The organism is Pseudomonas mangiferae (genome assembly GCF_007109405.1).
Classification (GTDB): Bacteria; Pseudomonadota; Gammaproteobacteria; order Pseudomonadales; family Pseudomonadaceae; genus Pseudomonas_T; species Pseudomonas_T mangiferae.
Window position 1 is genome coordinate 167,005 of sequence record NZ_VJOY01000007.1, and the last position, 56,629, is coordinate 223,633.

General features: G+C 69.0%; 56 protein-coding genes (2 of these 56 running past the window's edge). 35 read left to right on the plus strand and 21 right to left on the minus strand.

Features of this window, described 5'->3' with window-relative positions:
• The 10 genes from typA to FM069_RS11710 form a co-directional block, all read left to right on the plus strand.
• A protein-coding gene (typA, locus tag FM069_RS11665) for a translational GTPase TypA (protein WP_143488483.1) crosses the window boundary here: on the plus strand, positions 1-759 show its final stretch. It extends 1,059 nt beyond the left edge of the window; only the last 759 of its 1,818 coding nucleotides appear in the window; the start codon falls outside the window, past its left edge; its stop codon occupies positions 757-759.
• A 144-nt stretch (positions 760-903) separates the two neighbouring features.
• A complete protein-coding gene (locus FM069_RS11670) occupies positions 904-1,410 on the plus strand; it encodes a sigma-70 family RNA polymerase sigma factor (RefSeq protein ID WP_143488484.1) in 507 nt (168 codons plus the stop codon).
• The gene (locus FM069_RS11675; RefSeq protein ID WP_218570296.1) at positions 1,407-2,357 is read left to right on the plus strand and encodes a FecR domain-containing protein; all 951 of its coding nucleotides are present in this window, start codon (positions 1,407-1,409) and stop codon (positions 2,355-2,357) included. Before FM069_RS11670 ends, FM069_RS11675 begins: the two co-directional genes overlap by 4 nt.
• A 99-nt stretch (positions 2,358-2,456) precedes the next feature.
• Positions 2,457-4,880, plus strand: coding sequence for a TonB-dependent receptor (locus FM069_RS11680; protein ID WP_143488485.1), 2,424 nt, complete (start codon positions 2,457-2,459; stop codon positions 4,878-4,880).
• Positions 4,881-4,908: 28 nt separating this feature from the next.
• Complete coding sequence (locus tag FM069_RS11685; RefSeq protein ID WP_143488486.1) at positions 4,909-6,060, plus strand: PepSY-associated TM helix domain-containing protein; 1,152 nt, start codon at positions 4,909-4,911, stop codon at positions 6,058-6,060.
• Entirely contained in the window at positions 6,057-6,245 is a 189-nt protein-coding gene (locus FM069_RS11690; RefSeq protein ID WP_143488487.1) for a hypothetical protein, read from the plus strand. The genes FM069_RS11685 and FM069_RS11690 overlap by 4 nt, the downstream gene beginning before the upstream one ends.
• Positions 6,242-7,441, plus strand: coding sequence for an MFS transporter (locus FM069_RS11695; protein ID WP_143488488.1), 1,200 nt, complete (start codon positions 6,242-6,244; stop codon positions 7,439-7,441). The genes FM069_RS11690 and FM069_RS11695 overlap by 4 nt, the downstream gene beginning before the upstream one ends.
• Positions 7,428-9,074 carry an alpha/beta hydrolase gene (locus tag FM069_RS11700; protein ID WP_143488489.1) on the plus strand — a complete coding sequence of 549 codons (1,647 nt, stop codon included), beginning with the start codon at positions 7,428-7,430 and terminating at the stop codon, positions 9,072-9,074. The genes FM069_RS11695 and FM069_RS11700 overlap by 14 nt, the downstream gene beginning before the upstream one ends.
• Before the next feature lie 105 nt (positions 9,075-9,179).
• The gene (locus FM069_RS11705; protein WP_143488490.1) at positions 9,180-9,491 is read left to right on the plus strand and encodes a hypothetical protein; all 312 of its coding nucleotides are present in this window, start codon (positions 9,180-9,182) and stop codon (positions 9,489-9,491) included.
• Positions 9,492-9,559: 68 nt separating this feature from the next.
• Complete coding sequence (locus FM069_RS11710; protein ID WP_143488492.1) at positions 9,560-10,489, plus strand: DUF808 domain-containing protein; 930 nt, start codon at positions 9,560-9,562, stop codon at positions 10,487-10,489.
• A 156-nt stretch (positions 10,490-10,645) separates the two neighbouring features.
• Here FM069_RS11710 and FM069_RS11715 read toward each other — a convergent pair whose 3' ends face one another.
• Entirely contained in the window at positions 10,646-11,041 is a 396-nt protein-coding gene (locus FM069_RS11715; RefSeq protein WP_143488493.1) for a YkgJ family cysteine cluster protein, read from the minus strand.
• Between the two features lie 93 nt (positions 11,042-11,134).
• A complete protein-coding gene (locus tag FM069_RS11720; RefSeq protein WP_143488621.1) occupies positions 11,135-11,827 on the minus strand; it encodes an NrtR DNA-binding winged helix domain-containing protein in 693 nt (230 codons plus the stop codon).
• 145 nt (positions 11,828-11,972) lie between these two features.
• Here FM069_RS11720 and FM069_RS11725 point away from each other — a divergent pair, with 145 nt between their 5' ends.
• The 12 genes from FM069_RS11725 (at position 11,973) to FM069_RS11780 (ending at position 23,612) form a co-directional block, all read left to right on the plus strand.
• A complete protein-coding gene (locus FM069_RS11725; RefSeq protein WP_143488494.1) occupies positions 11,973-12,617 on the plus strand; it encodes a nicotinamidase in 645 nt (214 codons plus the stop codon).
• Between the two features lie 2 nt (positions 12,618-12,619).
• Entirely contained in the window at positions 12,620-13,834 is a 1,215-nt protein-coding gene (gene pncB / locus FM069_RS11730; protein WP_143488495.1) for a nicotinate phosphoribosyltransferase, read from the plus strand.
• Between the two features lie 2 nt (positions 13,835-13,836).
• Complete coding sequence (gene nadE / locus FM069_RS11735; RefSeq protein ID WP_143488497.1) at positions 13,837-14,664, plus strand: ammonia-dependent NAD(+) synthetase; 828 nt, start codon at positions 13,837-13,839, stop codon at positions 14,662-14,664.
• 492 nt (positions 14,665-15,156) lie between these two features.
• Entirely contained in the window at positions 15,157-17,058 is a 1,902-nt protein-coding gene (gene estP / locus FM069_RS11740; RefSeq protein ID WP_143488498.1) for an esterase EstP, read from the plus strand.
• Between the two features lie 122 nt (positions 17,059-17,180).
• Positions 17,181-18,191 carry a class 1 fructose-bisphosphatase gene (locus FM069_RS11745; RefSeq protein WP_143488499.1) on the plus strand — a complete coding sequence of 337 codons (1,011 nt, stop codon included), beginning with the start codon at positions 17,181-17,183 and terminating at the stop codon, positions 18,189-18,191.
• A 3-nt stretch (positions 18,192-18,194) separates the two neighbouring features.
• Complete coding sequence (locus FM069_RS11750) at positions 18,195-18,812, plus strand: DUF924 family protein (RefSeq protein ID WP_143488501.1); 618 nt, start codon at positions 18,195-18,197, stop codon at positions 18,810-18,812.
• Positions 18,812-19,366, plus strand: coding sequence for a lipocalin family protein (locus FM069_RS11755; protein ID WP_143488502.1), 555 nt, complete (start codon positions 18,812-18,814; stop codon positions 19,364-19,366). The genes FM069_RS11750 and FM069_RS11755 overlap by 1 nt, the downstream gene beginning before the upstream one ends.
• Before the next feature lie 117 nt (positions 19,367-19,483).
• Entirely contained in the window at positions 19,484-20,449 is a 966-nt protein-coding gene (gene pip / locus FM069_RS11760; protein WP_143488503.1) for a prolyl aminopeptidase, read from the plus strand.
• Positions 20,446-20,883, plus strand: a complete 438-nt coding sequence (gene dtd / locus FM069_RS11765; protein WP_143488504.1) for a D-aminoacyl-tRNA deacylase — start codon at positions 20,446-20,448, stop codon at positions 20,881-20,883. Before pip ends, dtd begins: the two co-directional genes overlap by 4 nt.
• Before the next feature lie 175 nt (positions 20,884-21,058).
• Entirely contained in the window at positions 21,059-21,850 is a 792-nt protein-coding gene (locus FM069_RS11770; protein ID WP_143488506.1) for a transporter substrate-binding domain-containing protein, read from the plus strand.
• A 72-nt stretch (positions 21,851-21,922) separates the two neighbouring features.
• Positions 21,923-22,885 carry an amino acid ABC transporter permease gene (locus tag FM069_RS11775; RefSeq protein ID WP_143488508.1) on the plus strand — a complete coding sequence of 321 codons (963 nt, stop codon included), beginning with the start codon at positions 21,923-21,925 and terminating at the stop codon, positions 22,883-22,885.
• On the plus strand, positions 22,878-23,612 hold the full coding sequence (locus FM069_RS11780) for an amino acid ABC transporter ATP-binding protein (protein ID WP_143488509.1): 735 nt from the start codon (positions 22,878-22,880) through the stop codon (positions 23,610-23,612). Before FM069_RS11775 ends, FM069_RS11780 begins: the two co-directional genes overlap by 8 nt.
• Before the next feature lie 7 nt (positions 23,613-23,619).
• Here FM069_RS11780 and FM069_RS11785 read toward each other — a convergent pair whose 3' ends face one another.
• The 18 genes from FM069_RS11785 to FM069_RS11870 form a co-directional block, all read right to left on the minus strand.
• A complete protein-coding gene (locus FM069_RS11785) occupies positions 23,620-24,111 on the minus strand; it encodes a UPF0158 family protein (RefSeq protein WP_143488511.1) in 492 nt (163 codons plus the stop codon).
• A 75-nt stretch (positions 24,112-24,186) separates the two neighbouring features.
• Positions 24,187-24,894, minus strand: coding sequence for a 16S rRNA (uracil(1498)-N(3))-methyltransferase (locus FM069_RS11790; protein ID WP_143488513.1), 708 nt, complete (start codon positions 24,892-24,894; stop codon positions 24,187-24,189).
• Complete coding sequence (gene tatC, locus FM069_RS11795; RefSeq protein WP_143488515.1) at positions 24,891-25,679, minus strand: twin-arginine translocase subunit TatC; 789 nt, start codon at positions 25,677-25,679, stop codon at positions 24,891-24,893. The genes FM069_RS11790 and tatC overlap by 4 nt, the downstream gene beginning before the upstream one ends.
• Entirely contained in the window at positions 25,676-26,233 is a 558-nt protein-coding gene (gene tatB, locus FM069_RS11800; protein WP_143488517.1) for a Sec-independent protein translocase protein TatB, read from the minus strand. Before tatB ends, tatC begins: the two co-directional genes overlap by 4 nt.
• A gap of 10 nt (positions 26,234-26,243) precedes the next feature.
• Positions 26,244-26,501, minus strand: coding sequence for a twin-arginine translocase TatA/TatE family subunit (locus tag FM069_RS11805; RefSeq protein ID WP_143488519.1), 258 nt, complete (start codon positions 26,499-26,501; stop codon positions 26,244-26,246).
• A 19-nt stretch (positions 26,502-26,520) separates the two neighbouring features.
• Complete coding sequence (locus FM069_RS11810) at positions 26,521-26,859, minus strand: phosphoribosyl-ATP diphosphatase (protein WP_143488520.1); 339 nt, start codon at positions 26,857-26,859, stop codon at positions 26,521-26,523.
• Complete coding sequence (hisI, locus tag FM069_RS11815; protein ID WP_143488522.1) at positions 26,852-27,253, minus strand: phosphoribosyl-AMP cyclohydrolase; 402 nt, start codon at positions 27,251-27,253, stop codon at positions 26,852-26,854. Before hisI ends, FM069_RS11810 begins: the two co-directional genes overlap by 8 nt.
• 103 nt (positions 27,254-27,356) lie before the next feature.
• Positions 27,357-28,970, minus strand: a complete 1,614-nt coding sequence (gene ubiB / locus FM069_RS11820) for a ubiquinone biosynthesis regulatory protein kinase UbiB (protein WP_143488524.1) — start codon at positions 28,968-28,970, stop codon at positions 27,357-27,359.
• On the minus strand, positions 28,967-29,584 hold the full coding sequence (locus tag FM069_RS11825) for a ubiquinone biosynthesis accessory factor UbiJ (protein ID WP_143488525.1): 618 nt from the start codon (positions 29,582-29,584) through the stop codon (positions 28,967-28,969). The genes ubiB and FM069_RS11825 overlap by 4 nt, the downstream gene beginning before the upstream one ends.
• Positions 29,584-30,354, minus strand: a complete 771-nt coding sequence (gene ubiE / locus FM069_RS11830; RefSeq protein WP_143488526.1) for a bifunctional demethylmenaquinone methyltransferase/2-methoxy-6-polyprenyl-1,4-benzoquinol methylase UbiE — start codon at positions 30,352-30,354, stop codon at positions 29,584-29,586. Before ubiE ends, FM069_RS11825 begins: the two co-directional genes overlap by 1 nt.
• A 269-nt stretch (positions 30,355-30,623) precedes the next feature.
• A complete protein-coding gene (locus tag FM069_RS11835) occupies positions 30,624-30,998 on the minus strand; it encodes a gamma-butyrobetaine hydroxylase-like domain-containing protein (RefSeq protein ID WP_143488528.1) in 375 nt (124 codons plus the stop codon).
• 48 nt (positions 30,999-31,046) lie between these two features.
• Positions 31,047-32,387 carry an ATP-dependent protease ATPase subunit HslU gene (gene hslU / locus FM069_RS11840; RefSeq protein ID WP_143488530.1) on the minus strand — a complete coding sequence of 447 codons (1,341 nt, stop codon included), beginning with the start codon at positions 32,385-32,387 and terminating at the stop codon, positions 31,047-31,049.
• A 22-nt stretch (positions 32,388-32,409) separates the two neighbouring features.
• On the minus strand, positions 32,410-32,943 hold the full coding sequence (hslV, locus tag FM069_RS11845; RefSeq protein WP_143488531.1) for an ATP-dependent protease subunit HslV: 534 nt from the start codon (positions 32,941-32,943) through the stop codon (positions 32,410-32,412).
• 102 nt (positions 32,944-33,045) lie between these two features.
• Positions 33,046-33,552, minus strand: coding sequence for an anti-virulence regulator CigR family protein (locus tag FM069_RS11850; protein WP_143488532.1), 507 nt, complete (start codon positions 33,550-33,552; stop codon positions 33,046-33,048).
• Between the two features lie 144 nt (positions 33,553-33,696).
• Positions 33,697-34,428, minus strand: coding sequence for an SPOR domain-containing protein (locus FM069_RS11855; RefSeq protein WP_233282024.1), 732 nt, complete (start codon positions 34,426-34,428; stop codon positions 33,697-33,699).
• On the minus strand, positions 34,429-36,171 hold the full coding sequence (gene argS, locus FM069_RS11860; RefSeq protein WP_143488534.1) for an arginine--tRNA ligase: 1,743 nt from the start codon (positions 36,169-36,171) through the stop codon (positions 34,429-34,431).
• A 120-nt stretch (positions 36,172-36,291) separates the two neighbouring features.
• Positions 36,292-37,650 (minus strand): MFS transporter, encoded by a 1,359-nt coding sequence (locus FM069_RS11865; protein WP_143488536.1) that lies wholly within the window; start codon positions 37,648-37,650, stop codon positions 36,292-36,294.
• 96 nt (positions 37,651-37,746) lie between these two features.
• Entirely contained in the window at positions 37,747-39,966 is a 2,220-nt protein-coding gene (locus tag FM069_RS11870; RefSeq protein ID WP_143488538.1) for a primosomal protein N', read from the minus strand.
• Between the two features lie 186 nt (positions 39,967-40,152).
• Between FM069_RS11870 and rpmE the strand changes: the two genes are divergently transcribed.
• The 4 genes from rpmE (at position 40,153) to FM069_RS11890 (ending at position 43,992) form a co-directional block, all read left to right on the plus strand.
• Positions 40,153-40,365, plus strand: coding sequence for a 50S ribosomal protein L31 (rpmE, locus tag FM069_RS11875; protein WP_143488539.1), 213 nt, complete (start codon positions 40,153-40,155; stop codon positions 40,363-40,365).
• A gap of 25 nt (positions 40,366-40,390) precedes the next feature.
• Positions 40,391-41,200: a thermonuclease family protein gene (locus tag FM069_RS11880; RefSeq protein ID WP_143488541.1), complete on the plus strand. Its 810-nt coding sequence runs from the start codon at positions 40,391-40,393 to the stop codon at positions 41,198-41,200.
• The gene (locus tag FM069_RS11885) at positions 41,197-42,630 is read left to right on the plus strand and encodes a M48 family metalloprotease (RefSeq protein ID WP_143488542.1); all 1,434 of its coding nucleotides are present in this window, start codon (positions 41,197-41,199) and stop codon (positions 42,628-42,630) included. Before FM069_RS11880 ends, FM069_RS11885 begins: the two co-directional genes overlap by 4 nt.
• 96 nt (positions 42,631-42,726) lie before the next feature.
• Positions 42,727-43,992, plus strand: coding sequence for a malic enzyme-like NAD(P)-binding protein (locus FM069_RS11890; RefSeq protein WP_143488544.1), 1,266 nt, complete (start codon positions 42,727-42,729; stop codon positions 43,990-43,992).
• A gap of 144 nt (positions 43,993-44,136) precedes the next feature.
• Here the strand turns inward: FM069_RS11890 and FM069_RS11895 are convergent, their stop codons facing one another.
• The gene (locus FM069_RS11895; protein ID WP_143488546.1) at positions 44,137-46,554 is read right to left on the minus strand and encodes a penicillin-binding protein 1A; all 2,418 of its coding nucleotides are present in this window, start codon (positions 46,552-46,554) and stop codon (positions 44,137-44,139) included.
• 185 nt (positions 46,555-46,739) lie between these two features.
• On the opposite strand from FM069_RS11895, the gene FM069_RS11900 reads away from it, so the two are divergent.
• From FM069_RS11900 to gltB, 9 genes are all read left to right on the plus strand, one after another.
• Positions 46,740-47,804 carry a pilus assembly protein PilM gene (locus tag FM069_RS11900; RefSeq protein ID WP_143488548.1) on the plus strand — a complete coding sequence of 355 codons (1,065 nt, stop codon included), beginning with the start codon at positions 46,740-46,742 and terminating at the stop codon, positions 47,802-47,804.
• Complete coding sequence (locus FM069_RS11905; RefSeq protein ID WP_143488550.1) at positions 47,804-48,376, plus strand: PilN domain-containing protein; 573 nt, start codon at positions 47,804-47,806, stop codon at positions 48,374-48,376. The genes FM069_RS11900 and FM069_RS11905 overlap by 1 nt, the downstream gene beginning before the upstream one ends.
• Complete coding sequence (gene pilO, locus FM069_RS11910; RefSeq protein ID WP_143488551.1) at positions 48,373-48,996, plus strand: type 4a pilus biogenesis protein PilO; 624 nt, start codon at positions 48,373-48,375, stop codon at positions 48,994-48,996. Before FM069_RS11905 ends, pilO begins: the two co-directional genes overlap by 4 nt.
• The gene (pilP, locus tag FM069_RS11915) at positions 48,993-49,520 is read left to right on the plus strand and encodes a type 4a pilus biogenesis lipoprotein PilP (protein ID WP_407681577.1); all 528 of its coding nucleotides are present in this window, start codon (positions 48,993-48,995) and stop codon (positions 49,518-49,520) included. Before pilO ends, pilP begins: the two co-directional genes overlap by 4 nt.
• Before the next feature lie 58 nt (positions 49,521-49,578).
• Positions 49,579-51,741 (plus strand): type IV pilus secretin PilQ, encoded by a 2,163-nt coding sequence (gene pilQ, locus FM069_RS11920; protein WP_143488624.1) that lies wholly within the window; start codon positions 49,579-49,581, stop codon positions 51,739-51,741.
• A gap of 3 nt (positions 51,742-51,744) precedes the next feature.
• A complete protein-coding gene (gene aroK, locus FM069_RS11925) occupies positions 51,745-52,263 on the plus strand; it encodes a shikimate kinase AroK (protein ID WP_143488553.1) in 519 nt (172 codons plus the stop codon).
• A 52-nt stretch (positions 52,264-52,315) separates the two neighbouring features.
• Positions 52,316-53,419, plus strand: coding sequence for a 3-dehydroquinate synthase (gene aroB / locus FM069_RS11930; protein WP_143488555.1), 1,104 nt, complete (start codon positions 52,316-52,318; stop codon positions 53,417-53,419).
• 10 nt (positions 53,420-53,429) lie between these two features.
• Positions 53,430-55,160 (plus strand): SPOR domain-containing protein, encoded by a 1,731-nt coding sequence (locus FM069_RS11935; RefSeq protein WP_143488557.1) that lies wholly within the window; start codon positions 53,430-53,432, stop codon positions 55,158-55,160.
• A 234-nt stretch (positions 55,161-55,394) separates the two neighbouring features.
• Positions 55,395-56,629 carry the start of a glutamate synthase large subunit gene (gene gltB, locus FM069_RS11940; protein WP_143488559.1) on the plus strand. It continues 3,211 nt past the right edge of the window, so 1,235 of the gene's 4,446 nt are visible here — the first part of the coding sequence; its start codon is at positions 55,395-55,397; the stop codon falls past the right edge of the window.

A 56,629-nucleotide genomic window follows, 5' to 3' on the forward strand; every position in this document is an offset into this window, starting at 1 on the left:
GAGAAATTCAAGGTCTCCGGCCGTGGCGAGCTGCACCTCTCGGTACTGATCGAGACCATGCGCCGCGAAGGCTTCGAGATGGCCGTGGGCCGTCCGGAAGTGGTGATCATCGAGAAGGACGGCGACAAGCAGGAGCCCTACGAGAACGTCACCATCGACATCGAAGAGCAGCACCAGGGCTCGGTGATGGAGCAGATGGGCCTGCGCAAGGGTGACCTGAGCAACATGATCCCCGACGGCAAGGGACGCGTGCGCCTGGAGTACACCATCCCGGCCCGCGGCCTGATCGGCTTCCGCAACAACTTCCTGACCCTGACCTCCGGCACCGGTATCCTGACCTCCACCTTCAGCCACTACGGCCCGATCAAGGCCGGCGAAGTCAGCAACCGGCAGAACGGCGTGCTGGTCTCCATGGCCACCGGCACCGCGCTGACCTACTCCCTGGAAACCCTGCAGAGCCGCGGCAAGCTGTTCCTCGGCCCAGGCGACGAGATCTACGAAGGCCAGCTGGCCGGCATCAATAGCCGCGACAACGACTTGGTGATCAACCCCACCAAGGGCAAGAAGCTGGACAACATGCGTGCCTCGGGCAAGGACGAAGTCATCGCCCTGGTGCCGCCGATCCGCTTCACCCTGGAGCAGGCGCTGGAGTTCATCGCCGACGACGAGCTGGTGGAAGTGACGCCCAAGTCCATCCGCCTGCGCAAGAAAATGCTGAACGAGAACGACCGCAAGCGCTACGAACGCGCCAAGGTCTGATTCGCCAGCCGTGAAGAAAGCCCCCGCCGGTGCGAGCCGGCGGGGGCTTTTGCGTTTCGGCGGCGGGCGCTTGTGGGGATTCGCGGGCCACGGTTATCATGAGATTAATTCTCAATAACAACTGGCGTCACGGTGCTGTTTCCCATGTCCGCAGTCGACGGTTCCCTGCACGATGCCGTGCGCCACCTCTACCAGGATCACCATGGCTGGCTGTTCGGCTGGCTGCGCAGGCGCCTGGGCTGCGCCGACAACGCCGCCGACCTGGCCCAGGACACCTTCACCCGCCTGCTGGCCTCGCGCCGCGTGCTGGAGGCGCGCGAGCCCCGGGCCTACCTGGTCACCGTCGCCCGCGGGCTGATGATCAACTGGTACCAGCGCCAGTCCCTGGAGCGCGCCTACCTGGACGCCCTGGCCAGCCTGCCCGAGGCCCTGGCGCCGCCGCCGGAGCAGCGCCTGGTGGTGCTGGAGACCCTCCACGAGATCGACGCCCTGCTGGACAGCCTGCCCGAGCGGGTGCGTCGCGCGTTCCTGCTGTCGCAGCTGGAGGGCCTGACCTACGACGCCATCGCCGAGCGCCTGGGGGTGTCCCTGGGTTCGGTCAAGCGCTACATGCAGCAGGCCTTCCGCCGTTGCCTGGAGCTCACCCCGTGAGCGGCGCGGCCGGCAGCGACGTCATTCCCGCGGCGATCCTCGACGAAGCCGCCGCCTGGCTGGTGCGCCTGCACGGCGACGGCGACAGCGAGGCGACCCGCCAGGCCTGCGCCCAGTGGCGCCAGCGCAGCCCGCAGCACGACCAGGCCTGGGCGCGGGCCGAGCGGCTGCTGCAGCGGCTCGGCAGCCTGCCGCCGGAGCTGGCGATGCCGGCCCTCGGCCGCGAGCGCATCGGTCGCCGCCGCGCCCTCAAGCACCTGGCCCTGCTGCTGGCGGTGGCGCCGGCGGCCCTGACCACCTGGCGCGCCGCGCCCTGGGAGGCGTGGCTGGCCGACCAGCGCACGGCGGTGGGCGAGGTCCGCGCGCTGGCGCTGCCGGACGGCAGCCAGCTGACCCTCAACACCGACAGCGCCCTGGACCTGCGTTTCGACGGCCAGCGCCGGCACCTGCAGCTGCGGCAGGGCGAGCTGCTGCTGCACGCCGCGGCCGACCCGCGGCCCCTGCTGCTGGACGTCGCCGTCGGCCGCCTGAGCACCCCCGGCGCCCGTTTCAGCCTGCGCGAGCAGGGCGACGCCGCCCATCTGGTGGTGCTGGAGGGCGCGGTGCGGGTGGAGCCCCTGGACGGCCTCGCCCAGTGGGTACCGGCGGGCCGCCAGGGCCGCTTCGACCGCCAGCGGCTCGGCCCCCTGGCTGCCGCCGAGGCGTCGGCGGTGGCCTGGACCCACGGCATGCTGATGGCCGACCGGCTGCCCCTGGCCGAGCTGCTGGCCGAACTCGCCCGCTACCACCACGGGGTGCTGCGCTGCGCCCCGGCCGTGGCCGGGCTGGCGGTGTCCGGTGCCTATCCCCTGCGGGACCGTGGCCGGGCCCTGGCGATGCTGGCGGCGACCTACCCGGTGCGGGTACGGCGGCTGACCGACCTGTGGATCAGCCTGGACGCCGCCTGAAAAAATAATCGCGCTGGGGTGAGACCTTTTTCGCGCTCGGCTGGCAAGGACGGTGAACCCCCTCCTTGTCGTGGCCGCCAGGCCGAGGAACTGCTGCCCATGTCCGCTTCGTCCGCCTTTTCCTTCCGCTTCATCGATGCCCCTTCGCTGCGCCGCGCGGTGCGCCGGGCCGCGCTCGCCGTCGCCCTGGTGGGCGCCGGCCAGCCACTCTGGGCCGCGGAGGAACCGGCGGCGCTGCGCCGCTACGAGATTCCCGCCGGCCCCCTGGGACGCACCCTGGCCACCTATGCCAGCGAGGCGGGGCTGTCGCTGTCCTTCGACCCGGCCCTGACCGACGGGCTCGCCTCCGCCGGGCTTAACGGCCGCTACGCCGCCGACGAAGGCCTGCGCCGCCTGCTGGCGGGCAGCGGCCTGCAGCTGCAGGCGCGGCCCGACGGCAGCTACACCCTGGTACGGGTCGCGGCCCGGGGTGACGTGGAGCTGTCCGCCCTGGAGGTCACCGGCCAAAGCGACGGTGCCCAGGCCCTGCCGGAGCCTCTGGCCGGCGGCCAGGTGGCCCGCGGCTCGCGCCTGGGGGTGCTGGGCAACCTCGACGTGATGGACGCGCCCTTCAGCGTCACCAGCTACACCGCCCAGACCCTGGAGCAGCAGCAGGCGCGCAGCGTCGCCGACGTGCTGGTGGCCAACGATCCCTCGGTGCGCATCGTCGGCGGCCGTGGCGATATCGTCGACACCTACGCCATCCGCGGCTTCCCGGTGAGCAACGCCGACGTGGCCATGGACGGGCTGTACGGGATGCTGCCCTACTGGCGGGTGCCCACCGAGTTCGCCGAGCGGGTCGAGGTGCTCAAGGGCCCCAGCGCGCTGCTCAGCGGCATGGCCCCGGAGGGCAGCATCGGCGGCGCCATCAACGTGGTGCCCAAGCGGGCGGCGGACGAGCCGCTGACCCGGGTCAGCGTCGACTGGACCGAGAAGTCCCAGCTCGGCACGCACCTGGACGTGGGTCGCCGCTTCGGCGAGGACAAGGCCTTCGGCGCGCGCTTCAACGGCGTCTACCGCACGGGCGACACTGCCGTCGATCACCAGAGCCGGGAGTTCCCGCTGATGGCCCTGGCCCTGGACTTCCGCGGCGAGCGGCTGCGCCTGTCCGCCGACGCGCTGTACCAGAAGGAGAGCTTCGAGGGCGTGGTGCGCCCGGTGCTGCTGGGCAGCGCCACCCACCTGCCCCACGCGCCGGACTCCCGTACCCGCTTCGGCCTGCGCGATTCTTACCTGGACCAGGAGGACTACGGCCTGGTCACCCGGGCGGAATACGACCTCACCCCGGACATCACCGCCTTCGCCGCCCTCGGCGGGCGCCAGAGCAACTTCGAGACCATCGCCTCCAACAGCTTCCTGATCGGCAACGACGGTGCGCTGAGTAACCTCATGGCGCGCCAGCGGGGCGACCGCCGCACCTATTCCGGCGAGGCCGGCCTGCGCGGCCGCTTCGACACCGGTGCGCTGCACCATGACTGGACCCTGAGCAGCAACCGGGTGTTCGAGCGGCTGGGGCTGGTCTACCTGTTCACCGGGGCCGAGTCGGGCAACCTCTACGAGAGTTCGGGGCACACGCCGCTCCCGGACTATTCCAGCCTGGACGGCAGCATCCCCCGCACCGCCGAGACCGACCTGGGCGGCGTCGCCCTGTCCGACCGCATTTCGCTGCTGGACGACCGCCTGCAGCTGACCGGCGGCCTGCGCCGCCAGTGGGTGAGCGCCAAGTCCTACAGCGCCAGCAGCGGCGAGCGCACGTCGAGCTACGACGAGCAGGTCTGGACGCCATTGCTGGGGGTGCTGGTGCGGCCGGTGGACGGCCTCTCGCTGTACGCCAACTACATCCAGGGCCTGAGCAAGGGCGATACCGCGCCCACCACCGCGCAGAACGCCGGGGAAATGATGGCGCCCTACAAGACCAAGCAGTACGAGCTGGGCGCCAAGTACGAGCTGGGCGGGTTGCTGGCGACCGTCGCGCTGTTCCAGATCGAGAAGCCCAGCGCCTTCACCGATGCCGGCAACGTCTACCGGGTGAGCGGCGAGCAACGCAACCGCGGTATCGAACTGGGCGTGAGCGGCGAGCTGACCGAGGGCCTGCGCCTGCTGGCCGGCGCCAGCTACATCCGGCCGGAACTGGTGAAGGCCGCCGACCGCACCACCGAGGGCAACGACGCCCCGGGGGTCGCCCGGCGCCAGGCCAACCTCGGTCTGGACTGGGATGCGGCGTTTCTGCCGGGGCTGACCTTGGGCGGCCGGGTGATCCACACCGGCGAGGCCTACCTGGACCCGGCCAACCGCATCGAGGCGCCAGCCTGGAACCGCCTGGACCTGACCGGCAGCTACGCCTTCAAGGTCGCCGGAAAACCACTGGTGGCCCGTGCCAACCTGGAGAACGCCCTGGGCAAGGACTACTGGAGCGCCACCAGCGGCTACGTGACCCTGAGCCAGCCGCGCACCCTAACCCTGTCCCTGAGCGCCGACTTCTGATGCCCGCGTCCCCGACGAGCCGTACCCCATGAGCCCGAAGACCCTGCGCACCTGGTACCTGGTGCACAAGTGGACCAGCCTGGTCTCCACGCTGTTCCTGCTGCTGCTGTGCCTCACCGGCCTGCCGCTGATCTTTCACGAGGAGATCGAGCACACCTTCGACCCCCATCCCGAGCTGGCCCCGCTGGACGCTGCTTCGCCACGCATCGACTACGACGACGTGGTGGCCCGCGCCCTGGCGGCGCGGCCGGGGGAGGTGGTGCGCTTCGTGTTCTTCGAGAAGGACGAACCCCTCGGCGCGGTCCTCAGCGCGCCGACCCTGCAGCCGCCGCCGGAGAACGGCCACATCCAGCCGTTCGATGCGCGCACCGGCGAGTTCTTCGAGCCCGAGCCGCCACCAGGGGGCTTCATGTACCTGATGCTCAAGCTGCACACCGACCTGTTCCTCGGCCTGCCGGGCTACCTGTTCCTCGGCTTCATGGGGCTGCTGCTGGTGGCATCCCTGGTCTCCGGGGTGGTGGTCTACGCGCCGTTCATGACCAAGCTGGATTTCGCCACCGTGCGCCGCGGCCGCAGCACCCGGCTGAAATGGCTGGACCTGCACAACCTGCTGGGCATCGCCACCCTGGTGTGGGTGCTGGTGGTGGGTGTCACCGGGGTCATCAATACCCTGGCGCTGCCGATCCTCGCCCTCTGGCAGGGCGGGCAACTGGCGGAGATGACCGCCCCCTACCGGGACCAGCCGCCCCTGGCGTCGCCCGGCTCGCTGCACGCGGCCCTGGAGACCGCCCAGCGCGCGGCACCGGACATGCGCGTCAGCCTGGTGGCGTTCCCCGGCACCCAGTTCAGCAGCCAGCACCACTACGCGGTGTTCATGCGCGGCGCCACGCCCCTCACCGAGCGCCTGCTGAAGCCGGCCCTGGTGGACGCCCAGACCGGCGAACTGACCGACATGCGCGAGATGCCCTGGTACGTGCGCACGCTGTTCCTGTCTCAGCCGCTGCACTTCGGCGACTACGGCGGCCTGCCGCTGAAACTGATCTGGGCGCTGCTGGATGTGGTGGCCATCGTGCTCCTGGGCAGTGGCCTGTACCTCTGGCTGGGCCGGCGCAAGGCGCCCCTGGAACGACGCCTGGCCGAATTGAAGGGCGGCGGCGCTGCCCTGGAGAACGCTGAATGAAACGCGGTGCCTGGATGATTTTCCGCTGGCCGCTGTTGCTGGCCCTGCTGGGTGGCATCGGGCTGGTCTCGGCCCTGGTGGGCGACGGTTTCTTCGACCTGCTGGCGTGGCTGGGGCTCGGCGTGCCGCTGGCGCTGATCGCCGTGGCCTGGCTGCGCCCGACGCGGCGGGGAGCGGGGCGATGAGCGAGGCATCGCGGATACCGCCGTTCCTGCGCCTGCTGCAGGCCGAGGCGTTGCTCTGCACCCTGGCGGTGATGTCCTTCGTCGCCCTGGTCGGGCCGCTGTCCCGGGACCTGGGCCTGGCCCCCTGGCAGGCGGGTACCGCGGTGACCGTCGGCGGCCTGGCCTGGCTGGCCCTGGCGCGGGCCTGGGGCGCGGCCAGCGACCGCCTCGGCCGGCGCCGGGTGGTGCTGATGGGGCTGGGCGGCTTCGTGCTTTCCTATGGCGCGCTGTGCCTGTTCATGGCCACCGCGCTGCACCTGCGACTGCCGGCTTGGCTGGCATTCGCCGGGCTGGTGCTGCTGCGGGGCGCCGCCGGCGGCTTCTACGCGGCGGTGCCGGTGTGCGCCGCGGCGCTGGTGGCCGATCACCTGGAGGCCCGCCAGCGGGCCGCGGCCATGGCCGCCCTGGGCGCGGCGAGCGGGGTGGGCATGGTGGCCGGCCCGGGGCTGGTGGGGCTGCTGGCCGGTGGCGGCCTGCTGCTGCCCCTGGCGGTCACCGCGGCACTGCCGGCGGTCGCCCTGGCGCTGCTCTGGCGGGGCCTGCCGCGGGAGGCCGCCCGGGCCCCGGCGCACAGTGCGCCCCCGCACCTGTTCGACCCCCGGCTGCGCGGCCCCCAGGCGATGGCCTTCGTCGCCATGTTCAGCGTGACCGTCGCCCAGATCGTCGTCAGCTTCTTCGCCCTCGACCGCCTCGGCCTGGATGCCGCCGGCGCGGCGCGGGCCGCGGGCCTGGCCCTGACCTCGGTGGGGGTCGCCCTGATCGCCGCGCAATTGCTGGTGCGCCGGCTCGCCTGGCCGCCGGCGCGGCTGATCCGGGTCGGCGGGCTGCTCTCCGCCGCCGGGTTCGCCCTGAGCATGGCCGCCCACGAAAGCCTCTGGCTGTGCATCGGCTACTTCGTCGCCGCCGCCGGCATGGGCTGGGTGTTCCCGGCGGTGTCGGCACTCGCCGCCAATGCCGTGCAGCCCCACGAACAGGGCGCCGCCGCCGGCAGCGTCAGCGCCGCCCATGGCCTGGGGATGATCGTCGGGCCCCTGGCCGGCACCCTGGTCTACCCGCTGGACAGCGCCGCACCCTTCGGCCTGGTGGCGGTGCTGCTGGCCATGGCGGCGCTCTGGGTGAGCGCGCGCGTACCGGGAGGCGAGCATGACCGCGGCTGACGGCGTGCTGGTCGCCGCCCTGGCGCTGGCCCTGCTGGCATGGTGCATGCGGCGTTTGCCCGGGCGGGACGTCGTGGTGGCCCTGGCCGCCCTGGTCAGCCTCGGCGCCGGGCTGTACGGCGCCTGGGACCAGCGCTGGCAGGACGCCCCCGGCGCACTGGCCGGCGGGTTGTGCCTGCTCGCCCTGGCGCTGGGCCGCTGGCGTCGGGCGCGAGGCCGGCGACCGCGGCCGCTGCTGTCCGGGCTGCTGCTGGGCCTGGCGGTCGCCGTCGCCCTGGCGGCCGTCGTGCTGTTCCCGGTGGACGACCTGCCGGCACCGGACGGCCCGTTCGCGGTGGGCGTGCGCGACTTCGAACTGGTGGACCGCCGCCGCACCGGGGTGTTGCAGGCGGCACCCGGCGAACCGCGACGGCTGCTGGTGCGGGTCTGGTACCCGGCCGACCCGGCGCCGGGCGCCCGTCCGCGCGCGTACTTCGACGCGGCCGAGGCGCGCAGCACCGCCCGGGGGTTCGGCGAGGTGATGGGCTTCGCGCCGATGCTGGCCTACCTGACCCATGTCGGTACCCATGGCTACCCGGATGCACCCCTGCGAGCGGCCGCGGGCCGGCTGCCGGTGGTGCTGTTCAGTCACGGCTATGCCGGTTACGCCGGCTCCAACACCGTGCTGATGGAGCGCCTGGCCAGCCACGGCTACGCGGTGTACGCCGTGCAGCACAGCGGCGATGCCTCGCCGACCCGCCTGCCGTCCGGCGCGGTGGAGCCCATGGACCCGGGCCTGGTGGAACACCTGCGCCAGGCCCTGGCCGACGGCTTGCCGCCCTTGCTGCGGCGCGCCTACACCGAGGACGACCTGGACGTCCGCCTCGACGCCCAGCTGCGAGTCGCCCGGGAGATTCCCGCGCCGGCCAACCGCGCCCTGTGGACCAGCGCGCCGGTCTGGCTGGCCGACCGGCTGTTCGTTCACGACGCCCTGCAGGCCGGGGCGGTGCCGGCGTCCGTCGCCGAGGTGGTGGCCGCCAGCGCGTTCGCCCGGGTCGGCGAGATGGGCATGTCCTTCGGCGGCTCCACCGCCGGCGCGGTGTGCCAGGTCGACCGGCGCTGCGCGGCCCTGGTGAACCTGGACGGCGGCGACTTCCACTTCACGCCGTTCGCCGCGGACGTGCCCGTGCCGCTGCTGATGATCCACGCCGACCTGCGGGGGTTCTACCGCATGCTCGGCGCGACGCCGCCGGCGACCCCGCGCAGCTTCAACGATTTTTCCTACGAGCGCCTCGACGCCACCGGCCTGCGCCCCTCGGTGCACCGGCTGGTGCTGCGCGACTCGCTGCACGCCGGGCTCACCGACAATGGCCTGTTCGTCCGCCGGCCGCTGCGGGACCTGCTGTTCGGGTCGGCGCCGGGGGCGGTGCTCACCGGCGTGCCGAACGCCTTCGTCCTGGCCTTCTTCGACCACTACCTGCGCGGCCTGGACAATGGCTTTCCCCAGGTCCAGTACCGGCGCTACGGCGACTGGGTGCAGCCCTACGACACCGCTGCGGTACGCCACTGGTGGCTGGCCAAGCCGCCGGCGGAACGCGCCGCGCTGCAGCAGCGCATCGACGACCTGCACGCCTGGGCTCGCGCGCCGCGGTGAGCGTGGCGGGACCGGCGGGCTCGACAAGCGGCGCGCTTCGGGCAAGGATGGGCGCCCGTCGCGTCCCGGCACCTTGCCCGGACGCCCCTGCAGGAAGCCCATGTAGTGAAGACCGTCTCGATCCTCGCCGCCGGCCTCGTCGCCTGCGTCGCGGCGCCGACCCTGGCGGTGCTGCGGCTGCCGGCGCCCGACGGCTCGCTGTTCGCCCTGGCCATCCTGGCGCCCGCCGCCCTGTTGGCGGTGTGGTCCAGCGGCGCCCTGCTGGACGGCCGCTTCGAGGGGCTCGACAGCCTGGGCCGCTGCCTGCGGGAGCGCCGTCCGCGCCTGCCCTACTGGGCGCTGCGCGGGCTGGCCACGGCGCTGGTGGCCACCGGCCTGACCCTGATCGCCGACGTCGCCCTGCCGGCCCTGTGCTGAGCCCCCTGCCGGACGGCGGCGCAGCCCTGTAGCATCGGCGCCCTTTCTGACTTCTTCGAGGATTCGCCATGGCCGGAGCCAGCCTGTTGACCCTGCTTGACGACATCGCCAGCGTGCTGGACGACGTCGCGACCATGACCAAGGTCGCCGCCCGCAAGACCGCCGGGGTACTCGGCGACGACCTGGCGCTGAACGCCCAGCAGGTCTCCGGCGTGAACGCGGACCGCGAGCTGCCGGTGGTCTGGGCGGTGGCCAAGGGCTCGGCGCTGAACAAGGCGATCCTGGTGCCGGTGGCCCTGCTGATCAGCGCCTTCGCGCCCTGGGCGGTCACCCCGCTGCTGATGGTGGGCGGCGCCTACCTCTGCTACGAGGGCTTCGAGAAACTCGCCCATCGCTTCCTGCACCGGGACGAAGACCCTGCCGCCCAGCAGGCCGCCCGGCGCGAGGCCATCGCCGACTCGGCGGTGGACATGCGTGCTTTCGAACGGGACAAGGTGAAGGGCGCGGTGCGCACCGACTTCATCCTGTCCGCGGAAATCATCGCCATCGCCCTGGGCACCGTCGCCGAGGCGCCCTTCGGCAGCCAGGTGGCGGTGCTGGCGGGCATCGCCGTGATCATGACCCTGGGCGTCTACGGCCTGGTGGCGGGCATCGTCAAGCTGGACGACCTGGGGCTGTACCTGAGCCGGCGCGGCGCCGCCGCGGCCCGGGCCCTGGGGCGCGGCATCCTGGCCATGGCACCCTACCTGATGAAGACCCTGTCGGTGGTGGGCACCGCGGCGATGTTCATGGTGGGCGGCGGCATCCTGGTGCACGGCGTGGCGCCCCTGGGCGACGCCATCCACCACCTGGGCGAGCGCGCCGGCGCCTGGCCTGGTGTCGGCCCCGTAGCCGCGGCCCTGCTGCCGACTCTGCTCAATGCCCTGGTCGGCATCGTCGCCGGCGGCCTGGTACTGGCGCTGGTGCTGCTGGCGGGGCGGCTGCGGCCCCGGGGCTGATGGGGCGTACTCGCTCTCGGTCCGGTGGCGGCGTGGACGAGGTGCCGAGCCGCTGAGCCGGGCGCGTCGTCAGTAGGGCGCGCGACACGGGACGGCAGCCCGCTGGCGCCATTCGCCCTGGCGGGCGATCGCGCCTCGAAGGACGGCTGCGGTGGTTCAGGGGTTCGGCTTGAACGCGCAGTAGCCCGGGCGCGGGCCGATGCGCGGGTGGTTGCGGCAGGTCTCGGGGCGCTGGTCGTAGATGGTGCAGAGGCGGCTCTTGCGGTCCAGGTAGTAGCAGTCGTTGTTGGCCAGCCGGGTCAGGGTGAACAGGCTCTGCTTCTGGTTGAAACGTTCCACCACGCCGTCCTTCATCAGCCGCTTGGCCACCGACTTGAGCGGCTCGCTGCGTTCGAACTCGTCCACCAGGCCCATCCGCAGCAGGTCGGCGAAGCGCACCTCCACCGGCATCGTGCAGCAGCTGGAGGCGCAGGCGTGGCACATGCTTTTCTCGTACCGGATCCAGGTATCGGTGCGGTCCAGGTCGGCGCCGACGATCAGCCTTACGTTCATGAGGGTCCACGGGAGCAGGGAGGCGGGGGCGCGCATGATAGCGGGGCCGGCGGATTTGTGAACTACCGCCGGCCGGGCCGTGGCGCGCGGCGCTCAGGTCAGCACGCTGCGGTCGAACAGATAGACCCCGCCCGGCCCGGGGCGATGGGCCAGCACGGTCTGCGGGCGACCCATCCGCGGCTGCTGGCGCTCGCCGGTGTCGACGATCCAGCCGGCCGCCTTCATCCGCTCCAGGCGGCCGCGCAGGGTGGTGTGCTGAACCGCTTGGCCGAGGCAGGCCTGGAAGGCGTGCAGCGCCTCGGTGACGGTGAAGCGCGGCGGCAGCAGGTGCAGCGGCAGCGAGCTGTACACCGCCTTGGCCGCCAGCCGCTCCCGGGCCTGGCGCGCCAGCTCGGCGTGGTCGAAGGGCAGGGCGGGGTGACCGCCGAGGGCCTCGTCCAGGGGCACGAAGCGTAGGCTCTCGTCCGCCACCGGTGCCTGGGGCTCCACCAGCGCCAGGTAGAAGGTGCTCAGGGACCAGCCGCGGGGATCGCGCAGGGCATTACCGACCGTGGCCACCTGCTCCAGGTGGCTCGGCCGCAGGCGCGCCTTGTCCTGCAGGGCGCGGGCGGCGGCGGCGTCCAGGCTGGCGTCGGCGCAGCGGCCGTTCACCATCACCCCGGGCAGCGCCCAGTCCCCGGCGAAGGGCGCCCGCTCGCGGCGCAGCAGGAGCAGCTCGAGACCGCCGCCGGCCCCCAGGCGCAGGGCGACGATGTCGACGCTGGCCAGCACCTCCGCGCGACTCACGGGCATGCCCCGGCGCCGGCCTGGACGGCAGTGGAACGCTGTCGACGGGTTCTCATGGCGCGACCTCCGTGGAAAGAAACCATTGACTACATATTACATCAGATGAAATATGTAGCCAGCGGTTATCCCACCAGAGGACAGCAGTATGAAGATCGCCAGTTTCGACATCGACGCGCAGAAGGGCTTCACGCCCTTGTGCCCGGACGAACTGCCGGTTCCCGGCGGCGACGCCATCGTCCCGGCCTTGCAGGCCATGGCCGCCCGCGCCCGCCTGCGCCTGGGCAGCAAGGATGCTCACAGCCCGCAGGCGGCGTGGGTGGTGGCCAGCCACGGGGAGATGCTGCGCAGCCTGCCCCTGGCCAACGCCGACCTGACCTGGGTCAGCCACTGCGTCCCCGGCACCGCCGGCTTCGAGCTGCTGGACGGCCTGCCGGCGCCCCTGGACTACGACTATTTCGTCTGGAAGGGCGTGGAGCCCGACCTGCACCCCTATGGCGCCTGCTACCACGACCTGGCCGAGCGGCGCAGCACCGGCGCGATCGAATTTCTCCGGCAGAATGGCGTCAGTCATGTGATGGTCGGCGGCCTGGCGCTGGACTACTGCGTCAAGACCACCGCCCTGCAATTGCGCCGGGCCGGCTTCGCGGTGAGCGTGTACCTGCCGGCCTGTCGCGCCATTGCCGAGTCGACCGCGCAAGCGGCCTGCGCGGAGATGAGTGCGGCGGGTATCTTCTTGTGCGCCAGCCCGGACGAGCTGGATGCCTCCCTGAACCCCTCGCTGGAGTGCTGAACATGGCCGAGAGCGTTTTTGCCGAGCGCATCGTGCAGAACCTGCTGGACACCGACTTCTACAAGCTGACGATGATGCAGGCGGTGCTGCACAACTACCCCAACGCCGAGGTGGAATGGGAATTCCGCTGCCGCAGCAGCGAGGACCTGCGCCCCTACCTCGCGGAGATCCGCTACCAGATCGAGCGCCTGGTGGACACCAGCATCACCGCCGACCAGCTGGGCTTCCTCGAGCGCATCAGCTTCATCAAGCCCGACTTCATCCGCTTCCTCAGCCTGTTCCGCTTCAACATGCGCTACGTGCAGACCGGCATCGACGGCGACCAGCTGTGCATCCGCCTGCGCGGGCCGTGGCTGCACGTGATCCTCTTCGAGATCCCGCTGCTGGCCATCGTCAGCGAGGTGCGCAACCGCTACCGCTACCGCGAAGTGGTGCTGGAGCAGGCCAGCGAGCAGCTCTACCGCAAGCTGGACTGGTTGAGCGCGGAGGCCGGCGAGGATGAGCTGAAGGGCTTCCAGCTCGCCGACTTCGGCACCCGCCGGCGCTTCTCCTACCGGGTGCACGAGGAAATGGTGCACATCCTCAAGCGCGACTTCCCCGGGCGCTTCGTCGGCACCAGCAACGTGCACCTGGCCCGGGAATACGACCTGCGGCCCATCGGCACCATGGCTCACGAATGGCTGATGGCTCACCAGCAACTGGGCCCGCGGCTGATCGACAGCCAGAGCGCCGCCCTGGACTGCTGGGTGCGCGAATACCGTGGCCTGCTGGGCATCGCCCTGACCGACTGCATCACCATGGACGCCTTCCTCGGCGACTTCGATCTGTACTTCGCCAAGCTCTTCGACGGCCTGCGCCACGACTCCGGCGACCCGCTGCAGTGGGCGGAGAAGGCCATCGCCCACTACCGCGCCCTGGGCATCGACCCCATGAGCAAGACCCTGGTGTTCTCCGACGGCCTCGACCTGCCCAAGGCCCTGGCGCTGTACCGCGCGCTGCACGAGCGGATCAACGTCAGCTTCGGCATCGGCACCAACCTCACCTGCGACATCCCCGGGGTCGAACCGATGAACATGGTCATCAAGATGACCGCCTGCAACGGCCAGCCGGTGGCGAAGATCTCCGACACCCCCGGCAAGACCCAATGCCGCGACGAGAACTTCGTCGCCTACCTGAAACACGTGTTCCGCGTCTCCGAACCGTCAATGAGGACCTGACCATGAGCAATCGCCAACGTGAAATCGCCGACGCCCTCGGCGTGATCCCCCCCTTCGCCGACCAGGCCGCGCTGCTGGCCGAAGTCGAGCGGCGCAAGGCCTTCATCCAGGACTGCCTGCGCCGCGCCGGCCTGAAGGTGCTGGTGCTGGGGATCAGCGGCGGGGTCGATTCCACGGTGGCAGGGCGCCTGGCGCAGCAGGCGGTGCAGGCGCTGCGGGAAGAGACCGGCGACGACGGCTACCGCTTCATCGCCGTGCGCCTGCCCCATGGCGTGCAGCACGACGAGGACGACGCCAAGGCGGCCCTGGACTTCATCCAGGCCGACGAGGTGCAGACGGTGAACATCGCCGACGGCGTGCGTGGCCTGCTGGGGCAGATCGACGCCCTCACGCCGCTGTCCGCCGAGCGCCGCGACTTCGTCGCCGGTAACGTCAAGGCGCGCATGCGGATGATCGCCCAGTTCGCCATCGCCAACGCTCGCAACGGCTTGGTGATCGGCACCGACCATGCCGCCGAGGCAGTGATGGGCTTCTTCACCAAGTTCGGCGACGGCGCCTGCGACCTGGCGCCCCTGAGCGGGCTGGTGAAGGGCCAGGTGCGGGCGATCGCCGCGGCCCTGGGCGCCAGCGAGAAGGTGGCGCAGAAGGTGCCCACCGCCGACCTGGAAGACCTGCGCCCCGGCAAGCCGGACGAGGAGGCCTACGGCGTGACCTACGCCGAGATCGACGCCTTCCTCCAGGGCAAGCCGGTGAGCGAACAGGCCTACGAGGTGATCGTGAAGACCTACGACCGCTCCCAGCACAAGCGCGAGCTGCCGTTCGCGCCCTGAGTCTTCGGGGGCGACAAGGCGCACGGTGCAAGGCCGTGCGCTGTTCTGAGTGTTCGTGGAGCGGCTGATCGCCTCAAGGGCGGTAAAGGCACTGCTTCAGTTCGGGCAGGGTCGGGTGGCGATCGAGCGGTCGCCTGGGCGAGGGGGAGATGCCCGTCGAACCGAGCGCTTGTCCGGTTATCTCTGCAACCCGTGTGGACTGCCCTGGCCCGAGCCTCCAATCCGTTCCGTCGTCGGCTTGTGTCCATCCAAGTCGCCCAGCCTGCGAAGAATCGCACTCCTGCTCATGCGGGCGATTCCACCGGCCCCCGGGGCGCGGCCGTCCAGGGCGCGGTGTCCAGCATTCGCACCCGTCAGCGCAATGGACCGGCCATTCGCGGCCTCGTCGCGTAGCGACGCGGTGCAGCCCGTGAAAGGGGAGGTGCAAGCGACGGCCGGGAGGGCTAAAGTTCTGGCACATCGCCAGCCAACACAACAACAAAAGGATCGCCCATGTTCCGCACCCTGACTCCCCTGGCGGCTGCCTGCCTGCTGGCGGTCGCCGCGCCGCTCCAGGCCGCGCCCTATTCCAGCTTGATCGTGTTCGGCGACAGCCTCAGCGACGCCGGCCAACTGCCCGACGCCGGCGGCCCGGCGGATGCCGGTCGGCGCTTCACCAACCGGGTCGGCCCCACCTACCAGAGCGGCCAGGGCGAGGCCATCGGCGCCACCTCGCCGATGCGCCTGGGCGAGCGCCTCGGCCTGGGGCCGCAAGCGCCGTCCACCTCGGCGATCTACGCCCAGAACGGCTGGGCCGACGGCGACAACTGGGCGGTGGGCGGCTACCGCACCGACGAGATCTACGACTCCATCACCGCGGTGGGCGGCTCGGTGGCCGGCACCCGTACCCGCGACGGTTACCTGGTGGACCTGGCCAACCGCGGCCTGAGCGTCGACCGCAACGCGCTGTTCTACGTCAACGGTGGCGGCAACGACTTCCTCCAGGGGCGCATCCTCAACAGCGAGCAGGCCCGGGCTGCGGGCGGGCGCCTGGCGGACAGCGTGCGGGCCCTGCAACAGGCCGGTGCGCGCTACATCGTGGTCTCGCTGCTGCCCAACGTGGGCACCACCCCGGCGCTGTCCGGCACCGGGCTGTCGGAGACCTTCGGCGCCCTCGGCCGCGACGTCAACGACGAGCTGCTGCGCCAACTGAGCGGCATCCACGCGGAGATCATCCCGCTCAACGTGCCCCTGCTGTTCAACGAGGTGGTGCGCGACGCCGCCCAGTACGGCCTGGACGCCAGCCAGGACCTGCTGGGGACCTGCTTCGACGGCTGCGGCCACGTGAATCCCACCTGGGGCATCACCAGCGCCACGCCGGACCCCAGCCGGCTGATCTACAACGACAGCGTGCACCCCACCACCCACGTCCAGCAGATCTTCGCCGACTACACCTATTCGCTGCTGTCGGCCCCCTGGGAGCTGACCCTGCTGCCGGAAATGGCCCACGGCGCCCTGCGTTCCCACCAGGACCAGCTGCGCAGCCAGTGGCGCGCGGACTGGGAGGCCTGGCAGGAGGTCGGCCAGTGGCGCAGCTTCGTCAGCGGCGGCGGCCAGCGCCTGGACTTCGACGAGCAGGACCACGGCGCGGACGCCGACGGCCATGGCTACAGCCTCGACCTGGGCGGCAGCTACCGGCTCGACGAGGCCTGGCGCGTGGGCGCCGCCCTGGGCTTCTACAAGCAGGCCCTGGAAGCGGGACCGAAGGACTCCGACTACGACCTGCGCAGCTACTTCGCCACCCTGTTCGCCCAGTACCAGCACGACCGCTGGTGGGGCGACCTGGCCCTGAGCGGCGGCTACCTGGACTACGACGACCTGCAGCGCAAGTTCGCCCTCGGCCCCGTCACCCGCCGCGAGAAGGGCGACACCGACGGTTCCCTGTGGGCCCTGAGCGGTCGCCTCGGCTACGACATCGCCCAGCCGGGCAGTCTGTGGCACCTGAGCCCGTTCGTCAGCGCCGACTACGCCCGCGCCGAAGTGGACGGCTACGCCGAGAAGGGCAGCAGCTCCTCCGCCCTGGCCTTCGACGACCAGACCCGCACCTCCCGGCGCCTGGGCGTGGGCCTGCAGGGGCGCTTCCAGGTGACCCCGGCGACCCAGCTGTTCGGCGAGGTGGCCCGCGAGCGGGAATACGCCGACGATGCCCGCGACCTGCGCATGTCCCTCACCAGCCTGCCGGGCCATGCCTTCACCCTGCAGGGCTACACCCCGGACGACGCCATGACGCGCGCCTCCCTGGGCATCAGCCAGCAGCTGGCCGCCGACCTGTCCCTGCGCGCCGGCTACGACCTGCGCCACAGCGACGACGACACCCGCCAGGGCGTCAGCCTGTCCCTGGCCTGGGACTGGTAGCGCGTGGCGCCGGTGCCCCCGGCGCTCCGGGAACCAAGCGGCGCCTCCCGCGGTCGGGAGGCGCCGCTGTCCTTAACGCGCTACACTCGGCGCGTTTTTTCTTCCCTTCCGGAGCTCCTTTCATGTCCCGCGTCACCCTCAGTCGCTTCCTGATCGAGCAGACCCGCAGCCACAACACCCCGGCCGATCTGCGCTTCCTCATCGAGGTCGTGGCGCGTGCCTGCAAGCGCATCAGCTACGAGGTGTCCAAGGGCGCGCTGGGCGGTGTGCTCGGCAGCATGGATACCGAGAACGTGCAGGGCGAGGTGCAGAAGAAGCTCGACGTGCTCTCCAACGAGATCCTCCTGGAAGCCAACGAGTGGGGCGGCCACCTGGCCGGCATGGCCTCCGAGGAAATGGACAAGGCCTACCAGATCCCCGGCAAATACCCGAAAGGCGCCTACCTGCTGGTGTTCGACCCCCTGGACGGTTCCTCCAACATCGACGTCAACGTCTCCGTCGGTACCATCTTCTCGGTGCTGCGTTGCCCCGACGAATGCTTCAGCCAGAACGACACCCTGGGCGAGGAAGCCTTCCTCCAGCCGGGCACCCGCCAGGTGGCGGCCGGCTATGCCATCTACGGCCCGCAGACCATGCTGATGCTGACCCTCGGCGATGGCGTCAAGGGCTTCACCCTGGACCGCGAGATGGGCAGCTTCGTGCTCACCCACGACAGCATCCAGGTGCCGTCGTCCACCGCCGAGTTCGCCATCAACATGTCCAACCAGCGCCACTGGGAAGCCCCGGTGCAGCGCTACGTGGACGAGCTGCTGAGTGGCGAGGAAGGCCCCCTGGGCAAGAACTACAACATGCGCTGGATCGCCTCCATGGTGGCCGACGTCCATCGCATCCTCACCCGCGGCGGGCTGTTCATGTACCCTCGCGATGCCCGCGACCCGTCCAAGCCGGGCAAGCTGCGGCTGATGTACGAGGCCAACCCCATGTCCTTCATCATCGAGCAGGCCGGTGGCGCCGCCACCGACGGCCGGCAGCGCATCCTCGACATCGAGCCCACCTCGCTGCACCAGCGCGTGGCGGTGTTCCTCGGCTCCCGCGAGGAAGTCGAGCGGGTCACCGGCTACCACCAGGCCTGAGCCATGGCGGCCCCCTGGCAGCCCCTGCTCGACGCCTGGTTCGGCGAACCGCTGGCCGGGGCGGGCAGCCAGCCGGCGGCCGCACGCATCGCCGCGGCCCAGGGCAGCCTGTGGTTCGGCTACCGGGACGCCCAGGACCATGAGATGGCCCAGCGCTTCGGCACCCAGGTGGAACAGGCCCTGGCCGGCGGCCTGGAGGACTGGGCCGGACAACCGGAGGGCTGGCTGGCGCTGCTGCTAAGCCTGGACCAGTTGCCGCGGATGATCCACCGCGGCACGCCCCGGGCCTTCGCCGGCGACGCCCGGGCCCGCGAGGTGCTGGAGGCCGGGCTGGCGAACGGCCTCGACCGCCGCCTGCCGCCCATCGCCCGGGTCTTCGCCTACCTGGTGCTGGAGCATGCCGAGGACCGTGCCGCGCAGCGGCGCGCGGTGGCCGCCTTCACCGCGCTGAGCCGCGAGCAGGGTGACGCTGAGCCCTTCGCCGACTACCTCGACTATGCCGAACGCCACGCCCGGGTGATCGAGCGCTTCGGCCGCTTCCCCCATCGCAACGCGCTCCTCGGCCGCGCCTCCAGCGCCGAGGAAACCCAGTTCCTCGACCAGCCGGGGTCCCGCTTCTGATGAGTATCCGCCCGCTTCTCGCCCTGTCCGCGCTTCTGCTCCTGGGCGCCTGCTCGACCCGCGACGCGCCCCCGGCGACCCAGGCGGTGGACCTGTCCCGCTACCAGGGCACCTGGTACGAGCTGGCGCGCCTGCCGATGTTCTTCCAGCGCGCCTGCGCCCAGTCCGAAGCCCATTACCAACTGCGGGACGATGGCCGGGTCGACGTGGTGAACCGCTGCCGCACCCGCGACGGCGAGTGGAAGGAGGTCCACGGCGAGGCCGAGGCGCAGGTGGCCGGCCAGACCGACAAGCTGTGGGTGCGCTTCGATAACGCCTTCAGCGCGCTGTTCCCGAAACTGGCCCGCGGGCAGTACTGGGTGCTGTATGTGGACGCCGACTACCAGACCGCCGTGGTCGGCCACCCGGACCGCGACTACCTGTGGCTGCTGTCACGCCGCCCGGAGGTGGAGGGCAGCACCCGCGAGCACCTGCTGGACGTGGCCCGGGGCCAGGGCTTCGACACCTCGCAACTGATCTGGCGCGCGCCCGACGCCGCCATTGCCGCGCCCTGATCCGGGCGTTCCCGGCCACATGCCGAGCCGGCATTTCCTCGCTATGATGCCCGGCAGGCACGAGGACGGCCGCCGCCGGCGGCCACTCGCTCGTCACCCGATTCGGAGTGTCCCCCCATGCAGAACCTGTATCCGGAGATCAAGCCCTACGCCCGCCACGAGCTGGCGGTCGAGGAGCCCCACGTTCTCTACATCGACGAGAGCGGCTCGCCCGACGGCCTGCCGGTGCTGTTCGTCCACGGTGGTCCCGGCGCGGGCTGCGACAGCCTGAGCCGGCGCTTCTTCGACCCCAGCCTCTACCGCATCGTCACCTTCGACCAGCGCGGCGCCGGTCGCTCCACCCCCTATGCCAGCCTGGAGAACAACACCACCTGGCACCTGGTGGAGGACATGGAGCGCATCCGCGAGCACCTGGGCATCGACAAATGGGTGCTGTTCGGCGGCTCCTGGGGCTCCACCCTGTCCCTGGCCTATGCCCAGACCCACCCGGACCGCGTCCACGCGCTGATCCTGCGGGGCATCTTCCTGTGCCGGCCCCAGGAGTTCCACTGGTTCTACCAGGAGGGCGCCAGCCGCCTGTTCCCCGACTACTGGCAGGACTACCTGGCGCCGATCCCGGCGGAGGAGCGCGGCGACCTGATGCAGGCGTTCTACCGGCGCCTCACCGGCACCGACGAGATCGCCCAGATGCAGGCCGCCAAGGCCTGGTCCTGCTGGGAAGGCCGTACCGCCACCCTGCGACCCAACCCCCAGGTGGTGGAGCGCTTCCACGACAAGGCGCTGTCCATCGCCCGTATCGAGTGCCACTTCTTCGTCAACGACGCGTTCCTCGAGCCCGACCAGCTGCTCCGGGACATGCCGAAGATCGCCCACCTGCCAGGCGTCATCGTCCATGGCCGCTACGACGTGGTGTGCCCCCTGGACAACGCCTGGGCGCTGCACCAGGTCTGGCCCAACAGCGAGCTGCAGATCGTCCGCGATGCCGGCCACGTGGCCGGCGAGCCGGGCATCGCCGACGCCCTGGTGCGGGCTGCCGACGAGATGGCCCGGCGCCTGCTGGACGTGCCGCCGGACGACGCATGAAGGGGCTGATCCAGCGGGTCCGCGGGGCCCGGGTGGAAATCGCCGGCGAGGTGGTGGGTGCCATCGACCAGGGTTTGCTGGCGCTGGTGGGGGTGGAGCCCCAGGACGACCAGGCCAGCGCCGATCGCCTGCTGCACCGGTTGCTCAACTACCGGGTCTTCGGCGACGACCAGGGGCGGATGAACCGCTCCCTCAGCGACGTCGGCGGCGGGCTGCTGCTGGTTTCCCAGTTCACCCTGGCCGCCGACACCCGCAGCGGCCTGCGCCCCAGCTTCTCCAGCGCCGCGCCGCCGGCCCTGGGCGAGGCGCTGTTCGACTACCTGCTGGCCCAGGCCCGCACGCGGCATCCCCAGGTGGCCAGCGGGCGCTTCGGCGCCGACATGCAGGTGCACCTGATCAACGACGGGCCGGTGACCTTTCTGCTGGAAACCTGAGGCGCTGGCCTGCTTCTTGCCTCGCCAGACGCTGTCGGCGGGCCGGTAACAGGTCGCCCCGCCGCGCCGGCCTCTAATGTCCACTCGCCATCCACGCCCGTGCCGGTTAGCATTCGCCGCGTCCCGTGGCCTGCCGGCAACGGCGCTCCGACCATCCGCCCATCGAGGAAAGGGAATGAAGAAGCTTCTCGCGTCACTGTTGTTTTCCGCCTGCGCACTGACCGGGCTGGCCCACGCCGGCGCCCTCGACGAGGCGGTGAAGCGCGGCACGCTGCGCGTCGGCATGGACCCGACCTACATGCCCTTCGAAATGACCAACAAGCGCGGCGAGATCATCGGCTTCGAGGTGGACGTGCTCAAGGCAATGGCCAAGGCCGCCGGGGTCAAGCTGGAGCTGGTCTCCACCGGCTATGACGGGATCATCCCGGCCCTGCTGACCGACAAGTTCGACATAATCGGCTCGGGCATGACCCTGACCCAGGAGCGCAACCTGCGCATCAACTTCTCCGAGCCGTTCATCGTGGTGGGCCAGACCCTGCTGATCCGCAAGGAGCTGCAAGGCGAGATCAAGTCCTACAAGGACCTCAACGACGGCAAGTACCGGATCACCTCGAAGATCGGCACCACCGGCGAGATGGTGGCCAAGAAATTGATCGGCAAGGCCCAGTACCATGGCTTCGACAACGAGCAGGAAGCGGTGATGGACGTGGTCAACGGCAAGGCCGATGCGTTCATCTACGACGCCCCCTACAACGTCGTCGCGGTGAACAAGGCCGGCGCCGGCAAGCTGGTCTACCTGGACGAGCCCTTCACCTACGAGCCCCTGGCCTTCGGCCTGAAGAAGGGCGACTACGACAGCCTGAACTGGATCAACAACTTCCTGCACCAGATCAAGGCCGACGGCAGCTACGATCGGATCCACGCCAAGTGGTTCAAGAACACCGACTGGCTCAAGGACATGGAATAACCCTCCCGCGCACCCGGCCGGGCGGCGGATCGCGTCGCCCGGCCCGCTTCCCGACCGCTGCCGAGAGTTCACGTGATCAAGAAGAAACGCCTCCTCTGGCCCTGGCACCTGCTCACCGGGCTGATCCTGGTCGGCCTGGCCATCGCCCTCTGGTATTCCACCTCGCTGATTTCCTACGAGTGGCGCTGGAACCGCGTGCCGCAGTATTTCGCCTACCACGCGGAGGAGGCGCAGCGCGCCGCCGACTACGGCCGGGTTGAGTCCATCGACGCGGACGGCAGCCGGGCCAGGCTGGTGCTGTCCGCCGAGAGCGGTGGGCAGCAGGTGGTGGAGGTGGACCGTGACAGCCTGCAGGTGGCGGTGGGCGACGACGTCAGCGAGGGCGACAGCCTCGGCGTGACCCGCCACTGGGCCGCCGGCCCTCTGCTCTGGGGGCTGTGGACCACCCTGTGGATTTCCATGGCGTCCGGTGCCCTCGGATTGCTCATCGGCCTGGCCACCGGCCTTTGCCGGCTGTCCCCTAACCCGACCCTGCGGGACCTGTCCACGGTGTACGTCGAGCTGGTGCGCGGCACGCCGCTGCTGGTGCAGATCTTCATCTTCTATTTCTTCATCGGCACGGTGCTCAACCTGTCCCGGGAGTTCGCCGGGGTGGCCGCCCTGGCGCTGTTCACCGGTGCCTACGTGGCGGAGATCGTTCGCGCCGGCGTGCAGTCCATCGCCCGCGGCCAGGACGAGGCGGCTCGCTCCCTGGGCCTCAATGCCGCTCAGTCCATGCGCCACGTAGTGCTGCCCCAGGCCTTCAAGCGGGTGTTGCCGCCCCTGGCCGGGCAGTTCATCAGCCTGGTGAAGGACACCTCCCTGGTCTCCGTGATCGCCATCACCGAGCTGACCAAGAGTGGCCGCGAAGCCATCACCACCTCGTTCTCCACCTTCGAGATCTGGTTCTGCGTGGCCGCCCTCTACCTCGTCATCAACCTGCCGCTGTCGCACCTGGCCGGCCGGCTCGAACGGAGGCTCGGCCAAAGTGATTGAAGTCCGCGATCTGGTGAAGGTCTTCGATACCCGCGGGCAGGTGGTGCGCGCGGTGGACAACGTTTCCACCCAGGTGGCCCGGGGCGAGGTGCTGGTGGTGATCGGCCCGTCCGGCTCCGGCAAGTCCACCTTCCTGCGCTGCCTGAACGGCCTGGAGGCCTTCGACGCCGGCTCGGTGAGCATCGACGGCGTCGACCTGGCCGACCCGCGTACCGACATCAACGCCTATCGGCGGGAAGTCGGCATGGTGTTCCAGCATTTCAACCTGTTCCCCCACATGACCGTGCTGGAGAACCTCTGCCTGGCGCAGAAGGTGGTGCGCAAGCGCGGCAAGGCCGAGCGCGAGGACAAGGCGCGGGCGCTGCTGGCCAAGGTGGGCATCGCCCAGAAGGCCGCCGAGTACCCGTCGCGGCTGTCCGGTGGCCAGCAGCAGCGGGTGGCCATCGCCCGGGCGCTGTGCATGGAGCCGAAGGTGATGCTGTTCGACGAACCCACCTCGGCGCTGGACCCGGAGATGGTCGGCGAGGTGCTGGACGTGATGAAGACCCTGGCGCTGGAAGGCATGACCATGGTCTGCGTCACCCACGAGATGGGGTTCGCCCGGGAAGTGGCGGACCGAGTGCTGTTCTTCGACCATGGCAAGCTGCTGGAGGACGCGCCGCCGGCGCAGTTCTTCGACGCCCCGCGGGACCCCCGGGCCCAGGCGTTCCTGCGCCAGGTCCTCTAGCCGTCCCTCAGCCGGCGCGGCCCAGCAGGCGCCGCCGGATGCCCTCGGGCATGTCCTCGTCGTCCGCCGGGTGGCGGGCCGCGGTCGCCGGCTCGATCCCCTGGGTCTCCAGCCAGGCCAACGCGTACTCGCGCAGCTGCGCGCGCTGGTAGGCCTGCCAGGCCTCGCGCGCCCTGGGAAACCGCTCCAGCTCGTATTCGAAGGTCCGCAACGGCCGTCGCCCGCCGAGGGCGGCGGTCAGCAGCGGATGGGCGTGGGGATCGTCCAGCTCGAAGAGAAAGGCTTCCCGCAGGGCCAGGCGCTGTTCGCTGTCCAGCGGCTCCAGGCGGCGGTAGCGCTCGGGATCGTCCTCCACCAAGCGCCGGGTGTCGTCGTCGGCGCGGCTGTCGCGCTCCAGGGCGAGCAACCGGCCCTCGTCCAGGTCCAGGTAGTGCTCGCCCTGGCCGGGCTCGTCCAGCAGCCGTTCCAGGCGGTCCATGTCGATGGTCAGTGTGCGCATGAGGCCTCCGCGTTCGGCATGAAACCCATAGACCGCCGCCGGATCAGGGCGTGCGGCCCGCGGCGTGCGGCACCTTCAGAACAGGCGGGCCAGCAGGGCGGTGACCGCCGTCTCGACCCGCAGGATACGCTCCCCCAGCTGCACCGGCGCCAGGCCGGCGGCGGCGAGTTTCTCCACCTCGTAGGGAATCCAGCCGCCTTCCGGGCCGATGGCCAGGGTCACCGGGCCTTCCACCGCCCGCGGGCAGGGCGGATGCTCGCCGGGGTGGCCTAGCAGCCCCAGGCTGCCCGCGGCGAGGGCGGGCAGGCGGTCCTCGACGAAGGGCTTGAAGCGTGGCTCGATGAGCACCTCGGGCAAGCGCGTGTCCCGGGCCTGTTCCAGGCCGAGGACCAGTTGCTCGCGGATCGCCGCGGGTTCGAGGAAGGGGGTCTGCCAGAAGCTCTTCTCCACCCGGTAGCTGTTGAGCAGCACCAGGCGTGGGACGCCCATGGCGGCGACCGTCTGCAGCACCCGGCGCAGCATCTTCGGTCGCGGCAGGGCCAGCAGCAGGGTCAGGGGCAGCTTGGCCGGCGGCGGCCGGTCCAGGGTCAGGCGCAGCTCCGCTTCGCCGGCGTCCAGGCGCAGCAGCTCGCCCTGGCCCATGGCGCCGTCCAGGCGGCCGACCCGCAGGGTGTCGCCGGCCTGGGCACGGTGCACTTCCTGCAGATGGTGCAGGCGCCGGTCCCGCAGGATCGCTCGGTCCGCCGCGACGAAATCGGCGTCTTCCAGCAGCAGCAGGTTCACGGCAGCGGTGCAGGCGGCTGGCTGCGGCTCTCGTCCGCTTCTTCCGCCTCGCGGCGGCGGCGGACCATGCCGCCGAAGAACACTCCTACCTCGAACAGCAGCCACATGGGCACCGCCAGCAGGGTCTGGGAGAACACGTCCGGCGGCGTCAGCACCATGCCCACGACGAAGCAGCCGATGATCACGTAGGGGCGGATCTTGCGCAGGTAGGCCACGTCCACTACGCCGATCCAGATCAGCAGCACCACCGCCACGGGAATCTCGAAGGCGACCCCGAAGGCGAAGAACAGGGTCATGACGAAGTCCAGGTAGCTGCTGATGTCGGTCATCATCGACACCCCTTCCGGGGTCACGCTGGCGAAGAAGTGGAAGATCAGCGGGAACACCAGGAAATAGGCGAAGGCCATGCCGCCGTAGAACAGCACCACGCTGGACACCAGCAGCGGCACGGCGATGCGCTTCTCGTGGCGATACAGGCCCGGGGCGATGAACCCCCACACCTGGTGGAGGATCACCGGCATGGCGAGGAACAGGGCCACCACCAGGGTCAGCTTGAACGGCGTGAGGAAGGGCGACGCCACGTCGGTGGCGATCATGGTCGCCCCTTCCGGCAGGTACTGGCGCAGGGGCAGGGAAACCAGGGTGTAGATCTTCTGGGTGAAGTAGAACAGCCCGGCGAAGATCAGGAACACCGCCGCCACGCAGCGCAGCAGGCGCGTCCGCAGTTCGGCGAGGTGGGAGACCAGGGGCATTTCCGGGTCGAGGTCGGGCTTCTGCTCGCTCATGGCTGGCGGGGGGGCTGCGGCGACGGGTCGGTGGAGGAGCGGGCCGGCTCGCCAGTGGCTGGCAGGCCGGTGACGGGCTGGACGGGGAGGGGCTCACCGAGGGCCGGCAGACTGGAGGCCGGCTCGCCGGGCACCGCGCCAACGGGCAGCGCCGGCGAGGGTGCGCCGGGTACGAATGGCGCGGCCGGCTGGACGCCGGGCGGCGTGTCCACCAGCGGGTCGGCGGGCGGGGCGGCCACGTCCGGGCGCGGTTCGGGGTGCAGTGCAGCGGCCAGCACCTCGGGGGAGCCGGCGGTGGGCTGGCCCGCAGGCGGCTGGATGCTCTGCTTGATCTCCCGCTCCAGGGCGAGGATCTGCTCGTTGTGCAGCTGGCGGCGAATCTCGTCGGCGCCGATCTCCCGCTCCACTTCCCGCTTGATGGCGTTGAAGCTGCGCTTGAGGCGGCCGACCCACAGGCCGGCGGTGCGCGCCGCGCCCGGCAGCCGCTCGGGGCCGAGCACCAGCAGCGCCACCAGGCCGATCAGCAGCAACTCGCTGAAGCTGATACCGAACATGGCGCGATCCTCAGTCCCGGCGCGCCGGCTCGTCGACCTTGTGGGCGTCGGCCTCGAAGGTGTGCGGCGGGTTCAGCGGCTGGCCCGGCGGCGGGGTCACCGGCTGCTGCGGCGGCCGCACCTCGTCTTCCTCGCTGTTCATGGCCTTGCGGAAGCCCTTAATGGACTCGCCCAGGTCGGAGCCGAAGTTCTTCAGCTTCTTGGTGCCGAACACCAGCACCACCACGACCAGCAGGATCAGCCAGTGTTTCCAGTCGAAAATGCCCATCAGCGTGTACCTCGGGAAGTCAGGAAAGGGTATCGGCGCGGGCGGCCTTCTCGGCATGCCCGGACAGGCCGAAGCGTCGCTCCAGTTCGTCCAGCACCGCCTGGGGGTGCTGGCCGAGGGCGGCGAGCATGACCAGGCTGTGGAACCACAGGTCCGCGGTCTCGTAGACCAGCGCGGACATGTCGCCGCCGGCGGCGGCGTCCTTGGCGGCGAGGATGGTCTCCACCGATTCCTCGCCGACCTTTTCCAGAATCTTGTTCAGGCCCTTGTGGTAGAGGCTGGCGACGTAGGAGCTGTCCGGCGCCGCACCCTTGCGCGCCTCCAGCACCTCGGCCAGGCGACTCAGGGTATCACTCATGGGCGTGCCCCTTGGCGTAGATGGCGTGGGGGTCCTTGAGCACCGGCTCGACGATCTGCCAAGCGCCGTCGCGGAAGACCCGGTAGAAGCAGCTCTCGCGACCGGTGTGGCAGGCGATGCCGCCCAGTTGCTCCACCTGCAGGATCACCACGTCGGCGTCGCAGTCCAGGCGCAGCTCGTGGAGCTTCTGCACGTGCCCGGAATCCTCGCCCTTGCGCCACAGTTTGCCCCGGGAACGCGACCAGTAGATGGCGCGCTGCTCGGCGACGGTCAGGGTCAGGGACTCGCGGTTCATCCAGGCCATCATCAGGATGCGCCCGCTCGCGTGGTCCTGGGCGATCGCCGGGACCAGGCCGTCGGCGTTCCAGTGAATCTCGTCCAGCCAGTCTTTCATGTCGTCGTGGGTCCGCCTTCGTGGACGTGGCAGCTGAGCCGCCCGCACCGGGTCGGGTGCGTGCGGCCGGGTCGGCTAGTGTGCCAGCCGGGCGGGCGACTGGCTATCGACGCACCACCAGGAAGAGCCCGGCGGCGCCCATCAGCCACGCGGGCCAGGCCGCCAGGCTGGTGATGGCCATGCCGCCGGCCAGGGTGGCGACGCCACCGGCCAGCAGCATCGCGCCCACCAGCCGCAGGGGCAAGTCGCGGCGGCGCTCGCGCCACGGCGGCGCCGGGTCGCGGGCATGGGGCTGGGCCATGCGCTCCAGCAGGTCGCGGGTCATGTTCGCCAGGTGCGGCACCTGCTCGGCCTGGGCCTTGAGGTCTGCCAGCAGCCTCTTGGGACTGACCCGCTGGCGCATCCAGCGTTCCAGGTACGGCCGGGCGGTGGACCAGAGGTCCAGGTCGGGGTAGAGCTGGCGGCCAAGGCCCTCGATGTTCAGCAGGGTCTTCTGCAGCAGGACCAGCTGCGGCTGGATCTCCATGTTGAAGCGCCGCGCGGTCTGGAACAGGCGCAGCAGCAGCTGGCCGAAGGAAATGTCCTTGAGCGGCTTCTCGAAGATCGGCTCGCAGACGGTGCGGATCGCCGCCTCGAACTCGTTGACCTTGGTTTCCTGGGGCACCCAGCCGGAATCGATGTGCAGCTGGGCCACCTTACGGTAGTCGCGCTTGAAGAAGGCCACCAAGTTGCGCGCCAGGTAATCCTGATCCTCGGGGGTGAGGCTGCCGACGATGCCGCAGTCGATGGCGATGTACTGCGGGTCCCAGGGCTGCCGGGTGCTGACGAAGATGTTCCCCGGGTGCATGTCGGCGTGGAAGAAGCTGTCGCGGAACACCTGGGTGAAGAAGATTTCCACCCCGCGCTCGGCCAGCAGCTTGAGGTCGGTGCGCTGGTCCGCCAGGGCGGCGAGGTCGGTCACCGGGATGCCGTAGATGCGCTCCATCACCAGCACCCGCGGGCGGCAGTAGTCCCAGTACACCTGGGGCACGTAGAGCAGCGGCGAGCCGTCGAAGTTGCGCCGCAATTGGCTGGCGTTGGCCGCCTCGCGCAGCAGGTCCAGCTCGTCGTAGATGACCTTCTCGTAGTCGCTGACCACCTCCACCGGGTGCAGGCGGCGCGCCTCCCGCGACACCCGCTCGGCGAGGCGGGCGAGGATGAACAGCCAGGCGATGTCCTGGCGGATCACCGGCTTGAGGTTCGGCCGCACCACCTTGACCACCACCTCCTCGCCGCTCTTGAGCTGGGCGGCGTGGACCTGGGCCACCGAGGCCGAGGCCAGCGGCTGTCGCTCGAAGCGGGCGAAGGCCTGGGCGATGGGCATCCCCAGCTGCTCCTCGATCAGGGCGATGGCCAGGTCCGGGTCGAACGGCGGCACCTTGTCCTGGAGAAACGCCAGCTCGCAGGCGATGTCGTCCGGCAGCAGGTCGCGACGGGTGGAGAGGATCTGCCCGAACTTGATGAAGATCGGCCCCAGGTCTTCCAAGGCCAGGCGCACCCGCGCGCCCCGGGACAGGGTCAGCGGGCGCCGTGGCAGCCAGCGCCAGGGCAGGACGAAGCGCAGCATGCGCAGCCACCAGGGCAGCAGCGGCAGGTCGTCGAAGATCAGGTCGTCGAGGCGGTAGCGGATCACCACGCGCTGGATGCGCAGCAGGCGGCGGACGGCGAGCAACTTCATGCGGTGGGTTTCGCCTGCTGGATCAGCCGCTCGACCCGCGCGTCGAGGCGGTCGAGGGCGAGCTTGAGGTCGTCCAGTTCGGCGAAGCGGGCCTCGGCCTCGCGCCGGCCGACCAGGACCCGGGATTCTTCCGCCAGGTAGTCGGCGAGGGTGTCCTTCAGCGACTCTAAGGTCTGGCGAGCGTGCCGGCCACTGCTGCGCGCCTGGCCGCCGAGCAGGCCGGCGGCCACCGGGCCGAGCCAGCGCGACAGCTCGTATTCCCAGTCCAGCTCCAGGTCCTGGAGCACCTCGGCGAGGTCCAGCAGCGCGGAGCTGTCGCCATCCAGCTCCACCTCGGGGCCGTGCAGCACGGCCACCTTGTCGTGGGCGGTGGCCAGCCGCAGCAGGCTGGACAGCGGGGCGCGCAGCACGCAGTCGGCGGGTGCCTCCCAGTGGCCGGCCAGGCGGATGCCGTCTTCGCCGGGCAGCAGGAACAGGTGCAGGTCCGGCGCACGGCCCTGCACCTCGATCACCTTGCCGGCCAGCCGGGCCAGGCGCGGGCGCGCGGTGGGGTCCAGCCGCAGCACGCGGTCGAGGCCGGCCTCCACGCCGGCGAGCAGCGCCTGACGCAGCATCAGGGCTTGATCCCGCGGTGCAGGGCGACGATGCCGCCGGTCATGTTGTGGTAGCTGACCCGCTCGAAGCCGGCCTCCACCATCATCGCCTTGAGGGTGTCCTGGTCCGGGTGCATGCGGATCGACTCGGCCAGGTAGCGGTAGCTGTCGGCGTCGCGGGTGATCAGCTTGCCCATCAGCGGCAGCAGGGTGAAGGAATAGGCATCGTAGGCCTTGGACAGCAGCGGGTTGCCGGGCTTGGAGAATTCCAGCACCAGCAGCCGGCCGCCGGGCTTGAGCACCCGCAGCATGGAGCGCAGGGCGTCGTCCTTGTGGGTGACGTTGCGCAGGCCGAAGGCGATGGTCACCACGTCGAAGTGGTTGTCCGGGAACGGCAGCTTCTCGGCGTCGGCCTGGACGAAGGCGACGTTGCCGGCCACGCCCTTGTCCAGCAAGCGGTCGCGGCCCACCTTGAGCATGGACGCGTTGATGTCCGCCAGCACCACCTCGCCGGCGGGGCCCACTAGGCGCGAGAACTGCCGGGTGAGGTCGCCGGTGCCGCCGGCGATGTCCAGCACCCGGTTGCCCGGGCGCACGCCGGACAGCTCCAGGGTGAAGCGCTTCCACAGGCGATGGATGCCGCCGGACATCAGATCGTTCATCAGGTCGTACTTGGCGGCCACGGAGTGGAACACCTCGGCGACCTTCTCCGCCTTCTGGCTCTCCGGCACGTTCTGGTAGCCGAAGTGGGTGGTGGGTTCGTGGTCGGGGGCCTTGCGCGGGTCGCTCATGTCACTCTCACCGGATAAAGATCGCCGGCCATTCTAAACCGAAAAGAACCCGGACGGCGTCGGCGCGCGCACGGCCGTCGGGCGTGGCCGGCGGTGGGTTGGAAGAGCGCGCGGGCTGCCGGCGGGTCCGCGTGGCAAGGGGAAGCGGGGCGGGCCTGGCGGATGGGCGCGGAGCATGCGCCTGCCAGGGTGTGGCGGCCTTCGCGGGTTGGGGGAAAAGCGAGTGGGCGAAGACGCGTTGAAACGCCGCACGGGCAGCGGCGCACATCTCAGAGCATCAGCCGGACGGCGGACTCGTGGGGGTCGCGGGAGCGGCCGGCGGCGGCCAACTGCTCCAGGTAGTCGGCCCACAGGGCGTCGCGGCGCACGCACAGCTCGTACAGGTAGTCCCAGGTGAACAGGCCGCTGTCGTGGCCGTCGTCGAAGACCAGCTTCAGCGCATAGTTGCCCGCCGGCTCCAGGCGTTCCAGGCCGACCCCCAGCTTGCCGTGCTGCAGCACCGGCTTGCCGTGGCCCTGTACCTCCGCCGAGGGCGAGTGCACCCGGAGGAACTCCGCGTCCAGCACGTAGCGCTCGTCCGGCCCGTAGCCGAGGACCAGGGTCTTCGAGGCCTTGTGCAGTTCGATGGCGGTGGGCATGCGCATGCCGGTCTCCTGGTTGGGCAGGGGCGGCGCCGGCCGCCCCGGTGGGGCTCAGAGGATGTAGCGGGACAGGTCTTCGTCCTGGGCCAGCTCGCCGAGGTGGCCGTTGACGTAGGCGGCGTCGATGCGGATCGGCGCGTCGGCATGCTGTCCGGCCAGGTCGGAGGCGCTGAAGGAAACCTCTTCCAGCAGCCGCTCCAGCAGGGTGTGCAGGCGACGGGCGCCGATGTTCTCGGTTTTCTCGTTCACCTGCCAGGCGATCTCGGCGAGGCGCTTGATGCCGTCCTCGGCGAATTCGATGGCCAGCCCCTCGGTCTTCAGCAGCTCCCGGTACTGCTCGGTGAGGGAGGCGTGGGGTTCGGTGAGGATGCGCTCGAAGTCCTCCGGTGACAGCGCCTTGAGCTCGACGCGGATCGGCAGGCGGCCCTGCAGCTCCGGCACCAGGTCGCTGGGCTTGCTCAGGTGGAAAGCCCCGGAGGCGATGAACAGGATATGGTCGGTCTTCACCATGCCCAGCTTGGTGTTCACCGTGCAGCCCTCGATCAGCGGCAGCAGGTCGCGCTGCACGCCTTCGCGGGACACGTCGGCGCCGCCGGCGTTGGCGCGCTTGGCCACCTTGTCGATCTCGTCGATGAAGACGATGCCGTGCTGCTCCACCGCTTCCAGGGCGCGGCTCTTGAGTTCTTCCTCGTTGACCAGGCGCCCGGCTTCCTCGTCGCGCACCAGCTTGAGGGCGTCCTTCACCTTCAGCTTGCGCGCCTTGCGCTTGCCCTTGCCCATGTTGGCGAAGAGGTTCTGCAACTGGCTGGTCATCTCCTCCATGCCCGGCGGGGTCATGATCTCGATGCCGGCCGGCTGCTCGGCCACTTCGATCTCGACCTCCTTTTCGTCCAGCTGGCCCTCGCGCAGGCGCTTGCGGAACAGCTGGCGGGTGTTGGAATCGTGGCTGGGGGCGGGGTCCTCGTTGAACCCGACCCGCGCCGGCGGCAGCAGGGCGTCGAGGATGCGCTCCTCGGCGGCGTCCTCGGCGCGGTGGCGCACGCGGACCATTTCCTGCTCCCGCAGCAGCTTGATGGCGGCATCGGCCAGGTCGCGGATGATCGACTCCACGTCGCGGCCGACATAGCCCACCTCGGTGAACTTGGTGGCCTCCACCTTGAGGAACGGCGCGTTGGCCAGCTTGGCCAGGCGGCGGGCGATCTCGGTCTTGCCGACCCCGGTCGGGCCGATCATCAGGATGTTCTTCGGCGTCACTTCCGGGCGCAGCTCGGCGGGCAGCTGCATGCGCCGCCAGCGGTTGCGCAGGGCGATGGCGACGGCGCGCTTGGCATCGTCCTGGCCGATGATGTGGCGATTGAGTTCGTGGACGATCTCGCGGGGGGTCATGGACATGCGGAATGCTCCGGGACTGGCCTCAGACGGCCGAGTCCAGCTCCTCGATGGTCAGGTTCTGGTTGGTGAAGACGCAGATGGAGCCGGCAATCTTCAGCGCGGTCTCGGCCACCTCGCGGGCGGAAAGGGCGTCGGTGTGCTGCAGCAGGGCGAGGGCCGCGGCCTGGGCGAAGCCGCCGCCGGAGCCCATGGCGATCAGGCCCTGCTCGGGCTCCACCACGTCGCCGTTGCCGGTGATGATCAGCGAGGCGTCCTTGTTGGCCACCGCCAACATGGCTTCCAGGCGGCTCAGGGAGCGGTCGGTGCGCCAGTCCTTGGCCAGCTCCACGGCGGCGCGTACCAGGTGGCCCTGGTGCTTCTCCAACTGGCCCTCGAAGCGTTCGAAGAGGGTGAAGGCATCGGCGGTGGCGCCCGCGAAGCCCGCCAGCACCTGGCCGTGGTAGAGGCGGCGGACTTTCTTCGCGTTACCTTTCATCACGGTGTTGCCCAGGGAGACCTGGCCGTCGCCGCCCATGACGACTTTGCCGTGGCGGCGGACTGAAACGATGGTGGTCAAGGTGAATACTCCACGCAGCGGGGCGCTCGGCCCGAATGTTCCCCATATGGGGACGGCCCTGGCGCGCTTCAAGCGTGGAGGGGGGCGGCGGCCGACGTGCTCTCAGTCCAGCACGCCAGTGAGGACTTCGTAGACGATGCCGCTGACCAGGGCCACCAGCACCATGTCGCCGCCAACCCGGCGCCATTCGTAGCCATCGTAGCGGGGCAACTGGGCCAGTACCGGCGGCGGCAGGCGCTTGCCGTACCCGTTGGGCAGCGGCTGGCCCTTGACCAGGCGCAGCCCGGGCGGGGCGTCCGGACCGCGGCCGATGACTTCGCGATGGGCGCGGATGTCCCGGCGCGCCTGGCTGAAGTCGGCGGGTGGCGCCGCGGGTGGCTGGGGCTGGCGGGTGGCGGCGGGTGGTCGCGCATCGACCCGGCCGGTGCTCGGGCGCGCCTGATCGCCACCGGGGCGGCCCCCGCGGGGGTCGCGCTGTTCCACGCCGTCGCGTGGGTCGAAGCCGTCGTCCGGCGCGGCCTGGGCCGGCGACGGGTCGCCCATCAGGCTGCCGCAGAGGAGGACGAGGGGGAACAGGGTGCCCGGGTGAAGGGGGATACGGGGGCGCATGATGGTCTCCACGGTGCGTCGGCGGCGAGTCGCCGGGTAACGCTTAGGGGCGCCGCGCGCCGTGGAATTCCGGATGTGTCGGCAGCTTTACCGACTTTACATTCCCTACACAATCGGACCGCCGGCCGTGGTGCCCGGCGGTTCTCAGCGGGCCTGGCGCTGTTGCAGCAGCAGGTTGCTGAAGCCGCTGCTGGCCAGCTGCTTCTGCGCCACCGCCAACTGGTCGCGGCTGGCGAACGGGCCGACCAGCACCCGGTACCAGGTCTCGTCGCGGACCTTGCCGGACTCCACCTGGACGTTCTGGCCGAGGAGGATGATCTGCGCCCGCACCTTCTCCGCGTCCGCCTGCTTGCGGAACGAGCCGGCCTGGAGCATGAACTGGGTGGTGACCGGCGCCTTGGCCAGCACCGGCGGCGGGGGCGGCGGGGTCTGCCCGGCCAGGGCGGCCTCGGCGCGGGCGGTGTCGATCTTCGCCGCCTGCTCCGGGCTCACCGGCGGCTGGCTCTTGTCCGGCGTCTGCGCCGAGGAGGCGGCGGCCGGTGTCTGCGGCAGCGCATCCGGCGGCACGATCACCTCGGACTCCGGCAGCAGGGTGTAGAAGTCGTACTTGGGCTTCACCGGTTCCGGGCCGGGGGTCGGCGTCGGGGTCGGCGTGGCACCCTTGCCCGTCGACGGCGTGGCGGTGCCGGCGCGCTGGGCCTGCTCGGGCTTCTCGCGCTTCACGTCGCTGCGGCCGGGTTCGAGCTTGGACAGGAACACCAGGAACCCGCCGATCACCAGGCCGCAGAGCAGCCAGGCCCAGCCGGGCATCGGTTTCTTCGCCGGCGGCTGGTAGCGGCTGGCGCCGCGCTTCGGGGGGGCTTTCTTCTTCGCCACTTACATGCGCTCCAGGGTTTCCAGGCCCAGCAGCTCCAGGCCCTGGCGCAGGGTGCGTCCGGTCAGGGCGGCGAGGCGCAGGCGGCTCTGCTGCTGGTCCTGCTGTTCGGCAGCGAGAATCGGGCAGTGTTCATAGAAGCTGGAGAACAGGCCGGCGAGGTCGTAGAGGTAAGCGCACAGCAGGTGCGGCACGCCCTTCTCGGCGACGGTGTTGAGCACCTCGGAGAATTGCGCGAGGCGCGCGCCCAGGGACTGCTCCTGTTCCGCCTGCAGCACGATCTCGCCGTCCAGGGCCGCGTCCGCGGCCTGGCCCAGCCTGCGGAACACGCTGACCACCCGGGTATAGGCGTACAGCAGGTAGGGCGCGGTGTTGCCCTCGAAGCTGAGCATCTGCTCGAAGTTGAAGCTGTAGTCGCTGGTGCGGTGCTTGGACAGGTCGGCGTACTTCACCGCGCCAATGCCCACGGCGCGGGCGATGTGGCGCAGTTCGTCCTCGGCCAGCTCGGGATTCTTCTCCTTCACCAGGGCGTAGGCGCGCTGCTCGGCCTCGTCCAGCAGGTCCACCAGTTTCACGGTGCCGCCGTCGCGGGTCTTGAACGGGCGGCCGTCGGCGCCGTTCATGGTGCCGAAGCCCATGTGCTCCAGCTGCATGCCGGGGTGCACGAAGCCGGCCCGGCGTGCCACCTCGAAGGCCATCTGGAAGTGCAGGGCCTGGCGCTGGTCGACGAAATACAGGGCGCGGTCGGCGTGCAGGGTCTGGCTGCGGTAGCGCATGGCGGCCAGGTCGGTGGTGGCGTAGAGGTAGCCACCGCCCGCCTTCTGCACGATCACCGGCAGCGGGTTGCCTTCGGCGTTGCGGAATTCGTCGAGGAAGACGCACTGGGCGCCATTGTCCTCGGTGAGCAGGCCCTTGGCCCGCAGGTCGTCCACCACGTGGACCAGGTCGTCGTTGTAGGCGCTCTCGCCCTTCACGTCGGCCGGGGTGAGCTTGACGTTCAGGCGGTCGTAGACCTTCTGGCAGTGGCTCAGGGAAATGTCGTTGAAGCGGTTCCACAGGCGCAGGCAGTCGGCGTCGCCGGCCTGCAGCGCCACTACCAGTTGGCGGGCGCGGTCGGCAAACGCGGGCGACTCGTCGAAACGCTGCTTGGCGGCCCGGTAGAACCCCTCCAGGTCGGACAGGCCGCTCTCCGCCGCCGCCGGCTGCTCTTCCAAGTAGGCCAGCAGCATGCCGAACTGGGTGCCCCAGTCGCCCACGTGGTTCTGCCGGATCACCTGGTCGCCGAGGAACTCCAGCACCCGGCCCACCGCGTCGCCGATGATGGTGGAGCGCAGGTGGCCGACGTGCATTTCCTTGGCCAGGTTGGGCGAGGACAGGTCGATCACCACCCGCTGCGCCGGGCCGGCCTTGCGCACCCCGAGGCGGGCATCGGCCAGGGCGTCGTCCAGGCGTCGGGCCAGCAGCGCCTCGTTCTGGAAGAAGTTGAGGAAGCCGGGGCCGGCGATCTGCACCTGGCTCACCCGCTCGTCCGCCGGCAGGGCGGCAATGAGCTTTTCCGCCAGGTCCCGCGGCTTCATCCCCGCCGGCTTCGCCAGCATCATGGCGATGTTGCTGGCGAAGTCGCCGTGGGCCTTGTCCTTGGTGTTCTCCACCTGGATCGTCGGGGTCAGCCCGTCGGGCAGCACGCCGTCGGCGTTCAGGCGGGTCAGGGCGTCTTGGATCAGTTGGCGGATGATGTCTTTCATGTCGGGGCTACGGCGGCTGGCTCGGAACCGGGCATTATCCGCACCTGCCGGCCGCGGCTCAAGGCTGCGGCGTCGGGCCGCAGCCCGCCGGCGCCCGCGAGCGGGGCGCCGACGCCGTGCTCAGGTCTTCGCCGTTTCTGCCCGCAGCCGGGTTGCGCCCCGGTGGGAAGAGTCGGGCAGCGGCAGCCGCGGCGGGTCACGCTTCATCAACGCGGTGCAGGCCAGTGCCACCACGGCCAGGCCCAGGAGGTAGACGATCACGTAGCGCGGGCTGCCGTCGCCGGCCGCCAGCAGCGAGGTGGCGATCATTGGCGCGAAGCCGCCGCCCAGCACCCCGGCGAACTGCACCGAGAGGGAGATGCCGCTGTAGCGGATCTCCGCCGGGTACTGGCGGGCGAACAGCAACGACTCCGGTGCGTAGAGGATCGGGAACACCACCCCCACCGCCAGCACCATGGCCCACCACACCAGCAGCGGCTCACGGCTGCCGAGCATGGCGAAGAACGGGTAGACGAAGGCGCAGAGCAGCAGCAGGCCGGCGAAATACAGGCGTCTCTGCCCCACCTGGTCCGACAGGTAGCCGGACAGCGGCATGGTGATCAGCGACAGCGCGGCGCCGGCGGTGATGGCGCCGAGCACCTGGTCCCGGGGGATCGCCAACTGGTTGGCGGCATAGGCCAGGGCGAAGGTCACCGCCATGTAGAACCAGGCGTTCTCCGCAGTACGCGCACCGATGATGGTCAGGGTCTCCCGGGGATAGCGGCGCAGCACCTCCAGCAGCGGCACCTTGACCCGGTCGCCGCGGGCGGCCAGGCGGGCGAAATCCGGCGATTCCGGCACCTTCAGGCGGATCAGCCAGCCGACCCCCAGCAGCACCACGCTGGCCAGGAACGGCAGGCGCCAGCCCCACGCCAGCAACTGCGCCTCCGGCAGCCCGGCGATGGCGCTCATGGCCAGCCCGGATAGCAGCAGACCGGCGCCGACGCCGGTCTGCGGCAGGCTGCCGTAGAAACCCTTGCGGCCCTCCGGCGCATGCTCTACCGCCATCAGCACCGCCCCGCCCCACTCGCCGCCCACCGCCATGCCCTGCAGGAAGCGCATGCTCACCAGGATCAGCGCCGCCCAGTAGCCGATCTGCTCGTAGGTGGGGATCAGGCCGATGGCGATGGTGGGCAGGCCCATCATCATCAGCGTCAGCAGCAGCATCGACTTGCGTCCGACCCGGTCGCCGAAGTGGCCGAAGAGCATGCCGCCCAGGGGCCGGCCGATGAAGCCCACGGCATAGGTGGCGAAGGCGGCGAGGGTGCCGGCAACGGGGTCGAGGGTGGGGAAGAACAGCCGGTTGAACACCAGGGCGGCGGCCGTTCCATAGAGGAAGAAGTCGTACCACTCGATGGTGGTGCCGGCCATGCTGGCCCAGCCGGCGAGACGATGGGCGCGCCGGGGCGTACGCCCGGCGGTTTCCGTTGACGTGTGCATGACACCTCCGCGTTCTTGTTCTTGTGGTCTGTGCGGCGGGCCTCGGACGGGCCCATGGCATCGAGTATAGGCAGGGGCGCGGCGCGCGCCCGGGCCTCAGTAGAGGTCGATGGGGTCCACGTCCAGGGACCAGCGCACCGCGCGGCCGCCGGGCAACTGTTCCAGCAGCGGCGTCCACAGCCCCAGCAGACGGTGCAGGGTCGGCCGGGCGTTGCCCTGCAGCAGCAACTGGGCGCGGTGGCGGCCGGCCCGGCGCTCCATGGGCGCCGGCACCGGGCCGAGCAGCTCGACACCGCCCAGGCCGGCTTCGTCCAGCAGGCGTTCGGCCTCCTGGCAGGCGTCCTGCAGGAACGCCTCCGCCTGGCCGGGACGATGCGCCTCGGCCCGCAGCAGGGCCAGGTGGGAGAAGGGCGGCAGGCTGGCCGCCCGGCGTTCGCTGAGGGCCTGCTCGGCGAAGGCGAAGTAGCCCTGTTCGGTGAGCTGCACCAGCAGCGGATGGTCGGCCAGGTGGGTCTGGATGATCACCTTGCCCGGCTCCTCGGCGCGCCCGGCGCGCCCGGCCACCTGCACGATCAGCTGCGCCATGCGCTCGCTGGCACGGAAATCGGCGGAGAACAGCCCGCCGTCGGCGTCGAGGATCGCCACCAGGGTCACCCGCGGGAAGTGATGCCCCTTGGCGAGCATCTGGGTGCCGACCAGGATGCACGGCTCGCCGCGCTGGATGGTGGCGAATAGCTGGTTCATGGCGTCCTTGCGCTGGGTGCTGTCGCGGTCGATGCGCAGCACTGGAATCTGCGGGAACAGGATCGCCAGGCGCTCCTCCGCCCGCTCGGTGCCGGCGCCCACGGGGCGCAGGTCCACCAGGCCGCAGGCCGGGCAGCGGGACGGCCGCCGTTCCACGTGGCCGCAGTGGTGGCAGCGCAGCTCGCCATGGCGCTGGTGCAGGGTCATCCGCGCGTCGCAGCGGCTGCACTGGCCGATCCAGCCGCAGTCGTGGCAGAGCAGGGTGGGGGCGAACCCGCGGCGGTTGAGGAACACCAGCACCTGCTGGCCGGCCGCCAGGGTCTGGGCGATGGCCTGTTGCAGCGGCGCGGAGAGGCCCGAGTCCAGCGGTCGGCTCTTGACGTCCAGGCGCAGGAAACGCGGCGGCTGGGCGCCGCCGGCGCGCTGAGTGAGGCGCAGCAGGGCGTAGCGGCCGGCGTAGGCGTTGTGCAGGCTTTCCAGGGACGGCGTGGCCGAGCCCAGCAGCACCGGCACGTTCTCCTGGCGCGCCCGCACCAGGGCCAGGTCGCGGGCGTGGTAGCGCAGGCCTTCCTGCTGTTTATAGGAGCCGTCGTGCTCCTCGTCGACGATGATCAGGCCCGGGTGCTTGAGCGGGGTGAACAGCGCCGAGCGGGTGCCGATGACGATGTCGGCCTCGCCGTCCCGTGCCGCCAGCCAGGCGTCCAGGCGCTCGCGGTCGTTCACCGCCGAGTGCAGCAGCACGATCCGCGCGTTGAAGCGGCGGGAAAAACGCTCCAGGGTCTGTGGGCCGAGGTTGATCTCGGGGATCAGCACCAGGGCCTGGCGGCCCGCCTCCAGGGTGCGGCGGATCAACTGCAGGTAGACCTCGGTCTTGCCGCTGCCGGTCACCCCCGCCAGCAGGAAGGCATTGAAGCCACCGAAGGCCGAGTCCACGGCGTCGAAGGCGGCGCGCTGCTCCGGGTTGAGGGGCAGTTCGGCCTGGGCGAGCCAGCTGCCATGGCGTTCCGGCGAGCGCGCCCGGCGCACCTCGACGCTTACCAGGTCCTTCTCCAGCAGCAGGTTCAGGCTGTCGCGGTTGATCTGCAGTTGCGGCAGCAGGTGCTGCGGCACGCCATGGGGGTGCTGGGCCAGGGTGGTCAGGGCCTGGCGCTGGCGCGGCGCGCGGGCCAGCCGCGGATCGTCCGCCCGGGCACCGTCGGCGGCGCGCCAGAAGCGTTCCTGGCGTGCCTCGGCCGGTTCGCCCTGGCGCAGCAGCACCGGCAGCGCCCAACTCAGGGTGTCGCCCAGGCTGTGCTGGTAGTACTGCGCAGTCCACTGGCACAGGCGCAGCAGCGCGGGCGGCAGCGGCGAGGTACGGTCCAGCAGTTCCAGGGCGGGCTTGAGCTTGTCCGCCGGCACCTCGCTGTCCTGGCGCACCTCCACCAGCACGCCCACCAGGTCGCGGCGGGCGAAGGGCACCCGCAGGCGCATGCCCGGCTGCAGGGATGCCGCCGCGACGCCGGGCGGGGCCAGGTAGTCGAACAGCCGGCGCAGCGGCGAAGGCAGAGCGAGGCGCAGGATGGCGTCGGGCACGCGGGGCGTTCTCCAGGTAAGGCCGGCGATCTTAGCAGGGCATGGCGACGGCCGGTCGCCTGCGTTCGACCGCGCCCGGGGCCGGTGGGTTGCGGTGGACGAAACGCGGGCGTATCATCCGCCGCCTGTTTCCGTGCGGTGCTCGACATAGGGTCGAGTGGCGGCACGCTAGACCGAGGACCTATCATGAAAGCCGATATCCATCCGAATTACGTCGCCATCGACGCCACCTGCAGCTGCGGTAACGTCATCAAGACCCGCTCCACCCTGGGCAAGAACATCAGCCTGGACGTGTGCTCCGAGTGCCACCCGTTCTACACCGGCAAGCAGAAAGTGCTGGATACCGGCGGCCGCATCGACCGCTTCAAGCAGCGTTTCGGTGTCTTCGGCGCCAAATAAGCCGAAGCCCCTCCGGGAAACCTTCATGTTTCTCGAAGCCTCGAAAAAGGCGTCCCTTGCGGGCGCCTTTTTCGTTTCCGTCTTCCCCTTCCTGACGGCTCACGCCGACTGCCCTCTGCGCCACGACCTGCCCCGGGTGGATGTGGCCCACGTGGTGGATGGCGACACACTGCGCCTGAAGGATGGCCGCCGGGTGCGCCTGATCGGCGTGAACGCGCCCGAACGGAGTCCCGAACGGGGGCATCGCGGCGCGGCCAGCCAGCCCTATGCCGAGGCCGCGCGTCAGCGCCTGCAGGCCCTGGTGGAGGCCAGCCGGGGCCGGGTCGGGCTCGCCATCGGCCGGCAGGGCAACGACCGCTACGGTCGGGTGCTGGCCCACCTGTATGGCGACGACGGGCGCAACCTGGAGGCCCGTCTGCTGGCGGAGGGCCTGGGGTATCGCATCGCAGTGTCGCCGGACACCGACCTCGATGCCTGCCACCATGAGGCGGAGGCCGCCGCGCGGCAGGCTGGTCTGGGTGTCTGGCGCGATCCCCTCATCCTCACGCCCGAGCGCCTGGTGCAGGGCGGCTTCGCCCTGGTACGGGGCCGCGTGGCTCGGGTCGAACGCAACCGCGGCGGCCTCTGGCTGGAGCTGGACGGCCCGCTGACCCTGCACGTGGACTCCGCCCGGGTCGCCGCCTTCGACGCGCAGCGAACGGCTGCCTCCCTGGTGGGCCAGCGTGTCGAGGCCCGTGGCTGGGTGATCGACCGCAGCCGGCGGGGCGACGCCCGCACCCGTTCCCGCTGGGTCCTGCCCCTCACCGCTCCCGATATGCTGGAGACCTTGCCATGAAGCCCGTCCTGCTCCTGCTGATCCTGATGTCCGCCGCGCTCGGCGGGTGTGCGACCAACCCGGTCACCGGGCGCAGCGACTTCGTGATGATGAGCGAGCAGCAGGAACTGGACATGGGCCGCCGCTACAGCCAGCAGGTGGCCAAGGAGTCCCCGCCCTACGCCGACGACGCGCTGCAGGCCTACGTGCAGCAGGTGGGCGAGCGGGTGGCCCGCAGCAGCCACCGCAGCACCCTGGCGTACCATTTCACCGTGGTGGATTCGGCGGACATCAACGCCTTCGCCCTGCCGGGCGGCTACATCTACATCAATCGCGGCCTACTGGCCTACCTCACCTCGGAAGCCGAGCTGGCGGCGGTGCTGGGCCATGAGGTCGGCCACGTCACCGCCCGCCACAGCGTGCGCCAGCAGAGCCAGGGCATGGCCTGGGGCATCCTCGGCCAGGCGGTGGCCATCGGCAGCGGCGTGCAGGTGGCAGGCGACCTCACCAACCTCCTGGGCAATGCCGTGGTGCGCGGCTACGGCCGCGACATGGAACTGGAGGCTGACGGCCTGGGCGCCCAGTACCTGGCCCGCGCCGGCTACGATCCCCAGGCGATGATCGCCGTGGTGCGCATCCTGAAGAACCAGGAGGACTTCGCCCGCGATCAGGCCCAGCGCCAGGGCAAGCCAGCGCCGACCGGCTACCACGGGCTGTTCGACACCCACCCGGACAATGACACCCGTTTGCACCAGGTCACCGGCCCGGCCCAGGCCCTGGTAGGCGGGCAGCAGGTCACCAACCGCGAGGTCTTCCTGCAGCACCTGGAGGACCTGCCCGTGGGGGATTCGGCAGCCACCGGCGTGCGCCGTGGCCAGCGGTTCTACCACGCCGACCTGGACTTCACCGTGACGTTTCCCGAGCGCTGGGTGCTGGCCAATCAGGCCGACCGTCTGATCGGTCAGGCGCCCGACGAACAGGCCGCCCTGGCGGTGGTGCTGGGGGACGACATCCGCGGTCTGGCACCCCTGGACTACCTGCACCAGCAGATGAACGGGAATCGCCTGCTGGCCGAGGAGACCTTCGAGCAGAACGGCCTGCACGGTGCGATGGCGATCATCCCCGGGCGACCGGCGCGGCGCCTGGCGGTGATCGCCAAGGGCGACCATTCCTATCTCTTCGCCGGCCTCGTGCGCGCCGGTTCGCTGGAGGCCTACGACGACGCGTTCCGTTCCGTCATCGCCAGCTTCCGTGGCCTGAAGCCGGAGGAAAAGGCCCTGGCGCAGCCGCGGCGCCTGCACCTGGTGAAGCTGAAGCCGGGCCAGCGACTTGTCGACCTGCTCCCCGCCGATGCCCGCAGCGAGGACGACGAAGCCCGCCTGCGGCTGCTCAACGACCTCTATCCGAGCGGCGAAGCCCGCCCCGGCGACTGGCTGAAAGTGCTCCGCTAGGCAGGCGCGGCCCGCCCGGGCGGGCGCTTGTGAGGCCCTGGCATCTTGCGTATCCTCGCCCGTCCGTCTCTTCATCAGTAAAGCGGAAATGCCATCATGTCTGATCTGAAAACTGCCGCTCTCGAATACCATGCCCAGCCTCGCCCGGGGAAACTCAGCGTCGAGCTGACCAAGCCCACCGCGACCGCACGCGACCTGTCGCTGGCCTACAGCCCGGGCGTGGCTGAGCCGGTACGCGAGATCGCCCGCGATCCGGCGCTGGCCTACCGGTACACCGGCAAGGGCAACCTGGTGGCAGTGATTTCCGATGGCACCGCGATCCTCGGCCTGGGCAACCTGGGCCCGTTGGCCTCCAAGCCGGTGATGGAAGGCAAGGGCGTGCTGTTCAAGCGCTTCGCCGGGATCGACGTGTTCGATATCGAGGTGGACGCCGAGAGCCCGCAGGCCTTCATCGACACGGTCAAGCGCATTTCCATTTCCTTTGGCGGCATCAACCTGGAAGACATCAAGGCACCCGAGTGCTTCGAGATCGAGCGCACCCTGATCGAGCAGTGCGACATCCCGGTCTTCCACGATGACCAGCACGGCACCGCCATCGTGACCGCCGCCGGCATGCTCAATGCCCTGGAGATCGTCGGCAAGAGCCTGCCGGAAGCCAAGGTGGTGTGCCTGGGTGCCGGCGCCGCCGCCGTGTCCTGCATGAAGCTGCTGATCAGCATGGGCGCCAAGGTCGAGAACATCTTCATGATCGACCGCAGCGGCGTGATCCATTCCGGTCGTGACGACCTGAACCAGTACAAGGCGGTGTTCGCCCACGAGACCCACAAGCGCACCCTGGACGACGCCCTGGAAGGCGCCGACGTATTCGTCGGCCTGTCCGGTGCCAACCTGCTCAGCGCCGAGGGGCTCAAGCGCATGGCGCCGAACCCGATCGTCTTCGCCTGCTCCAATCCGGACCCGGAGATCAAGCCGGAACTGGCCCACGCCACCCGCGACGACGTGATCATGGCCACCGGTCGTTCGGACTACCCGAACCAGGTGAACAACGTGCTGGGTTTCCCCTTCATCTTCCGTGGGGCCCTGGACGTTCGCGCCACCCGCATCAACGAAGAGATGAAGATCGCTGCCGCCAACGCCCTGCGTGACCTGGCCAAGCTGCCGGTGCCCCAGGACGTCTGCGACGCCTACGGTGGGATCAAGCTGGAGTTCGGCCGGGACTACATCATCCCGAAACCCATGGATGCACGACTGATCACGGTGATCTCCGACGCGGTGGCCAAGGCGGCCATCGACACCGGCGTCGCGACCCTGCCGTACCCGTCCAACTACCCGCTGAAGTCGGTGGACGACGTGTTCAACTGATCGACCGGTCGTTTCCGCTCCATGAAAAGGCCCCGCTCGCGGGGCTTTTTCGTTGGTGGCACTCGAGGGCGAGGCATATCAGGTGGCGACTTCGGCCGTTACGCCCCAGGTGCCCGCCAGCCCCGCATGCGGGGCCGTCGGTTGTCAGAACAGGTCGATGGGCGCCGATTCGTCCGCCGGAAGCGGGCTGCCGGGTACCCCGAGGTTGGGGTCCAGTTCACCCATGGACGGCGGCGTGTCCTCGCTCTTGAACATCTCGTAGAACGCGCTGGCCGCCCCGGGCGGTGCCACTCGGCCGCTCACCGGGTCGATGCGCAGGGTCAGGATGCCGTCGGGTTCGGGCTGGGTATGGGGCGGCTTGTCCTTCAGGGCCGCGCTCATGTAGTCCATCCAGATCGGCAGCGCTACCGTGCCACCGTACTCGTTGCGGCCCAGGCTCTCGGGCTGGTCGAAGCCGGTCCAGACCGTGGTGATGTAGTCGGCGTTGTAGCCGGAGAACCAGCTGTCCTTGGACTCGTTGGTGGTGCCGGTCTTGCCGGCGATGTCGCTGCGGTTCATCGCCAGCGCGCGGCGCCCGGTGCCGCGCTTGATCACGTCCTGCAGCATGCTGGTGAGGATGTAGGTGGTGCGGGGGTCGACGATGCGTTCCGCGGCGGCGGGCTCGATGCTCGGCCCTTCCTGGCCGGCCTGCGCCACCTCTTCCGGGTCCAGCTCGCCGGGCGGCGGTGCGTCGTGGGGGACGCTGGGCGGGTTAGCGATGTAGAGGGTCTTGCCTTCGCGGCTTTCGATGCGCTGCACCAGGTAGGGCTGCACCTTGTAGCCGCCATTGGCGAAGGTGCTCCAGCCCCCGGCGATCTCCAGCGGGGTGAGGGTCGCGGTGCCCAGGGCCATGGACAGGTTGTGGGGCAGCTCCTGCTTGTTGAAGCCGAAGCGGCTGATGTAGTCCACCGCGTAGTCGATGCCCAGCGCCTGGAGGAGGCGGATCGACACCAGGTTGCGGGACTTGTACAGCGCTTCCCGCAGGCGGATCGGGCCGAGGAAGGTGTTGTTGTCGTTTTTTGGTCGCCAGACCTTGTCCGAGTTGTAATCGTCGACGAATACGATGGGTGCGTCGTTGACCAGGCTCGCTGCGGTGTAGCCGCGATCCAGGGCTGCGGCGTAGAGGAACGGCTTGAAGCTGGAACCGGGTTGGCGCTTGGCCTGGGCCGCACGGTTGTAGTTGCTCTGCTCGAAGGAGAAGCCACCCACCAGGGCGCGGATGGCGCCATCGCGGGGGTCGAGGGAGACCAGGGCGCTCTGGGCGGCGGGGACCTGCGAGAAGCGCAGGCTGCCATCCTCCATCCGCTGCACCCGCACCAAGTCGCCCACCTGCACCACGTCGGCGGGCTTCTGCGGTCGCGGACCGAGGCTGTTGGTGTTCAGGTAGGGACGGGCCCACTTCATGCTGTCCCAGGGGATGGTTTCTTCCTGGCCGCTGCGGGTCAGGGCCAGCACACCGCTCTTCTCCACCTGGGTCACCACGGCCGGCTCCAGGCTGCCGATGGGGCGCTGCTTCGCCAGCTCCTGCAGCCAGGCTTCGCGGGTCATGCCCGGGAAGCGGGTTTCCGGGCCGCGGTAGCCGTGGCGCTGGTCATAGGCCAGCAGCCCGGAACGGACGGCGGTGTTGGCCGATTCCTGCAGGTCGCTCGGCACCGTGGTGGTCACCCGGAAGCCTTCGGTGTAGGCATCGCTGCCATAGCGGCCGACCATCTCGGCCCGGGCCATTTCGGCGATGTATGGGGCGCTGAGCTCGGGCGTGGGCACGTGGTAGCTGGCGTCGATCGGCTCGGCGATGGCCGTGTCGTAGCGGGCCTGGTCGATCTTGCCGAGCTTGTACATGCGGCCGAGAATCCAGTCGCGGCGCTCTTTGCTGCGCACCGGGTTGACCAGGGGGTTGTAGCGGGACGGGGCCTTGGGCAGGCCGGCGATCATGGCCATCTGCGCCAGGCTGACGTCGCGGATCGACTTGCCGTAGTACACCTGGGCCGCGGCCTCGATGCCGTAGGCGCGGTTGCCCAGGTAGATCTTGTTCACGTAGAGCTCGAGGATCTCGTCCTTGCTCAGCTCCCGTTCGATCTGCAGGGCCAGGAGGATTTCGGTGAGCTTGCGGGAAAAGCTGCGCTCGCTGGTGAGGAAGAAGTTCTTCGCCACCTGCATGGTGATGGTGCTGCCGCCCGACTGAATGTGGCCGCTTTTCAATAATTGAGTGGCAGCGCGCATCAGGCTGCTCAGATCGACGCCATAATGGTTGGCGAAATTGTCGTCTTCCGCCGACAGGAGCGCCTGAATGAACTCCGGGGGGATGTCCGCGAAGCGGATCGGAGAGCGGCGCATCTCGCCGAATTCCGCGATCAGCTTGTTATCGCTGCTATATATGCGCAACGGGATCTGCAACTGGATGCGCCGCAGCGATTCGACGGACGGCAGGGCCGGACTGAGATAGAGATAAGCTCCGCTGAAACTGAGCAATAGCCCACAAAAAACGGCAACAAGAGACCACCAGAAAAACTTCAGCAGGCGCATTGGATTTGATGGATTTCCAGATAAAAGAATGGGTTAAGCGGAAGGCAATGCTAAAAGGGAAAAACTGTTCACATTATAAGCGGTTTTTTTGCCGGGGAGCCATTTGCGCTTCTGTCAAGACTGTTATTTAATGTGGAAAAACATAAACCATCCGTAAGTTACGGATGCGGATAGGAAAAACGGTCGTGCTAGGGCTCTTCAATAAGAAAGCGAATACGCTGCTGGGGATCGACATCAGCTCGACCTCTGTAAAGCTACTTGAATTGAGTCGCTCCGGAAGCCGCTACAAGGTGGAGGCTTACGCCGTGGAGCCGCTCCCGCCGAACGCGGTGGTCGAGAAGAACATCATCGAGCTGGAGGGGGTCGGCCAGGCGCTCAGCCGCGTGCTGGCGAAATCCAAGTCCGGCGTGAAGACCGCGGCGGTGGCCGTCGCCGGCTCGGCGGTCATCACCAAGACCATCGAGATGGAGTCCGGCCTGTCCGATGACGAGCTGGAAACCCAGTTGAAGATCGAGGCCGACCAGTACATTCCCTACCCCCTGGAAGAGGTCGCTATCGACTTCGAAGTTCAGGGCGTTTCCGCGCGCAACCCGGAGCGCGTCGAAGTCCTTCTGGCCGCCTGCCGCAAGGAAAACGTCGAAGTGCGCGAAGCCGCGCTGGCCCTGGCCGGCTTGACCGCCAAGGTCGTGGACGTCGAGGCGTATGCGCTGGAGCGCGCCTACGGACTGCTGTCCGACCACCTGGGTGGACACCAGGACGAATTGACCGTGGCGGTGGTGGACATCGGTGCCACCATGACCACCCTCAGCGTGCTGCACAACGGCCGCACCATCTACACCCGCGAACAACTGTTCGGCGGCCGTCAGCTGACCGAGGAAATCCAGCGGCGCTATGGGCTGTCGGTGGACGAGGCAGGCCTGGCGAAGAAACAAGGCGGCCTCCCGGATGACTACGACAGCGAGGTCCTGTTGCCGTTCAAGGAGGCCGTCGTTCAGCAGGTCTCCCGTTCGCTGCAGTTCTTCTTCGCGGCCGGGCAGTACAACGATGTGGACTACATCCTGCTGGCGGGCGGTACCGCCTCGATTCCCGATCTGGATCGCCTGATCCAGCAGAAGATCGGAACCCCCACTCAGGTCGCGAACCCGTTCGCCGACATGGCGCTGAGCGGTAAGGTCAATGCCGGTGCGCTGGCCAGCGATGCGCCCTCGCTGATGATCGCCTGCGGCCTGGCGATGAGGAGTTTCGACTGATGGCGCGTATCAACCTATTACCCTGGCGCGAACAGCTGCGTGAAGAGCGCAAGCAGCGCTTTCTCGTCACTCTGGCCGGGGTTGTCATCGTCGCCGCGGGCGTGGTGTTCCTGGGCGACCAGTACCTGAATGGCGCCATCGAGAACCAAGTGGCCCGCAATGACTTCATCCGCAAGGAAATCGCCGTCCTCGATGCCCGCATCAAGGAGATCAGCGAACTGAAGACCAAGCGCCAGCAGTTGCTGGAGCGGATGAAGATCATCCAGGACCTGCAAGGTAACCGGCCCATCATCGGCCGGGTGTTCGACCAACTGGTGCGTACGCTGCCCGATGGCGTCTATTTCACCAGCCTGAAAATGCTCGGCAACAACATCACCATCGACGGCGCCGCCGAATCCAACAGCCGGGTTTCCAACCTCATGCGCAACCTGGATGCATCGGATTGGCTGGAAGCGCCCACCCTGGTGGGTGTGAAGGCTGTGACGGCGGGCGAGGTCGACCAGGCTAACGTGTTCCAGTTGACCGTACGTCAGACCCAGCCTTCGGTTGAAGTAGAAGGGGCCAAGAAATGAGCCTGGCGAAGTCCTTTGGCGGTTTGCGAGAGGTCAAGCTCTCCGAGCTCGACCTGAATAACATCGGTTCCTGGCCGGCGGCCGTGCGGGCCATAGCGTGCCTGCTGGTACTGGTGATCATCATTGCCCTTGGCTACAACTTCCACCTGAAAGAGCTGCAGGAACAGCTGGAGCAGCAACAGAGCGAAGAGCAGACCCTGAAGCAGCAGTTCGAGGCGAAGGCCGCCCAGGCGACCAACCTGGAGGCCTACAAGGAACAGATGAAAGAAATGGAAAGCTCTTTCGGCGCCTTGCTGAAACAGCTGCCCAGCGATACCGAGGTCCCCGGCCTGCTGGAGGACATCACCCGTACCGGCCTCGGCAGCGGTCTGGAGTTCGAGGAAATCAAGCTTCAGCCGGAAGTTGCTCAGCAGTTCTACATTGAATTGCCGATCCAGATCTCGGTGGTCGGCGGTTACCACGACCTGGCGACCTTCGTCAGCGGCGTGGCCAGCCTCCCGCGGATCGTGACTCTGCATGATTTCGAGATCAAACCCGTCAGCCAGGACAGCACCACCAAGCTGCGCATGAGCATCCTGGCCAAGACTTACCGCTACAACGAGAAAGGGGTGCAGAAATGATCCGTACCCGATTCGTGGGCGGTGCGCTGGTGCTGTTGGCACTGGCTGGCTGCGATGCCAGTAGCGATTTCAACGACCTGCAGAGCTATATGGACGAAGTGCGGGCCCGGCCGAAGACGCCTATTGAGCCCCTGCCCAAGTTCATGCCGTACGAGGCATTCACCTACAGCGCGGCGTCGCTGAGGAGCCCGTTCCAGGCGCCGGTGAAGATCGACCTGAGCCACCCGCAGAAGGGCAACAAGGTCGTCAAACCGGACGAGACCCGGGTCAAGCAGTTCCTCGAAGGGTTCAACATCGAGGTCTTCGAGATGGTGGGTACGCTCTCCAACGAGAATGGCGTATTCGCCCTGGTGCGCGGCGCGGGAGGCGTGCACCGGGTGAAGGTAGGCGATTACCTGGGGCGCAACGATGGTCGGATCACCGCCATCACCCCCGGCGAGATCAGCGTGGTGGAAATCGTGCCCGATGGCGAAGGCGGATGGCTCGAGCGTCCCCGCAGCATCACCTTGAAGGAGCGCTCCTGACGGGGCGCGGGGAATGAACATGAAGAAGAATGAACGATCTGCACAACGGAACCGGGCAATGAAACGATCCTTTTCGCTTTTGGGTATTTCGATCCTGTCGACGATCGTGTCGCCTGCCCTGCTGGCCGCCACGCTCAACGCGATGGACGTCGCGTCCCTGCCCGGCGACCGGGTGGAGCTCAAGCTGACCTTCGACGAGCCCGTGGGTACGCCCCGTGGCTACAGCATCGAGCAGCCGGCGCGGATCGCCCTGGATCTGCCCGGGGTTTCCAGCAAGCTGGGCACCAAGAACCGCGAACTGGGCATGGGCAATGCCCGCAGCGTGACCGTGGTGGAGGCCAAGGACCGTACCCGCCTGATCGTCAACCTTTCGGCCCTGGCGCCCTACAGCACCCGGGTAGAGGGCAATAACCTCTACGTCGTGGTGGGCGGACCCGGCAAGGGCGGCTCCAGCGTCGCGCCGCCCCAGACCGCCGCCGTATCGGCGCCCGCTGTCGCACGGCCGGCACCAGTTGCGCCCAAGCCCTATGTCGCGGCCAGCAAGTCGATTCGCAACATCGACTTCCAGCGAGGCGAACAGGGCGAAGGCAACGTGGTGATCGAGCTGTCTGATTCCGCCATCGCGCCGGACATCCAGGAACAGGGCGGCAAGATCCGTATGGACTTCGGCAAGGTGGAATTGCCGGAATCGCTGCGAGTCAAGCTGGAGGTTAAGGACTTCGCCACGCCGGTGCAGTACGTCAGCGCCAGCAGCGAGGGCGGTCGCTCGATCCTGACCATCGAGCCGACCGGCTACTACGATTACCTCGCCTTCCAGACCGACAACAAGCTCACCCTGAGCGTCAAGCCGCTGGCCAAGGAAGATGTCGAGAAGCAGCGTGCCGAGCGCTTCGCCTACAACGGCGAGAAGCTCTCTCTGAACTTCCAGGACATCGATGTGCGCTCCGTGCTGCAGTTGATCGCCGACTTCACCGATCTCAACTTGGTGGCGAGCGACTCGGTGAATGGCAACATCACACTGCGCCTGCAGAACGTGCCTTGGGACCAGGCACTCGATCTGGTCCTGAAGACCAAGGGCCTGGACAAGCGCAAGGTAGGCAACGTGCTGCTGGTCGCCCCGGCCGATGAGATTGCTGCGCGCGAGCGCCAGGAACTGGAATCCAGCAAGCAATTGCAGGAACTGGCGCCCCTTCACCGGCAGATCATCCGCATCAGCTACGCAAAGGCATCTGATATCGTCAAGCTCTTCGAACAGGAAAACGAAGCGGTGACGTCTGAAAAGGCTGAGAAACAATCCTGGGGCCTGGGCCGCGGCTCGATGATCGGTGACGACCGCTCCAATAGCCTGATCGTGTACGAAACCCAAGAGAAACTCGATGAAATCATGCGTATTGTTGCGCAGTTGGACATTCCTGTACGCCAGGTGATGATCGAGGCGCGCATCGTAGAAGCCAACGTCGACTACGACAAAAGCCTCGGGGTGCGCTGGGGTGGCTCGTTCGGTAAAGGCAATTGGCGTGGATTCGGCAAGGATGGCAACGTTGGTATCAAGGACGAGGATGGCAGCAACTGCGGACCCTTCGCTGGACGGTGCACACTGCCTGTTACCGGCACGGGCAGCAGCCCTACGCCATTCGTCGACCTGGGTGCAGCCAACAGCACCTCTGGCCTAGGCATCGGCTTCATCACCAACAACCTAATCCTCGATCTGCAACTGTCAGCCATGGAGAAGAGCGGCAACGGCGAGATCGTCTCCCAGCCCAAGGTGGTGACTTCCGACAAGCAGACCGCGAAAATCCTGAAAGGCGCCGAGATTCCCTACCGCGAGGCCAGCTCCAGCGGTGCGGCCACCGTATCCTTTAAGGAGGCGGCGCTGTCCCTCGAAGTGACGCCCCAGATCACCCCGGACAACCGAGTGATCATGGAGGTCAAGGTGACCAAGGATGCGCCGGACTTCGCCAATGCGCTGGACGGCACGCCGCCGATCAACAAGAACGAGGTCAATGCCAACGTGCTGGTTTCCGATGGCGAAACCATCGTGATCGGTGGTGTGTTCACCAACCAGCAGACGTCGTCGGTGGAGAAGGTACCGTTCCTGGGTGACCTGCCGTTCGTGGGCCGGATCTTCAAGCGCGACATCGTGCAGGACAAGAAGAACGAGCTGTTGGTCTTCCTCACGCCACGCATCATGAACAACCAGGCTATCGCGGTGGGTCGCTGATCGGTGCTGAACCTGATCCTGGTGGGCCCGATGGGTGCGGGAAAGAGCACCATCGGGCGGCTGTTGGCCAAGGAGCTGCGCCTGCCGTTCAAGGATTCGGACAAGGAAATCGAACAGCGCACCGGCGCCAATATCCCCTGGATCTTCGATGTCGAGGGCGAGCAGGGCTTCCGGGACCGCGAGGAGGCCATGCTTGCGGAGCTGTGCGAACTGGAAGGAATGGTCCTGGCCACTGGCGGCGGCGCGGTACTGCGCGACGCCAATCGCCGGACCCTGTACGGAGGAGGGCGGGTGATCTACCTGCACACCTCGGTGGAGCAGCAGATCGACCGCACCGCCCGTGATCGCAACCGGCCCTTGCTGCGCTCCAGCGACCCGGGTCGGGTGCTGCGCGACCTGATGGCGATTCGCGATCCGCTGTACCGGGAAATCGCCGACGTCGTCATCGAGACCGACGAGCGACCCCCTCGCTTGGTGGTGCAGGAAATCCTCCAGCGCCTGCAAGCCCTCCCGCCCCGTTAAAGCGGGCCCCGTTCTGCGTTATCCTACCGCCCTTCTCTATCCGGGGGCTCTCATGCGGACACTCAAGGTCGATCTCGGCGAGCGCAGTTATCCCATCTTCATCGGTGCGGACCTGCTGACCGATGCCAGCCGCTTCCTGCCCTACATCGCTGGCCGGCAGGTCGCCATCGTCACCAACGAAACCGTGGCGCCGCTCTACCTGGAGCGCCTGAGCCAGACGCTCAGGGAGCGCACCATGACCGCCATCGTGCTGCCCGACGGCGAAGCCTTCAAGAACTGGGAAACCCTGCAGTTGATTTTCGATGGCCTACTGCAGGCGCGGCATGACCGCCGCACCACCGTCATTGCCTTGGGCGGCGGGGTCATCGGCGACATGGCCGGCTTCGCCGCCGCCTGTTACCAGCGCGGCGTTGATTTCATCCAGGTGCCGACCACGCTGCTGTCCCAGGTGGATTCGTCGGTGGGGGGCAAGACCGGCATCAACCACCCGCTGGGCAAGAACATGGTGGGCGCCTTTTACCAGCCCAAGGCGGTAGTGATCGACACCACTACCCTAGCAACGCTGCCGCCCCGCGAACTCGCCGCCGGCCTGGCCGAAGTGATCAAGTACGGGCTGATCTGCGACGAACCGTTCCTCGCCTGGCTGGAGCAGAAGATGGACCGGCTGCTGGCGCTGGACGCCGAAGCGCTGACCGAGGCCATCGAGCGCTCCTGCCAGGCCAAGGCGCGGGTCGTGGGCGCCGACGAGCGGGAGTCGGGCCTGCGCGCCATCCTCAATTTGGGCCACACCTTCGGTCACGCCATCGAGACCCACATGGGCTATGGCGTCTGGCTGCACGGCGAGGCAGTGGCCGCCGGTACCGTGATGGCCCTGGAGATGTCGACCCGCCTGGGGTGGATCAGCCCCGCGGAACGCGATCGCGGCATCCGCCTGTTGCAACGCGCCGGCCTTCCCGTTGTCCCTCCTGGGGGCATGGGGCCGGAGCACTTCCTGGAACACATGGCAGTGGACAAGAAGGTGCTGGACGGCCAGTTGCGCCTGGTTCTGCTCAACCGCCCGGGAGAAGCCGTGATCACGGCCGACTACCCGCGTGACGTTTTGGATGCGACGCTGCGGGCCGATTACCGCGCCCTGGCCGCACAGCTCGGAGAGTAACGAAAGTCCCATGACCACTCTGCATGCCGACGAGGCCTTCCTCGGTCACTACCAGTTCACCCACGATCCGTTCGCGCCGCGGGTGCCGGGCTTCAAGTTCTTCCCCGCGCAGCGCAAGCCGGTGCTCGGCCAGCTGCACCACCTGGCTCGCTACAGCCAGCTGGTACTGGTGGTCACCGGGCCTGAGGGCAGTGGCAAGACTCTGCTGCGCCAAGCCCTGGTGGCCAGCACCAACAAGCAGGCGGTGCAGAGCGTGGTCCTCTCCGCCCGCAGCGCCGCCGAGGGCGGAGGCCTGCTACGGCAGGTGGCGCAGAACCTGAACATCGCCCAGGCGGATGTGCGTTCGATCCTCGCCCAGACCGAGCAACTGGCCCTCACCGGCCAGGAGGTCTACCTGCTGGTGGACGATGCCGAGGACCTGGACGAGGCATCGCTCCAGGCCCTGCTGGCCCTCGCAGCCGGTAGCGCGGAAGGACGGCCGCACATCTTCCTGTTCGCCGACTCGTCGATCATGCCCAGCCTCGACCGCCTTTCCGACGGCGAGGAGCGCTTCCACGTCATCGAGCTGCAACCGTATACCGAGGAAGAGACCCGGGATTACCTGGCTCAGCGCCTGGCGGGCGCCGGTCAGGGTATCGAGTTGTTGAACGCCGAGCAGATCGCCGACATTCACCTGCAATCCGAGGGCTGGCCCGGGACGATCAACCAGGTGGCACGGGAAACCATGATCGAGGCGATGCTGGCCGAACGTGGTGCCGCCCGTCGCAAGGGGTTCGCACTGCCCCGGAAGCACCTGCTGGCCCTGGCCGTGGTGGCCGTGGGCGTGGGGGCCGCCTGGTTCATGCAGGGGCGCACCGGCGGCGACAAGGCGCCCGCGCCGACCACGGCCGAGTTGCCCCTCGGCCAGTCCGCTCCGGCCACTGGCGCCCCGACGGACGCCGCGGCGCCGGCTGCCCAGCCCGCCACCCCTGGCAGCAGCCAGCCGTTGCCGCTGCCCCCGGGGCAGCCGGTGGTGCGCGAACCTCTGGCCCAGGCCGCTGGCCAGGGCGAGCCGGAAGACCCGCCCGGCAGCCAGCCGCTGAGCAACCCCACGCCGCCCACCGTCACCACCATGGCGCCGCCCGCTGGTGCGGTCGCCAGCGCCCCGCCGGCCCCGGCACAGCCCATCAGTCCGGCGCCTGCACCCGTGCCGACTCCGGCGCCTGCGGCAGCCCCGAAACCGACGCCCGCACCCGCTCCGGCGCCTACCACTGCTGCGGTCACGCCGCCGGCCCCGGCCAATGCCCCGGCTGCCAAGCCAGCCACGCCGGTGGCACCGTCGACTCCCATTGCCGCGGCGCCCAAGCCGGCACAGAACGCGGCCAAGCCCGTCCCTGCGGCCAAGCCCAAGGAGACCAAGCCCACCTCGGTCGCCAGCGCGCCAGCCGCTTCCTCAGGCAGCACTGCAGGTGCCGGCGGCGAGTGGTACCGTGCCCAGAGCGCCGGGAACTTCGCCCTGCAGATTCTCGGTACTCGCGCCGAGAGCAGCGCCAAGGCGTTCGTCCAGCAGAACGGGGGCGACTACCGCTACTTCAAGAAGATGCACCAGGGGCAGCCGCTCTACGTAGTGACCTACGGCAACTTCGCCAACCGCAACGCCGCCCAGGCTGCGGTCAAGGCACTACCCGCCAAGGTCCAGGCCGGGAAGCCCTGGCCACGCACCTTCGGCAGCATCCAGCAGGATATCGCCCAGTCCCGTTAGGGGCTGGTGCGGTCCATGACTCGCCAGTCGCTAGCATGACCTCTCGGTCTTATCCTTCTTTTTAGCGACATAAAAATTCATAGGTACGTCACTGAAATTTGTGACGGCCCCCTCGCCTATGTACAATGGCCTCCCTTTGCCTGCGCAAAAGCCGGCGCTTCGTCCTGCGCTCAGGTAAGCCTATGTATTAAAAGTAATTAGCCTTCCTAAAAGGCAGTCTGGTGAGAGTTCCCTATGAAAGCAGGTCTGTACCATCCTGATGAGTTCAAGGATAACTGCGGCTTCGGTCTGATCGCCCATATGCAGGGTAAAGCGAGCCATCACCTGCTGCAGACCGCCATCGAAGCCCTGACCTGCATGACCCACCGCGGCGGCATCAACGCCGACGGCAAGACCGGGGACGGGTGTGGCCTGCTGATGCAGAAGCCCGATGCGTTCCTGCGGGCGATTGCCCAGGAGCAGTTTTCCAAGGCGCTGCCCGCCCAGTACGCGGTGGGCATGGTGTTCTTCAACCAGGACCCGGAACGCGCCGAGCGCGCCCGCGAGCACATGAACCGGGAGATCCTCGCCGCCGGCCTCGACCTGGTGGGCTGGCGCCCGGTCCCCTTCGACACCTCGGTGCTGGGCCAGCTGGCCCTGGAGCGCCTGCCGCGCATCGAGCAGGTGTTCATCGGCGGCGAAGGCCTGAGCGACCAGCAGTTCGCGGTCAAGCTGTTCAGTGCCCGGCGCCGCTCCTCGGTGGCCAACGCCGACGACACCGACCACTACATCTGCAGCTTTTCCCACAAGACCATCATCTACAAGGGCCTGATGATGCCGGCGGACCTCGCCGCGTTCTATCCGGACCTGGGCGATCCGCGCCTGCAGACCGCCATCTGCGTGTTCCACCAGCGCTTCTCCACCAACACCCTGCCGAAATGGCCGCTGGCGCAGCCGTTCCGCTTCCTCGCCCACAACGGCGAGATCAACACCATCACCGGCAACCGCAACTGGGCCCAGGCGCGCCGCAGCAAGTTCGCCAACGAGCTGCTGCCGGACCTGGACGACCTCGGCCCGCTGGTGAACCGCGTCGGTTCCGACTCGTCCAGCATGGACAACATGCTCGAGCTGATGGTGACCGGCGGCATCGACCTGTTCCGCGGCGTGCGCATGATCATTCCGCCGGCCTGGCAGAACGTCGAGACCATGGACGCCGACCTGCGCGGTTTCTACGAATACAACTCCATGCACATGGAGCCCTGGGACGGCCCCGCCGGGGTGGTGCTGACCGATGGCCGCCACGCCGTCTGCCTGCTGGACCGCAACGGCCTGCGCCCGGCGCGCTGGGTGACCACCCGCAACGGCTACATCACCCTGGCGTCGGAGATCGGCGTGTGGGACTACCAGCCGGAGGACGTCATCGCCAAGGGCCGCGTCGGCCCGGGGCAGATTCTCGCGGTGGACACCGAGACCGGCCAGGTGCTGACCTC

Bases quoted from the DNA above. Each gene is read 5' to 3' on its own strand.
- FM069_RS11670 (WP_143488484.1), top strand. From the start codon at position 904: ATGTCCGCAGTCGACGGTTCCCTGCACGATGCCGTGCGCCACCTCTAC.
- FM069_RS11680 (WP_143488485.1), top strand. From the start codon at position 2,457: ATGTCCGCTTCGTCCGCCTTTTCCTTCCGCTTCATCGATGCCCCTTCG.
- FM069_RS11685 (WP_143488486.1), top strand. From the start codon at position 4,909: ATGAGCCCGAAGACCCTGCGCACCTGGTACCTGGTGCACAAGTGGACC.
- FM069_RS11690 (WP_143488487.1), top strand. From the start codon at position 6,057: ATGAAACGCGGTGCCTGGATGATTTTCCGCTGGCCGCTGTTGCTGGCC.
- FM069_RS11695 (WP_143488488.1), top strand. From the start codon at position 6,242: ATGAGCGAGGCATCGCGGATACCGCCGTTCCTGCGCCTGCTGCAGGCC.
- FM069_RS11700 (WP_143488489.1), top strand. From the start codon at position 7,428: ATGACCGCGGCTGACGGCGTGCTGGTCGCCGCCCTGGCGCTGGCCCTG.
- FM069_RS11710 (WP_143488492.1), top strand. From the start codon at position 9,560: ATGGCCGGAGCCAGCCTGTTGACCCTGCTTGACGACATCGCCAGCGTG.
- FM069_RS11715 (WP_143488493.1), bottom strand. From the start codon at position 11,041: ATGAACGTAAGGCTGATCGTCGGCGCCGACCTGGACCGCACCGATACC.
- FM069_RS11725 (WP_143488494.1), top strand. From the start codon at position 11,973: ATGAAGATCGCCAGTTTCGACATCGACGCGCAGAAGGGCTTCACGCCC.
- pncB (WP_143488495.1), top strand. From the start codon at position 12,620: ATGGCCGAGAGCGTTTTTGCCGAGCGCATCGTGCAGAACCTGCTGGAC.
- nadE (WP_143488497.1), top strand. From the start codon at position 13,837: ATGAGCAATCGCCAACGTGAAATCGCCGACGCCCTCGGCGTGATCCCC.
- estP (WP_143488498.1), top strand. From the start codon at position 15,157: ATGTTCCGCACCCTGACTCCCCTGGCGGCTGCCTGCCTGCTGGCGGTC.
- FM069_RS11745 (WP_143488499.1), top strand. From the start codon at position 17,181: ATGTCCCGCGTCACCCTCAGTCGCTTCCTGATCGAGCAGACCCGCAGC.
- FM069_RS11750 (WP_143488501.1), top strand. From the start codon at position 18,195: ATGGCGGCCCCCTGGCAGCCCCTGCTCGACGCCTGGTTCGGCGAACCG.
- FM069_RS11755 (WP_143488502.1), top strand. From the start codon at position 18,812: ATGAGTATCCGCCCGCTTCTCGCCCTGTCCGCGCTTCTGCTCCTGGGC.
- pip (WP_143488503.1), top strand. From the start codon at position 19,484: ATGCAGAACCTGTATCCGGAGATCAAGCCCTACGCCCGCCACGAGCTG.
- dtd (WP_143488504.1), top strand. From the start codon at position 20,446: ATGAAGGGGCTGATCCAGCGGGTCCGCGGGGCCCGGGTGGAAATCGCC.
- FM069_RS11770 (WP_143488506.1), top strand. From the start codon at position 21,059: ATGAAGAAGCTTCTCGCGTCACTGTTGTTTTCCGCCTGCGCACTGACC.
- FM069_RS11785 (WP_143488511.1), bottom strand. From the start codon at position 24,111: ATGCGCACACTGACCATCGACATGGACCGCCTGGAACGGCTGCTGGAC.
- tatC (WP_143488515.1), bottom strand. From the start codon at position 25,679: ATGAGCGAGCAGAAGCCCGACCTCGACCCGGAAATGCCCCTGGTCTCC.
- tatB (WP_143488517.1), bottom strand. From the start codon at position 26,233: ATGTTCGGTATCAGCTTCAGCGAGTTGCTGCTGATCGGCCTGGTGGCG.
- FM069_RS11805 (WP_143488519.1), bottom strand. From the start codon at position 26,501: ATGGGCATTTTCGACTGGAAACACTGGCTGATCCTGCTGGTCGTGGTG.
- FM069_RS11810 (WP_143488520.1), bottom strand. From the start codon at position 26,859: ATGAGTGATACCCTGAGTCGCCTGGCCGAGGTGCTGGAGGCGCGCAAG.
- hisI (WP_143488522.1), bottom strand. From the start codon at position 27,253: ATGAAAGACTGGCTGGACGAGATTCACTGGAACGCCGACGGCCTGGTC.
- ubiB (WP_143488524.1), bottom strand. From the start codon at position 28,970: ATGAAGTTGCTCGCCGTCCGCCGCCTGCTGCGCATCCAGCGCGTGGTG.
- FM069_RS11825 (WP_143488525.1), bottom strand. From the start codon at position 29,584: ATGCTGCGTCAGGCGCTGCTCGCCGGCGTGGAGGCCGGCCTCGACCGC.
- ubiE (WP_143488526.1), bottom strand. From the start codon at position 30,354: ATGAGCGACCCGCGCAAGGCCCCCGACCACGAACCCACCACCCACTTC.
- FM069_RS11835 (WP_143488528.1), bottom strand. From the start codon at position 30,998: ATGCGCATGCCCACCGCCATCGAACTGCACAAGGCCTCGAAGACCCTG.
- hslU (WP_143488530.1), bottom strand. From the start codon at position 32,387: ATGTCCATGACCCCCCGCGAGATCGTCCACGAACTCAATCGCCACATC.
- FM069_RS11850 (WP_143488532.1), bottom strand. From the start codon at position 33,552: ATGCGCCCCCGTATCCCCCTTCACCCGGGCACCCTGTTCCCCCTCGTC.
- argS (WP_143488534.1), bottom strand. From the start codon at position 36,171: ATGAAAGACATCATCCGCCAACTGATCCAAGACGCCCTGACCCGCCTG.
- FM069_RS11865 (WP_143488536.1), bottom strand. From the start codon at position 37,650: ATGCACACGTCAACGGAAACCGCCGGGCGTACGCCCCGGCGCGCCCAT.
- rpmE (WP_143488539.1), top strand. From the start codon at position 40,153: ATGAAAGCCGATATCCATCCGAATTACGTCGCCATCGACGCCACCTGC.
- FM069_RS11880 (WP_143488541.1), top strand. From the start codon at position 40,391: ATGTTTCTCGAAGCCTCGAAAAAGGCGTCCCTTGCGGGCGCCTTTTTC.
- FM069_RS11885 (WP_143488542.1), top strand. From the start codon at position 41,197: ATGAAGCCCGTCCTGCTCCTGCTGATCCTGATGTCCGCCGCGCTCGGC.
- FM069_RS11890 (WP_143488544.1), top strand. From the start codon at position 42,727: ATGTCTGATCTGAAAACTGCCGCTCTCGAATACCATGCCCAGCCTCGC.
- FM069_RS11895 (WP_143488546.1), bottom strand. From the start codon at position 46,554: ATGCGCCTGCTGAAGTTTTTCTGGTGGTCTCTTGTTGCCGTTTTTTGT.
- FM069_RS11905 (WP_143488550.1), top strand. From the start codon at position 47,804: ATGGCGCGTATCAACCTATTACCCTGGCGCGAACAGCTGCGTGAAGAG.
- pilO (WP_143488551.1), top strand. From the start codon at position 48,373: ATGAGCCTGGCGAAGTCCTTTGGCGGTTTGCGAGAGGTCAAGCTCTCC.
- pilP (WP_407681577.1), top strand. From the start codon at position 48,993: ATGATCCGTACCCGATTCGTGGGCGGTGCGCTGGTGCTGTTGGCACTG.
- pilQ (WP_143488624.1), top strand. From the start codon at position 49,579: ATGAAACGATCCTTTTCGCTTTTGGGTATTTCGATCCTGTCGACGATC.
- aroB (WP_143488555.1), top strand. From the start codon at position 52,316: ATGCGGACACTCAAGGTCGATCTCGGCGAGCGCAGTTATCCCATCTTC.
- FM069_RS11935 (WP_143488557.1), top strand. From the start codon at position 53,430: ATGACCACTCTGCATGCCGACGAGGCCTTCCTCGGTCACTACCAGTTC.